The 45,196-nt window shown below is 66.6% G+C and carries 37 protein-coding genes and 1 pseudogene; 22 read left to right on the forward strand and 16 right to left on the reverse strand.

Translation table 11 applies throughout. The features are described from left to right. Positions 1 to 302 precede the first annotated feature (302 nt). The 3 genes and pseudogenes from AB4Z10_RS28325 to AB4Z10_RS28335 all read left to right on the forward strand — a co-directional run bounded on the left by AB4Z10_RS28325 (position 303) and on the right by AB4Z10_RS28335 (position 3,690). Complete coding sequence (locus AB4Z10_RS28325) at positions 303 to 1,535, forward strand: alpha/beta hydrolase (protein WP_441473738.1); 1,233 nt, start codon at positions 303 to 305, stop codon at positions 1,533 to 1,535. A 136-nt stretch (positions 1,536 to 1,671) separates the two neighbouring features. Further along, positions 1,672 to 2,829: an acyl-CoA dehydrogenase family protein gene (locus tag AB4Z10_RS28330; protein ID WP_441473739.1), complete on the forward strand. Its 1,158-nt coding sequence runs from the start codon at positions 1,672 to 1,674 to the stop codon at positions 2,827 to 2,829. Next, positions 2,829 to 3,690 (forward strand): annotated as a pseudogene (locus AB4Z10_RS28335) (HTD2 family dehydratase). The gene AB4Z10_RS28330 and the pseudogene AB4Z10_RS28335 overlap by 1 nt, the downstream one beginning before the upstream one ends. A gap of 22 nt (positions 3,691 to 3,712) precedes the next feature. Here AB4Z10_RS28335 and AB4Z10_RS28340 read toward each other — a convergent pair. Both AB4Z10_RS28340 and AB4Z10_RS28345 read right to left on the reverse strand, forming a co-directional pair. Next, the gene (locus tag AB4Z10_RS28340; protein WP_441473740.1) at positions 3,713 to 4,978 is read right to left on the reverse strand and encodes a hypothetical protein; all 1,266 of its coding nucleotides are present in this window, start codon (positions 4,976 to 4,978) and stop codon (positions 3,713 to 3,715) included. After that, on the reverse strand, positions 4,975 to 6,114 hold the full coding sequence (locus AB4Z10_RS28345) for a glycosyltransferase family 4 protein (protein WP_441473741.1): 1,140 nt from the start codon (positions 6,112 to 6,114) through the stop codon (positions 4,975 to 4,977). Before AB4Z10_RS28345 ends, AB4Z10_RS28340 begins: the two co-directional genes overlap by 4 nt. Before the next feature lie 168 nt (positions 6,115 to 6,282). On the opposite strand from AB4Z10_RS28345, the gene AB4Z10_RS28350 reads away from it, so the two are divergent. Further along, positions 6,283 to 7,455, forward strand: a complete 1,173-nt coding sequence (locus AB4Z10_RS28350) for a DUF1972 domain-containing protein (protein WP_441473742.1) — start codon at positions 6,283 to 6,285, stop codon at positions 7,453 to 7,455. Then, on the forward strand, positions 7,452 to 8,693 hold the full coding sequence (locus AB4Z10_RS28355) for a glycoside hydrolase family 5 protein (RefSeq protein ID WP_441473743.1): 1,242 nt from the start codon (positions 7,452 to 7,454) through the stop codon (positions 8,691 to 8,693). Before AB4Z10_RS28350 ends, AB4Z10_RS28355 begins: the two co-directional genes overlap by 4 nt. On the opposite strand, the gene AB4Z10_RS28360 is transcribed toward AB4Z10_RS28355, so the two are convergent. Beyond that, complete coding sequence (locus AB4Z10_RS28360; protein ID WP_441473744.1) at positions 8,635 to 9,978, reverse strand: VpsF family polysaccharide biosynthesis protein; 1,344 nt, start codon at positions 9,976 to 9,978, stop codon at positions 8,635 to 8,637. The genes AB4Z10_RS28355 and AB4Z10_RS28360 overlap by 59 nt on opposite strands. Next, positions 9,978 to 12,074, reverse strand: coding sequence for a GumC family protein (locus AB4Z10_RS28365; protein WP_441473745.1), 2,097 nt, complete (start codon positions 12,072 to 12,074; stop codon positions 9,978 to 9,980). Before AB4Z10_RS28365 ends, AB4Z10_RS28360 begins: the two co-directional genes overlap by 1 nt. Positions 12,075 to 12,349: 275 nt before the next feature. Between AB4Z10_RS28365 and AB4Z10_RS28370 the strand changes: the two genes are divergently transcribed. Continuing rightward, positions 12,350 to 13,846: a glucosamine inositolphosphorylceramide transferase family protein gene (locus AB4Z10_RS28370; protein WP_441473746.1), complete on the forward strand. Its 1,497-nt coding sequence runs from the start codon at positions 12,350 to 12,352 to the stop codon at positions 13,844 to 13,846. Here the strand turns inward: AB4Z10_RS28370 and AB4Z10_RS28375 are convergent. The 11 genes from AB4Z10_RS28375 to AB4Z10_RS28425 form a co-directional block, all read right to left on the reverse strand. After that, entirely contained in the window at positions 13,770 to 14,933 is a 1,164-nt protein-coding gene (locus tag AB4Z10_RS28375) for a GNAT family N-acetyltransferase (RefSeq protein ID WP_441473747.1), read from the reverse strand. The genes AB4Z10_RS28370 and AB4Z10_RS28375 overlap by 77 nt on opposite strands. Further along, a complete protein-coding gene (locus tag AB4Z10_RS28380; RefSeq protein ID WP_441473748.1) occupies positions 14,930 to 15,925 on the reverse strand; it encodes a sterol desaturase family protein in 996 nt (331 codons plus the stop codon). The genes AB4Z10_RS28375 and AB4Z10_RS28380 overlap by 4 nt, the downstream gene beginning before the upstream one ends. Positions 15,926 to 16,060: 135 nt before the next feature. Beyond that, positions 16,061 to 17,290 (reverse strand): peptidase T, encoded by a 1,230-nt coding sequence (pepT, locus tag AB4Z10_RS28385; RefSeq protein WP_441473749.1) that lies wholly within the window; start codon positions 17,288 to 17,290, stop codon positions 16,061 to 16,063. 108 nt (positions 17,291 to 17,398) lie between these two features. Next, on the reverse strand, positions 17,399 to 18,379 hold the full coding sequence (locus tag AB4Z10_RS28390; protein ID WP_441473750.1) for a peptide ABC transporter ATP-binding protein: 981 nt from the start codon (positions 18,377 to 18,379) through the stop codon (positions 17,399 to 17,401). Next, complete coding sequence (locus AB4Z10_RS28395; RefSeq protein WP_441473751.1) at positions 18,376 to 19,398, reverse strand: ABC transporter ATP-binding protein; 1,023 nt, start codon at positions 19,396 to 19,398, stop codon at positions 18,376 to 18,378. The genes AB4Z10_RS28390 and AB4Z10_RS28395 overlap by 4 nt, the downstream gene beginning before the upstream one ends. Before the next feature lie 3 nt (positions 19,399 to 19,401). Further along, positions 19,402 to 20,313: an ABC transporter permease subunit gene (locus AB4Z10_RS28400; RefSeq protein ID WP_441473752.1), complete on the reverse strand. Its 912-nt coding sequence runs from the start codon at positions 20,311 to 20,313 to the stop codon at positions 19,402 to 19,404. Between the two features lie 40 nt (positions 20,314 to 20,353). After that, a complete protein-coding gene (locus AB4Z10_RS28405) occupies positions 20,354 to 21,364 on the reverse strand; it encodes an ABC transporter permease subunit (protein ID WP_441473753.1) in 1,011 nt (336 codons plus the stop codon). Positions 21,365 to 21,650: 286 nt separating this feature from the next. Continuing rightward, entirely contained in the window at positions 21,651 to 23,267 is a 1,617-nt protein-coding gene (locus tag AB4Z10_RS28410; protein WP_441473754.1) for an ABC transporter substrate-binding protein, read from the reverse strand. Between the two features lie 146 nt (positions 23,268 to 23,413). Further along, complete coding sequence (locus AB4Z10_RS28415; RefSeq protein ID WP_441473755.1) at positions 23,414 to 25,006, reverse strand: ABC transporter substrate-binding protein; 1,593 nt, start codon at positions 25,004 to 25,006, stop codon at positions 23,414 to 23,416. Between the two features lie 236 nt (positions 25,007 to 25,242). Beyond that, the gene (locus tag AB4Z10_RS28420; RefSeq protein WP_441473756.1) at positions 25,243 to 25,908 is read right to left on the reverse strand and encodes a GntR family transcriptional regulator; all 666 of its coding nucleotides are present in this window, start codon (positions 25,906 to 25,908) and stop codon (positions 25,243 to 25,245) included. A 52-nt stretch (positions 25,909 to 25,960) separates the two neighbouring features. After that, positions 25,961 to 27,352: a flagellar biosynthesis protein FlgA gene (locus tag AB4Z10_RS28425; protein WP_441473757.1), complete on the reverse strand. Its 1,392-nt coding sequence runs from the start codon at positions 27,350 to 27,352 to the stop codon at positions 25,961 to 25,963. Between the two features lie 150 nt (positions 27,353 to 27,502). Between AB4Z10_RS28425 and AB4Z10_RS28430 the strand changes: the two genes are divergently transcribed. From AB4Z10_RS28430 to pcaF, 6 genes are all read left to right on the forward strand, one after another. Further along, a complete protein-coding gene (locus AB4Z10_RS28430) occupies positions 27,503 to 28,537 on the forward strand; it encodes a 4-hydroxythreonine-4-phosphate dehydrogenase PdxA (protein ID WP_441473758.1) in 1,035 nt (344 codons plus the stop codon). A gap of 75 nt (positions 28,538 to 28,612) precedes the next feature. Beyond that, positions 28,613 to 29,608, forward strand: a complete 996-nt coding sequence (locus AB4Z10_RS28435) for a Bug family tripartite tricarboxylate transporter substrate binding protein (RefSeq protein WP_441473759.1) — start codon at positions 28,613 to 28,615, stop codon at positions 29,606 to 29,608. Between the two features lie 193 nt (positions 29,609 to 29,801). Then, a complete protein-coding gene (locus AB4Z10_RS28440) occupies positions 29,802 to 30,290 on the forward strand; it encodes a tripartite tricarboxylate transporter TctB family protein (RefSeq protein WP_441473760.1) in 489 nt (162 codons plus the stop codon). An 18-nt stretch (positions 30,291 to 30,308) separates the two neighbouring features. After that, positions 30,309 to 31,820: a tripartite tricarboxylate transporter permease gene (locus AB4Z10_RS28445; protein WP_441473761.1), complete on the forward strand. Its 1,512-nt coding sequence runs from the start codon at positions 30,309 to 30,311 to the stop codon at positions 31,818 to 31,820. Between the two features lie 52 nt (positions 31,821 to 31,872). Beyond that, positions 31,873 to 32,790, forward strand: coding sequence for a dihydrodipicolinate synthase family protein (locus AB4Z10_RS28450; protein ID WP_441473762.1), 918 nt, complete (start codon positions 31,873 to 31,875; stop codon positions 32,788 to 32,790). 122 nt (positions 32,791 to 32,912) lie between these two features. Continuing rightward, positions 32,913 to 34,121 carry a 3-oxoadipyl-CoA thiolase gene (pcaF, locus tag AB4Z10_RS28455; protein WP_441473763.1) on the forward strand — a complete coding sequence of 403 codons (1,209 nt, stop codon included), beginning with the start codon at positions 32,913 to 32,915 and terminating at the stop codon, positions 34,119 to 34,121. A gap of 49 nt (positions 34,122 to 34,170) precedes the next feature. Here the strand turns inward: pcaF and AB4Z10_RS28460 are convergent, their stop codons facing one another. Then, a complete protein-coding gene (locus AB4Z10_RS28460; RefSeq protein ID WP_441473764.1) occupies positions 34,171 to 34,644 on the reverse strand; it encodes a hypothetical protein in 474 nt (157 codons plus the stop codon). 217 nt (positions 34,645 to 34,861) lie between these two features. Between AB4Z10_RS28460 and AB4Z10_RS28465 the strand changes: the two genes are divergently transcribed. The 10 genes from AB4Z10_RS28465 to AB4Z10_RS28510 all read left to right on the forward strand — a co-directional run. After that, positions 34,862 to 35,518: a helix-turn-helix domain-containing protein gene (locus tag AB4Z10_RS28465; protein WP_441473773.1), complete on the forward strand. Its 657-nt coding sequence runs from the start codon at positions 34,862 to 34,864 to the stop codon at positions 35,516 to 35,518. A gap of 183 nt (positions 35,519 to 35,701) precedes the next feature. Continuing rightward, positions 35,702 to 37,315 carry a cytochrome-c oxidase, cbb3-type subunit I gene (gene ccoN, locus AB4Z10_RS28470; RefSeq protein WP_441473774.1) on the forward strand — a complete coding sequence of 538 codons (1,614 nt, stop codon included), beginning with the start codon at positions 35,702 to 35,704 and terminating at the stop codon, positions 37,313 to 37,315. A gap of 12 nt (positions 37,316 to 37,327) precedes the next feature. Then, positions 37,328 to 38,092, forward strand: coding sequence for a cytochrome-c oxidase, cbb3-type subunit II (gene ccoO / locus AB4Z10_RS28475; RefSeq protein WP_441473765.1), 765 nt, complete (start codon positions 37,328 to 37,330; stop codon positions 38,090 to 38,092). Positions 38,093 to 38,103: 11 nt separating this feature from the next. Further along, positions 38,104 to 38,259 (forward strand): cbb3-type cytochrome c oxidase subunit 3, encoded by a 156-nt coding sequence (locus tag AB4Z10_RS28480; RefSeq protein ID WP_441473766.1) that lies wholly within the window; start codon positions 38,104 to 38,106, stop codon positions 38,257 to 38,259. Continuing rightward, complete coding sequence (ccoP, locus tag AB4Z10_RS28485; protein ID WP_441473767.1) at positions 38,260 to 39,162, forward strand: cytochrome-c oxidase, cbb3-type subunit III; 903 nt, start codon at positions 38,260 to 38,262, stop codon at positions 39,160 to 39,162. A 1-nt stretch (position 39,163) separates the two neighbouring features. Then, positions 39,164 to 40,618, forward strand: a complete 1,455-nt coding sequence (ccoG, locus tag AB4Z10_RS28490; RefSeq protein ID WP_441473768.1) for a cytochrome c oxidase accessory protein CcoG — start codon at positions 39,164 to 39,166, stop codon at positions 40,616 to 40,618. Between the two features lie 20 nt (positions 40,619 to 40,638). Beyond that, complete coding sequence (locus AB4Z10_RS28495; RefSeq protein WP_441473769.1) at positions 40,639 to 41,160, forward strand: FixH family protein; 522 nt, start codon at positions 40,639 to 40,641, stop codon at positions 41,158 to 41,160. A gap of 1 nt (position 41,161) precedes the next feature. After that, positions 41,162 to 43,360 (forward strand): heavy metal translocating P-type ATPase, encoded by a 2,199-nt coding sequence (locus tag AB4Z10_RS28500; RefSeq protein WP_441473770.1) that lies wholly within the window; start codon positions 41,162 to 41,164, stop codon positions 43,358 to 43,360. Next, positions 43,357 to 43,530 (forward strand): cbb3-type cytochrome oxidase assembly protein CcoS, encoded by a 174-nt coding sequence (gene ccoS, locus AB4Z10_RS28505; protein WP_441473771.1) that lies wholly within the window; start codon positions 43,357 to 43,359, stop codon positions 43,528 to 43,530. Before AB4Z10_RS28500 ends, ccoS begins: the two co-directional genes overlap by 4 nt. 223 nt (positions 43,531 to 43,753) lie before the next feature. After that, the coding region (locus AB4Z10_RS28510) for a DNA translocase FtsK (protein ID WP_441473772.1) at positions 43,754 to 45,196 on the forward strand (1,443 nt) is incomplete at its 3' end.

Genomic DNA, 45,196 nt, shown 5'->3' on the forward strand with positions numbered 1-45,196 from the left:
GCAACGCAACCAAATCAAAAGCCCGCCCCTCAAAAGGCGGGCTTTCGATCGTTCAGAGCGCAAGCGCCACCTGCTCACAAAGATCCACCCCGAAAACCAGGCAAACAGCCAAAGCCCCGAGCTCTCCGCTTGACCGCTCGGCAGGAACGCTGCCTAGTTCGGGGCTGGCTGTCACAGCTCAGCATCATTCCCGCATGATAAAGCGATGTCGGGACAAAGTGGCGTCGTTGTCGGGGGCGGGGATGCGTATTGCGTTACTTCACAAGGTCGGGCTCCGGTCTTTCTGGGCAGGAGCCACCGCCTTGTTGCTCGCGGGCTGCGCCGGGGATGTGAAGGGCGTGCTTCTGCCCGTGAGCTCGTCCGCTACGGATACGAGCAAGGTCACCATGCTGGTGGCGACGACCCGCGCGCCCGACGAGGATGCCGGCGTTCTGTTCTCGGGCGAGCGCGGCAAGCCCGCCTTCGCCGAGATCACTGTCTCCCTGCCGCCGGGGACCCGCCGCAAGGTCGGCGAGGTGCAATGGCCGAGCCGCCTGCCCGGCGATCCGGAGACGGAATTCGTCACGCTCAAGGTCGAGAAGCTCGACCGCGCCCAGGCGGTGTCACGCTTCCACAAGGCCGTGGTCAAGGTGCCCAAGCGCCGGGTGATGGTCTTCATCCACGGCTTCAACAATCGCTTCGAGGACGCGGTTTATCGCTTCGCGCAGATCGTGCACGACTCCAACGCCAACGTCGTGCCGATTCTTTTCACCTGGCCGTCGCGCGGCTCGATCTTCGCCTATGGCTATGATCGCGAGAGCGGCAATTATTCCCGCACGTCGCTCGAGAACCTGCTGCAGGATCTCGCGCGCGATCCGGCTGTCGGCGAGGTCTCGATCCTCGCCCACTCGATGGGGAACTGGGTGACGATGGAGGCGCTGCGGCAGATGGCGATCCGCAACGGCAGCATCCCGCCGAAAATCGCCAATGTCATGCTCGCCGCGCCGGATGTCGACGTCGATGTCTTCCGCAGCCAGATCTCCGACATCCACGGCAAGCTGCCGCGCTTCACTGTGTTCGTCTCGCAGGATGACAGGGCCCTTGCGGTCTCGCGGCGCGTCTGGGGCAGCACGGCAAGGCTGGGCGCGATCGATCCCGATGTCGAGCCCTATCGGACGGAGCTCGCGCAGACCGGCATCACCGTGCTCAACCTGACAAAACTGCGCTCCGGCGACAGCCTGAACCATGGCAAGTTCGCCGAGAGCCCGGAAGTCGTACAACTGATCGGCTCCCGGCTGGTCGAGGGGCAGCCGATCACGGATTCGCGGGTCGGCCTGGGCGAGCGCCTGATGCAGGTGACCGCCGGCACCGCGGCGGCCGTCGGCACGGCAGCCGGCCTCGCGATCTCGGCGCCGATCGCCGTCGTCGACCCGCACACGCGCCGGAATTTCAACGACACGATCGAGCAGGTCGGTCGGTCTGTCGGGGATGCCGGACAAGCCACGGGCGAGGCCGTGACCGCGCCGTTCGAGGCGGGAGCGCCGTCCGGCCGCTGAGAATGAAGCGACCCGCACGCCGGCTGTTGATGATGCAGGCCTTACCCTCCACGGACGCTCTTTCTCATCGGTCTGTGGAGGTCTAACCACGAAGGGATCGGGACGCCGCGAGGCGTCCGGCAGCTTCGAGGCCGCTATGCAGCATGCTTCCGACCACGCCGACATTCGCGATGCGGTTGCCAGGTTGTGCGCGGATTTCCCCGGCGAGTACTGGCGCAAGCTCGACCGTGAGATGGCCTATCCGGCCGCGTTCGTCACGGCGCTGACGGAAAGCGGCTTCCTCTCGGCGCTGATCCCCGAGGAATATGGCGGCGCCGGCCTGCCGCTCTCGGCCGCCGCCGTGATCATGGAGGAGATCCAGCGACAGGGCTGCAACGGCGCCGCCTGTCACGCCCAGATGTATGTGATGGGCACGGTGCTGCGTCACGGCACCGAGGACCAAAAGCAGCGCTATTTGCCGAAGATCGCCTCGGGCGAGCTCAGGCTCCAGGCTTTCGGGGTCACTGAGCCGACCAGCGGCACCGACACCACGGCGCTGCGCACCACCGCTCGCCGCGAGGGCGACCATTACATTATCAACGGCCAGAAGATCTGGACGAGCCGCGCGGCGCAGTCCGACCTGATGCTGCTGCTCGCCCGCACCACGCCGCGCGACCAGGTCGCCAAGCGCACCGACGGGCTCTCGGTCTTCATCCTCGACATGCGCGAGGCGCTGAAGGACGGGCTGACCGTCCGGCCGATCCGCACGATGATGAACCACGCCACCACCGAAGTCTTCTTCGACAATGTGAAGGTGCCGGCGCAGAATCTCGTCGGCGAAGAGGGCAAGGGCTTCCGCTACATCCTCTCCGGCATGAACGCCGAGCGCATCCTGATCGCGGCCGAGTGCGTCGGCGATGCCAAGTGGTTCATCGACAAGGCATCGAACTATGCCAGGGAACGCCATGTCTTCGGCCGGCCGATCGGCCAGAACCAGGGTATCCAGTTCCCGATCGCCAAGGCCTACGCCAATATGCGCGCCGCCGAACTGATGGTGCGCGAGGCGATCCGGCTCTATGAGGCCGGCGCCAATCCGGGTGCAGAGGCCAACATGGCCAAGATGCTGGCGGCGGACGCGTCCTTCGAGGCGGCCAATGCCTGCATCCAGACTCATGGCGGCTTCGGCTTTGCCGAGGAATACGACATCGAGCGCAAATTCCGCGAGACGCGGCTCTATCAGGTCGCGCCGATCTCCACGAACCTGATCCTCTCCTATCTCGCCGAGCACGTGCTGGGCATGCCGAGGTCTTACTGATGGCTGCTTCCGATAGGTCCGCACTCGACATCGATCACCTGCGCGGCTGGATCGGCAACGAGGATATCGGCGTCGACATCGTCAGCGAGGATCTGGCGCGGAAGTATCACGCGACATTCGATGATCCGGGCGAGGCGCCGAAGCCCGGCGAAGTGGTGCCGAGGCTGATCCATTTCTGCCTCGCGCAGCCGGCGGCTCCGACCGGCGCGCTCGGCCCCGATGGCCACCCCGCTCGGGGGGGGCTTTCTGCCGCCCGTGCCGTTGCCTCGCCGGATGTGGGCCGGGGGCGCATTCTCCTTTTCCGGCGATCTCAGAGTGGGGGATGTCGTCAGGCGTATCTCCCGCATTGCCGACGTCGTGCTTAAGGAAGGGCGCACCGGGCCGCTCTGCTTCGTCACCGTGGAGCATCGCGTCGAGGCGAATGGAGCGCTCGTGCTGGAGGAGCGACAGGACATCGTCTATCGCGATCTCGACGGCGCCGCGGGCACGACAAAGCAGCCACCCTCTGCCGAGCAGGGCGCTCACCATCGGCCTATGAGGGCCGAGGCGCCGCTGCTGTTTCGTTATTCCGCCCTGACGTTCAACGGCCATCGCATTCACTATGACCGCCGCTATGTCATGGAGGTCGAGGGCTATCCCGGTCTCATCGTCCATGGCCCGATGCAGGCGGCCCTGCTCTGCAACTACGCCACCGAATTACGCGGAGCCCCGCCGCGCCGTTTCAGCTTCCGGGGGCTGTCGCCGCTTTTCGATGACGATGCCTTCGCCTTGCACGCGGCGGAGGAGGGGGGCCGATTGAAGCTCTGGACCGCCAAGCAGAACGGCACGCTCTGCATGACGGCGGAAGCCGCCTGGTCGTAAGGGCGCCAACCGCGGTCGTCGGTCAGCCGGCTCGGGCGGCGGACGGCGCCGCCTTCTCGGCGGCGCGCTGCCTCGGCCAGACAACGGCCCAGCTGCCGATGAGGACGATGACCTCCGACAGCGCTCCGCCGAGAAGCACCCAGGAGGGAGCGGCCGTCAGCAGCAGGACCAGCACCACCAGCATGCCGATGGCGGCGGCTATCGCCGAGAGGATCGCGATCGAGCGGAAATCCTGGGCGATCTCGAGCCAGATGCGGGGCATGACATAGAGCATTGGCATGCCGCTCATGACCCAGGCCATCACCGATATCTTGAAGAAGCGGGTGTCCTCGAGGCTTTCCGGCAGGATGAGCGGGAGCGCGAGCAGAATGACGATCCCGTAGACGACGCCGAGGGCAGCCAGCGGTATCGGCCAGTAGCGCAGCAACCGCCCGACCTTCGCGGAGTCGCGATGTGCCATGAGCGCCGTCATCTCCGGATGCATCATGTTGGCGAAGGCGGTGGAGACGATGCGCAGCGGCACGAAATTGACGAGCGCCGCCGCGATCGGCGCATAGGCTGCAGGCCCCGCGATCGTGGCGACCAGCAGTGCCATGCCCTGGCCCTGGAGGTTGGTGATGGTCACGCTCAGCAGCGACCATTTCAGGTCTCGCCAGAGTTTGCGATAGCGCCGCCAGACATGTGTGCCGAAGCTCAACCGTATGGGCCGCCGGCCGGACGCGAGCATCACGGCGATGCCGAGCGCGTTTGCCGTCATCATGACCAGAAACGTGTGTTGCAGGATATGGGTGCCGTTCCACACCACCCATGCGGCGCCGAGGGAGCCACTGATCGTGAACGTCAGGTCGCTGGCGCTGACCAGCATTTGCCGATTGCGGGCGAAGAAGACAGTGCGGATATGCGCGCGTGCGGTCCACAGAGCGACGAAGGCGCCGCCGCCGAAGGCCCCTTCGGGAAGCCAGCCGCTCAGGGCGCAGGCGACGCCGACGCCGAGCAGCGCCGACAGCAGCGCGGCCGCCGAGCCGAAGGTGATCTCAAAGGCCCCGGCCGCGGCGACGCTGTGGCTGCGGGCGATGAAGATGCTCGCCGGCAGAGCCGTGAGCGCGCGGATATAGGTCAGGCCGATGCCGCCGACCACCATGACCAGCGCGAAGACGCCGTAATCCCACGCGGATACGGAGTGCAGCAGGACGAGGTTGAGGGCGAGGTGAAACGCGCTTTGCAGCGCCTCGCCGCCGACCATGACGACGAGCTTCAGGATCAGGCGGCGCAGGGATTCGAAATTCATTGCTGCCCCTGCCGGCCGCGGGAGAGCATGTCCTCGACAACCGCACCGATGGCGCGGGCGACGGCCCGATCGCTGAACAGTGCGGAGAAGCGTTCGCGGCCCGCATGCGCCATGGGGGCGAGCATCTCCGGCGCGAGGATCACCTGTTTCAGCGCTTCGGCGAGAGCGTTGGGGTCGCCAGGCGGCAATAGCCGGCCGGTCAAACCGTCCACCACCACCTCCTGCAGGCCCCCGATCGCCGAGGCGAGCGGAGGCCGGCCGAATGCCATGGCTTCGATCGCGACGCGGCCAAGCGACTCCGGGCGACGGGACGGCACCACGACGATGTCGGCCCACTGATAAAGCGGCGTGGGATCATCGCGGAAAGGCTCGACCTTGACCTGCTCGTCGAGACCCGCGCTCGTCACTGCTTCGTGCAAGCTCTGTTCGAGGGCGGGGTCCTCGAAAGCGCTGCCGACGATCCGCACCTCAAGGCGGCCTCGCAGATCCGGGGGCAGGGCGCTCACCGCTGCGAGCAGGATTTCCTGGCCCTTGATGCGGTTGATCCGGCCGAGCATGAGGACACGCAGCCGTCGCTTCCCGTCATAATCCGTCGGTGCCCAATCGGCGGGTCCGGTCACGCCATTGTAGATGACGTCCGCCACATGGTCGGCCGGGAGCGGGAAGGCGGCGCGCGTCGCCTGCGAGTTGAAGATCAGCCGCGCCCGGCCCCAGAGGATGAGCCGGCGCAGGAGCGTGCGGGTCATTCCCTCCGGGATTTCGTGGATATGCTGGATTGCCTTGCCGGCAAAGAACCGCGCGGCGAGGACATGGTCCACGATGACCGAGGTATTGATGTAGACGAGGTCGCAGCGGCGCATGCGCCGGGCCGCGCGCAACACGGCGCGAGGCAGCTCGACCGGGGCCGCGGCCATCAATCTGGGCAGGTTCCTGCGGCGCAGGACCCATAGCGGCTCGATGACGATCCGGCTGGCGATCGGCTGCAGCAGGCTGAGAATCGGGCCCTCGCGCGGGAGCACGACCTCGATATCGGCGGCCGGGTAGGCCTGCCGCAAGGCAGCCACGCTCTCGGCGAAAGCGCGATCCGAGCCGTAGAGTTCATAGCCCTGATGAATGCAGGCGATACGCAGCGTCACAATCCATTTCCATTCGAGGACGCCGCCATCGCGCTTCCACCGATTCCGCATGGCCGGAAAGCGCGTCCTAACCATCTTCGATAAAAGGAGAATAAACCCCAGAAACTCAAGGTATTATTGGAGGTATGCGCTATCTTCACGCAGCTTTGCGCGCCTCCGGATAGAATCATGGCAAATACCGCTCCCTCGTTGCTGATCCTCGGAACAAGGGGGATTCCGGCTGCGCATGGAGGCTTCGAGACCTTCGCCGAGAAGCTCGCCTTGTTTTTGGTCGAGCGGGGCTGGCAGGTCGGCGTGTACTGCCAGGACGAGGTTCCGGTCGTCACGCGCCGGTTTCACAGCGAATCCTGGCGGGGCATAGAGCTTATCCGCACGCAGGTGTCGTCATCGGGGCCGCGCGCGACCATCGATTTCGACTGGCATTGCGTGCGGCACGCGGCGCAGCGCCCGGCGCTCAGTCTCGTCCTGGGATATAATGGCGCGATCTTCCTGCCCTATTTGCGCCTGGCCGGGCGGAAGATCATGACGAATATGGACGGGATCGAGTGGCGCCGGCCGAAATGGTCTTGGCCCGTCCGCAGCTGGTTCTGGATCAACGAATGGGTCGCGGCCTGGTCCTCGAACCGTCTCGTGGCCGATCATCCGGTCATCGCCGATCACCTCGCGACGCGGCGTCCGCGCAGTGCCACGGTCATGATTCCCTATGGCGGCATGCCCATCAGGATGGCGCCGGCAAAGCCGCTCGCGAGGTTCGGGCTGGAGAGCGGCCGCTATCTGATCTCGATCGCCCGGATCGAGCCCGACAATTCGATCCTCACGCTCGTCGAGGCCTTCTCGTCCAAGCGGCGCGGCATGCCCCTCGTCGTCCTCGGCAATTTCTCTGATGAGAACGCCTATCATCGCCAGGTCAAGGCGGCGGCGGGGCCGGAGGTGATCATGCCCGGCGCGATCTACGATGACGAGACGGTAAGGGCCTTGCGCTTCCACGCGCGGGGCTATCTGCACGGACATACGGTCGGCGGGACCAACCCCTCTCTGGTCGAGGCGCTGTGGGCAGGGAACCCGGTCATCGCCCATGACAATCCCTACAATCGCTGGACGGCCGGCGAGGCAGGCCTGTTCTTCGGTGACGAGGCGAGCTGCTCCAATGCGATCGGGAGGCTTCTGGCCGATGACGAGCTGGCCGCGCGCCTGAAGCAGGCTGCGCTCGGGCGCGCCCGGTCCAGCTTCGAATGGCAGACCGTCCTCGAACAGTACGAGCGCGAGGCGCTTGCCCTGCTCGGCCTCGAGCCGGAAGCCACTTTTGCTCCTGTCGAAATGACCGGCAGCCGCCGGGGATGACGGTCAGCCGCCGGTCTCTGCTCGCGGGTGCAATCGGCACGGCGACCATCGGTGGCGGTCGCGCCCATGCAGCGCGGCCCCTCAGCGTCCGGCGCGGCGTCAATCTCTGGCCGTGGTTCTCGTTGACGCGGGAGCACCCGGCGCCGCGAACCGACTATGATTGGCCACCATTCCAGCTCGACCGGCAGGTTCCGACGCGGGCGGATTTGGCGCTGCTGCGTCGTGCCGGCCTCGACTTCGTCCGGTTGCCTGTGGACCCCGGTCCGTTCCTTGCCGGCGCTCCTGCCGCCAGGAAGTCATTGCTCGATCAGGTGATGGCCGCCGTCGCGCTGGCGCAAGGCGAGGGGCTCGCCGTGATCGTCAACCTGCACGCCAACGCCGCGACGCATTATTGGACGCCGTCGCGATTGTTCGGAAGCTTGGATGCTCCGGCGTTTCCGGCCTATCGCGACCTGGTGACGGAGCTGGCGTCGCGGTTGGGACGGATCGATCCGGAGCGGACCGGTTTCGAGCCGGTCAACGAGCCGCTCCAGGCCTGCGGCTCCGCCGAATGGGGAGAGATGCAGAAGCGGCTTCTGGCCTCGGCCCGGCTGGCCGCGCCAGGGCTGACATTGCTGGCGACCGGCGCCTGCGGCAGCATGATCGCCGGCCTCGAACCCCTCCGGGTTCGCGAGCTCTCGCTCTATGAGCCGCTGCTCTTCACCTTTCACTTCTACGAGCCCTACCTCTTCTCGCATCAGGGCGCGCGCTGGATGAGCGAGCCGGTCTACCGGGCGCTCAACTCCGTGCCCTGGCCGGCGGCGCGGGGAAGCCTCGACGCCACCCTCGCTGCGGTCCGTGCCCGAATGGCGGCGCTGGGCGGGCCGGCACAGGGCAGCGGGGCGGCCGCCTATCGCGAGACCGAGCGTGTCCTGAAGGAGTATTTCGATGCCCAGCCGGACCGCCCCTTCATCGATGGCTATCTGCGCCGGGTCCGTGCCTGGGCGGAGCGCGAGGGCGTCCAGCCCGGCCGGATCCTGATGGGCGAGTTCGGAGCGCTGCGCTCCGGGGGCGGCACGGTCGCCTCCGCTCCGGACGATCGCGCCCGCTATGTGCGTGACGTCAGGCTCGGCGCCGAAGCGCTCGGCTTTCCCTGGGCGTTCTGGAATCTGTTCGACAGCATGGGGATGATGGACGACGTCAGCCGCCGGCTCGACCCGGCCATGATCGCGGCCCTTGGCCTGAGAATGCCGGATTGAGCCGGTCGGAATCGCGCCTTTCCGGTCGATAGAGGCACAGAATCACGACGACGAATTTCGACGGCATCGTCGTCTTCGTCGCGATGCTCTCCGAGCCGTTCAGCAGGATGATCCAGACGATCATCGGGAGCCAGACGCCGGAGCGTCCGCGCCCCAGCTCGTACATGAAGAGGCCGAAGGCCAGCGTCACGAGCGCGGTGATGATCGCCCCTTGATACAGGGTCATGCGCACGAACGGGTTCTCGATGCCCCATTCGAGCCCGTTGACGCGGCGCAGGGTATCGACGAGCTGTACATCCGGGCCGACGATGAGGTCGCCGATCGAAAACATCTGCAGCAGCTCGAACATCTCCTTGCGGGCATTGGCGCTGCCGCCGTCGGAGACGAAGCGCGTGGCCACGTCGTCGAAGAAACCAAGCGCCACCAGCCCGCCGATGGCGACGGGCAGAAGGGCTACGAGCACGCAGCCGATGGCGGCGGCGATGAGCGATATCCGCCCGCTCCGCAGCAGGGCGAACAGCTGTACCGTGCCGTAGCAGAGGCCGAACGCCAGCGACGTCAGAAGCGCGGTCCGGCCGCCGAAGACCACCAGGGCGGCGCTCTGCAGCGCGATGAGGACGCCGCGGACCGCCGGCGGCAGGGAGCGTGATCCGCTGATCAGGGCCATCAGATAGCAGGCGGTGATCATGGCGTTGGCCAGCGGATGGCCGTGAAACGCGCTGGAGCGGGTGTCGGTTTCGAAGACGGCGCCGTCGAAGCGGTAGGGAAAGAGCCGGAACTGCGTGACGAACTCGAAGAGCGCGAGCAGGGCGTTGAGGGTCATGACGACATGCAGCATCGTCGTGAGCGTCGTCATGGTCTCCTCGTCGGCATCGACGAGCAACAGGACCAGCAGGCAGACGGCGACATAGGTGTCGACCATGCCGCCGAGGCCCGGCCCGTCGCGCAGCACGGTGACGATGATCGTCCCCATCGTCACCAACAGCATGAACAGCGTCGCCGGCCGAGCGCTGACGAGATGAATGATGCGGCTGACCGGATCGCCGCAGCCGATCAGGCTCCAGCCGAACAGCAGCACGATCATGTAGGTCGAGGGATGGATCTTCGTGGCGGCGGCGCCGGTGAGGCCGTCGTAATTGTAGCCGACGAGCCAGAGCATGCCGCCCGACACGCAGAACAGCACCAGGACGGTAACGAAAAGACCGTAGCGCGTCAGCCCATCCAGGTGGGCCCAGCCCGGTGCCCCACGGGCCGAGGCGTCGGCCGTGGGATTGGCGGCAGACATCAGCCTCGCCCGTCGGCGTCGATCAGGATCGTTGCCGTCACCGTGCGACCCATGACGCGCGCGGATTCGACCGCCCGCATGATCTCCTGCTGACGCGTGGTGTAGAGGCGAGCGACGAGCACGATCTCCTCGACCATGCCGACCAGCGGCGCGATCTTCACATTGCGCTCCAGCGGCCCGCCGTCGATGACCACGACGTCGAAGTGACGGCTGGCATCCGCCAGCATTCGCATCGCATAGCTGCGCGCCAATGCCTTCTGCGTTGCAGCTTTCGGGCGGCCGGCTGACATCAGCGCAACATCCTTGGCGCCGCTGAAGTGAATGGCATCCTCGAAGCTGCATTCGCCCCGCAGAATATCCATGAGCCCGGCAGGGCCGCCCTGGACTGGTTCGGTCGTCGTATCGACCAGGAGGACGCGCTCTCCATGCTGGACCGCTGCGCTGGCGAGCAGGTCGGCTGCATGCTCCCGCTCATCGCCATCGGCCTCGGCCGAAATCAGCAGGGCGCTGCGTGCGGCCGGGACCGGCACATCCGTGGGCTTGAACAGCAGCAGCAGCGCGAGTTGCGCCGCGCCTTCCGCATCCGCTTTCCGTCCCGTCGAGCGCCGGAACCACCGGCCGAAACCGCGCGCGGGGGCCGTCCGGGAGCGCAGGACACCGATCACCGGAGCGCCGATCAGGGTCTCGGCCTGCGAGCGGGAGAGCAGATGAGGCGCAGCATATTCGCGAAGCAATGCGAGGCCGGCGCCGAGTCCCAGGCCGAGGACGGCCGCTGCCGCTGCAAGCGGAAGCGTCGGCGGCCAGCTCGCCTGCAGCGGCGGCTGAGCCCGGCCGATGATGCGGGCGTTGGTGGTGTCCAAGGTCGCCTGCTCGCGTGTTTCCTGCGCGCGCAGCAGGAACGTCGCATAGACGGCACGGACCGCTTCGAGATCGCGCTGGAGCTCGCGCAGCCGCACTGAAGCCTGGTCCGCCCCTTGCGTCTGGCGCGTCAGGGTCTCGAGCTTGGTGGCGAGGAGCTTCTCATTGCCGAGCGCGCGCTCATATTCGGTGCGCACGGATTGCTCGACCCGCTCGATCTCCGTCGCGATGAGGCGGCGGATGTGGACGAGCTGGTTTTGCACCGCGCCGATCGATGGGTGCCGCGGGCCGAACTGGCTCTGCAGGTCGGCTTCGCGCTGAACCAGCGTGGCCTCCTGCTCACGCAGTCTTCCGATGACCGGAGACTGTATTGCCTCCGTGGAGTTGCCGGCCAGGGCCCCGCGCCGGCGTTGCTGCGCGATCAGCTCGACCTGGGACCGGAGGGTGGCGGTGCGTGCCTGGGCGGCCGACAGCTGATTGCTGATCTCGCTGAGCTGCTGCTCGCTGATGAGGCGCCCGGACGCTGCGACGAGATTGTTCTCGGCACGGTAGCGCTCGACGGCGTTCTCAGCCGCCTCGACCCGCTTCCGCTGTTCAGCGAGCCTGGCGGTCAGCGACTCGGACGCCTCCGTCGCGGCACGGCTGCGCGCATCGGCCTGGTCGGTGAGATAGGCTTCGGCGATAGCGTTGGCGAGCTTGGCGGACTTGTCGGCGTCGCGCGTCGTCACCACCACGTCCAGCACCAGGACCTTGTCCGCGCGCCTGACGGAAACCTTCCGCCGGAGGCTGGCGAGCGTCCGCGCCTCGGCAGGTGTGAGAGCGCCATCCAGGGCCGGAGTATCTGCCGCGATCCGGCCGAGCAGGCGACTGAGAAGCCCGGCGCCGTTGAATTCCGTGTCCTCGGTGAGTTTCGTTGCCCTGATCGCCCGAGCCAGCACGCTGGTGGACTGGATGACACTGGCCTGGCTTTCGATCTGCGCCAGCCCGCCATCCGGAGAGACCGTATTGGGGTTGACGTCATTGCTGACGACGTTCCGGTCGCGCGGGTCGATCAGGATCTGCGTCGAGGCGGTATAGAGCGAAGGCGTCAGCAGCCCATAGGCGAGGGCCAGCCCCGCCAGCACGCCCGCGACGGCCAGGATCGTCAGGCGCCGATGCCAGAGGATGCGCCAGAGCTCGGAGACCTCGACGGCGCCATCCGGGCGGCGACGAAAGGCTTCCTGAGGAGGCGGCTGCACCGTTTCCTCCTGCCGATGAGCGGTCGCAGCCAGACTTGCCATTCCTCTACTCGGACAACGCAACGCGATGCCGCGGCGTCTTCCAGCCGCAGCTTCCAGGCGCGACACTGCCACGAACTCCTTAACAAGTGCCCCGATCGGTCGAGCCGCCCGCATGAGCGGGCTTGCACGCGGGGCTAACCAAATCGAAATGCGGGTATTGGAGAATGCCGGCTGCTTTGGCGCAGTTGCCGCAAGAAATGCGGCTGGGCTTGGATATGAGATTGAGATTGAACATGGGTGCTTCGCCCTTGCGGCGGTGGCATCTGGTCCTGATCGAGCGGCTGCGGGCTATCCCCGGCCTGGCGCTTTCGGTCGTTCCGCCGGCAGCGAACGCAGCCGACCCGCATCGACTCGACGGTCTCTTCCGCGTGGAGGGCTATCTACACGGCCTCCAGCCTGAGGGTCTTTTCACGGCGGCCCCGCCGGCCGAGGCGGCGGCCGTGGCTGCCGCGCCGGGGCACGACGAAGCCGACCTGCTTCTCGATCTCGGCAGCGATGAACCGTCCGGATCGACGCGGCGCTGGAGCCTGCGCTTCGAAGGGCGGGCGGGAGAAGCGGCGCTCGTCTCCGCTCTTCTCGCCGGTGGCGTTCCCTTGGTCGAACTGACGGAGAACGGGGCGCGGATCGCCGCAGCGCGGCCGGGCAGCGATCACGGCCGCATTCTGCTGGCGAAGCTCGACGATATCCTCAGCCGCTTGATCACATTCATCGTGGCAGCGGTCGAAGGCAGCCGCATGCGTGTGCCGCAGCTGCCTGCCGAAGCCGAGCCTTCGCCCCCGCCCCAGACCGGCCTCGCCCGGACCATGGTCCGGGCCGTGACCTCGAATGCGGTCGATCGCATCTATCGCCGCTGCTTCCATGCCCCGCACTGGCGGGTGGGCTGGCGCAAGCTGGACGGTCCGGATCTGTTCGATCTGAAGCGCCATCCCGGTACGGGCTGGCACGACCTGCCCGATGACGGCACCCGCTTCTACGCCGATCCGTTTCCGATCCTGCATCGGGGGCGCCTCACGCTCTTCGTCGAGGACTTCCCCCATGCCACCGGCAAGGGCATCATCTCGGCGGTGGAGTTCGGGCCGGATGGTCCGACAGGGCGCCCCGAGCCGGTGCTCGAGCAGCCCGGCCATCTATCCTATCCCTTCGTTTTCGAACGGGACGGGCAGGTCTGGATGATCCCGGAAAGCTCCGGTGCCGCGCGGGTGGATCTGTTTCGCGCGACGGCGTTCCCCGGCGGCTGGGTCAGGGAGGCGACGCTGATCGACGGCGTGGTCGCAAGCGATGCGACGCTGATCGAGCACGGCGGTCTTTGGTGGCTGTTTGCCACGGTGCGCGACGGCGGCGGCTCCCATTCGGATGCGCTGCATCTCTGGTCGGCGCCGGATTTCCGCGGTCCCTGGAAACCGCACCCCCGCAATCCCGTGCTGATCGACATCGCCTCGGCCCGGCCGGCCGGGCACATGACCATCCGCGACGGTGTTCTGCTGCGTCCGGTGCAGGACTGTCGGTTCGGCTATGGCAAGGCGCTCGGCATTGCCCGCGTCACCCGGCTCGACCCCGAGGGCTTCGATCAGGAGGTCGAGACCATCATCCAGGCAGGTGCTCTCTGGCCCGGTCGCCGCATCCACAGCCTCAACCGGGCCGGCGGATACGAATTCATCGACGGCTCGGCAATGGCTCGCCGGCCGCTTCTGGCTCGTCTGCGGCCCGTGCCGGCGCTCGCCGATTCCTGATGGCGTGCTGGGCGCCGTCGGCAAGGACGGCGAGCCGCCCGAGCAGCGTGCGGCCCCCCGAAACCGAATCCAGCGTCACCGCCTGTGTGGCGAAGCGCCGCTTGAAATCCTCGCCGCCGCAGAGGAAATCGACCATCGACAGGCCCTGGTCGATCGACCACTGGATGTAGTCCATCATCAGCACCATGCCCGGAGAGGCACGCTCATGGTCCGGGTCATAAGTCGTGACGAAGGCCATCATCCTGTCGCGCTGCACCAGATTGATCGAGACCGCGACGATGCTGTCGCCGCATTCGAGCAGGAAGACACGCAGGATGCCGAGCTTCGCCATCACGCCCACGAGCGCGGCGAGAGCCGGCGAGCCTTCGTCGAACAGGTCCGAAGCATGGCCGTGGCGTTCGAGCCATTTGCGCTTGAGGGCGGCGACGCGCTGCAGCACTGGTTCCAGAGGTTCCCCCGGAGCCATCAGCCGGAAGCGGACCTCCCCTGATTCCTCCATGAACTTGCGCCCGCGCCGGTAATTCTGCCGCGTCTTCTTCGACTGCTGGTCGAACCAGAGCGCGCCACGGTTCCAGGAGCCGCTCACGCGATAGTTGATCTCGCACCGGTGGTTCGGGCGCAGGCGAAGGGCTGCGTTGTCGTCCGTCACGATCTGACGGGCCACCGCCTCGGGCGCGAGCCGGTTGAGATAGGCCATGTCGAAGCGGCCGGCGGTGGCGATCGCCCGCCACAGGGCGGCTGCAGCTTCGCGACTCCAGCCGGGAGCCACGAGGATGTCGCCATAATCGCTATGCTCCTTCGCGGCCCATTCGAGGATGCGGATGCCGCGGCGCCGGATCGTGGCGAAAGGCAGCACGGCCTCGAGGTTTTCGCCATTCCAGACCAGGCCGATCAGCAGCTCGCGCTGGTCGCGGCCCGGCGTGGTCCGCCACCAGGCGCTGATCCAGCCATGGCTCTGGAAGACGAGGCTGTCGGCTTGCCGCCACAGCGCATCCCAGGCGGGAGCCAGCGCCGTGAGCCGCTCTTGCGAGGTGACGATCTCCAGCTTTCGGCCGTCGACGGCGGCGAGCGCGGTTGGGGCGCTCACTGCTGTGTTCCCTCGATCTCGGCTTCGGTGCGACGAGCGGGACGCAGGCCGAGGCGACGCCGGATCTGATACCACATGCGTTTCAGCGGCAGCAGATAAAGCCCCGACAGCGACTGGTAATCACGGACGCCGCGTTCCATCAGCCCGAACTTGAAGTCCTCATCCGGCTTCGGCACGCACAAGGTTCCGAAAAGCCGATCCCAGAACGAGAACAGCAGGCCGAAATTCTTGTCGTAGTGGCGCGGATCGACGCTGTGATGCAGCTGGTGCCAGTGCGGACACAGGATAAGGTTGTTGAGCGGGCCGAACGAGATCTTGAAATGCGTGTGCCTGACGAAGTCCATCATCAGGATATTGCGCATGATGTAGACGTTCACGCCGAAGACGGTGAGTTCGACGAGGTTGAGCGAGACCAGCGACCAGATCCCGAAGCAGATGCCCGGGATTACGCCGTCCCAGGCCCGGTTCATCAACTCGTCGAGCGGGTGGACGCGGTCCTTGGTGATGCCCACCATCACTTCCGCGGAATGATGGACCTTGTGCAGCTCCCAGAGGATGGGAAAGCGGTGCTGCGCGACATGATAGAGATAATAGGAGATGTCATAGGCCAGCAGCATCGTGATCGTGAAGATCACGGTGGTCATCGGCCCGGCCGGCCCCGGAATGAGGGGCGGGTCGATCTGGAAGATCGTCGCGAGGATCTTGTTGGTCGCGTAGCCGACGGCGACGACGAAGGTGACGCCCGCCGGCAGCATCAGGAACGGCATGATCGCCTTGCGCGTCACCCAGAAGAGCAGATCCGCCTTCGCCGAGGGGTGAGTGATGATCTCGTTGGGGAAGATGAAATCGAAGAACTCCCGGAAGTTCTTCTGCTCGGCCGTCCGCCAATAGGCGACAAGCGCGCTGACCAGCGCCGTCAGCAGCAGCAAGCCCGTCGTCAAGAGGCTCGTCGCCGAAATCTTGTCGAGGATTTTGCTAATGAATTCGGTCATTCCGTCTAGCACCTGCGGCGGGGGGCGGTACCCTTAGGCCACAAGGCTATTAAATATTCGACACACCGCAGGAAAGCTCGCGCCTTATGGTTAAGCGCGGCTTCGGGCGGCGCGATTCCGCTGCGGGGCGCGGCTTCAGCCCCGCTCCGCCGCCAGCCGGCAGATCATGCGCGCGGTTTCGTAGGACTTCACGAAAGCCGGAACGGGCAGGAATTCGAAGCGCGAGTGGAAATTGCAGCCGCCGGTGAAGAAGTTCGGCGTCGGCAACCCGCGCGCCGACAGCGCTGCCCCATCCGTGCCGCCGCGCATCGGGATCAGCTTCGGTTCGATCTTCAGTGCATCGAGCGCGGCGAAAAGCAGATCGACCGGGCGGCGGTCGTCGCCCAGGCTGTCATGGATGTTGCCGTAGGTATCGGTGACATCAGACGAGACCCGTCCCCTCGGATAGCGCTGTGCGATCAGCTCCGCGACCGCGCCGATACGGCGCTTGCGCTGTTCGAACCGGGCCTTGTCGAACTCGCGGATCATCACCTTGAGCTTGGCCTCGCTCTGGCCGGCGGCGATCTCGGTGAACCAGAAATAGCCCTCGCGCCCTTCGGTGTTTTCCGGTGTCTCGGCGCGGTCGAACTCGGCGATGAAATCCATCGCCATCAGCAGCGGATTGACCAGCACGCCCTTGGCCGAAATCGGATGGGCGCTGACGCCGGTGAAGCTGATCTCGCCCTGGGCCGCGTTGAAGTTCTCGATGACGACCTCGCCGAGTTCGCAGGCGTCGATCGTATAGGCGAAGTCGCAGGCGAAACGCGTGAGATCGAGAGCCTTGGCGCCGCGCAGGCCGATCTCCTCGTCGGGCACGAAGGCGACGAGGATGTCGCCATGGGCGTCTTCGGGGCCAAGCTCGGCGAGTAGCGTCATGATCGCGGCGACGGCGGCCTTGTTGTCGGCGCCGAGCACGCTGGTGCCGTCGCCGACGATGACGTCCGCGCCGACCCAGGGCTTGATCTGCGGGTTCTCCTCGACGCGCAGCCAGATGTCCTGCTCGCGGTTGAGGCACAGATCCTGCCCTTCGAAGCGCAGGACCTGCGGGCGGATGACCGGCGAGAGCCCGACATCGACGGTGTCGAGATGGGCGATGAAGCCGATGCGCGGCGCGCCCGGCCGTGTGCCGGGCTTGCGCGCGGTGACGGTGGCGTGGTCGTCGATGACGATATCGGCGAGGCCGAGGGCGGCGAGTTCCTCGGCGAGAAGCGCGGCGAGGCGCTGCTGCCCGGGCGTCGAGGGCAGGCTCGTCGCCCGCGCGTCGCTCTGGCTCTCGACCGCGACGTAGCGCAGGAAGCGCTCCGTCAGTTTCGCCGCAATGGACATCTCGACCTCGCTTCGCGTCTCGCCGTGCCCCGCATCCTGCGGATGCCGGGCGCAGCGAGAGCTATCGCGTCGGCCTGCGCTTCGGCAAGGGCCGCCGAAGCGCAGCGGTCACGCCGCCTTGGCGAGGAAGTCCTCGGCGTAGTGGCAGGCGACCTGCCGGCCGTCGATCTCGCGCTTCTCCGGGCGCTCCACCCGGCAGCGATCGGTCACATAGGGGCAGCGCGTCGAGAACACGCAGCCCTTGGGCGGGTTGAGCGGGGAGGGCAGTTCGCCGCGCAGCACGATGCGCTCGCGCTTGCCGGCATCGACGCGCGGCGTCGAGGCGAGCAGCGCCTGCGTATAGGGGTGCAGCGGCCGGGCGTAGATGCGCTCCTTCGGGCCGTGCTCGATGGCATTGCCGAGATACATCACCATCACGTCATGGGCGATGTGACGGACGACGCTGAGGTCGTGCGAGATGAAGAGATAGGCGAGCTTCAGCTCTTCCTGCAGATCCGCCAGCAGGTTCAGCACCTGCGCCTGAATCGAGATGTCCAGCGCCGAGACCGGCTCGTCCGCCACGACGAGCTTCGGCGAGAGGATCAGCGCCCGGGCGATCGCGATGCGCTGGCGCTGACCGCCGGAGAACATGTGCGGATAGCGGGCGTAATGCTCCGGCCGCAGGCCGACCTTGGCCATGATCGCGCGCGCCTTCTCGGTACGTTCGGCCTTGGAGAGGTCGGTGTTGATCTTGAGCGGCTCCTCCAGGATCGTGCCGACCTTCTTGCGCGGGTTGAGCGAGCCATAAGGGTTCTGGAAGACGAACTGGACGGTGCGGCGCAGGCGCTTGCGCTCGCTCGCGGGCGGATTGACGGCATCGACCCCGTCGAGCGTCAACGTGCCCGAGGTCGGCGTCTCGATCAGCGTCGCCATGCGGGCAAGCGTCGACTTTCCGCAGCCGGATTCGCCGACGACGGCCAGCGTCCGGCCTGCCTCGACCGAGAAGGACACCTTGTTCACCGCCTGCAGCTGCGCCGGCGGGCGGAAGAGCCCCTGCTTGACCGGATAGATCTGCGTGAGTTCACGCGCCTCGATGACGGGGCTGCTCATCGCACGGCCTCCTTCGCCCGGCCGGCTTCGTCGCGGGCGCGATCAGCGTCGCGCTGAGGATCGCCGAGCGGATAGTGACAGCGTACGCGCCCGTCAGCCCAGTTCCTGAGCTCCGGCTGGACATTGCGCGAATGCTCGGTCGCATAGGCGCAGCGCGGGCTGAACAGGCAGCCCTTCGGCCGGTCGTTCAGGCCCGGCACCATGCCGGGGATCGTGGCGAGCCGCGTCGCGTTTTCGCTCCGCTCCGGCAACGCCGCGAGCAGCGCAGCGGAATAGGGATGCTGCGGATCGGCGAAGAGCGCGTCGACCTTGCGCTCTTCCATGATCTGCCCGGCATACATCACCATGATGCGCTGTGCCGTCTCTGCGACGACGCCCATATTGTGGGTAATGAGGACGAGCGCCATGCCGCGCTCGCGCTGCAGCGACATCAGGAGATCGAGGATCTGCGCCTGGATGGTGACGTCGAGCGCGGTCGTCGGCTCGTCGGCGATCAGCAGGCGCGGATTGCAGGCGATCGCCATCGCGATCATCACGCGCTGGTTCATGCCGCCGGACATCTGATGCGGGAAGGCCTTGAGGCGGCTCTCCGGGGCCGGGATGCCAACCTGCTCGAGCAGCTCGATCGAGCGGCGCTTTGCGGCCTTGCCGTCCATGCCCTCGTGCTTCCTGAGCGTCTCGGCGAGCTGGAAGCCGATGGTGAAGCAGGGGTTCAGGCTGGTGCTCGGCTCCTGGAAGATCATCGCCACATCCTTGCCTGTGAGCTGGCGGCGCTCGCGGGCGGACATGGTCAGGAGGTCGCGGCCGTCGAAGCGCAGCTTGTCGGCGCGGACGCGGCCGGGATAGCCGACGAGGCCCATCAGCGCGAGCATGGTGACTGATTTGCCGGAGCCGGATTCACCGACCACGCCGAGCACCTCGCCCTCCTCCAGGGTGAGGTCGATGCGGTCGACGGCGCGCAGCGTTCCCTGGGAGGTGGGGAATTCGACGCTGAGGTTTTCGATTTCGAGCAGGGGCATGGTTCAGCGCTTCAGCTTGGGGTCGAGCGCATCGCGCAGGCCGTCACCGAGAAGGTTGAAGGCGAGCACGGTGATGAGGATGGCGAGGCCGGGGAAGGTGACGACCCACCAGGCGCGCAGCACGAATTCGCGCGCATCGGCGAGCATCGTGCCCCATTCCGGGGTCGGGGGCTGGGCGCCGAGGCCGAGGAAGCCCAGCGCCGCGGCGTCGAGGATCGCCGTGGAGACGCCGAGCGTCGCCTGCACGATGAGGGGAGCGGCGCAGTTCGGCAGGATCTCGGAGAACATCAGTCGGATGGTCTGCGCACCGCTGACCTGGGCGGCGATGACGTAATCCTTGCTGGCCTCGGTGATCACGGCGGCGCGGGTGATGCGCACGTAATGCGGCAGCACGACGATGGCGACGGCGAGCATCGCGTTCATCAGGCCGGGGCCGAGGATCGCGACGATGACGATGGCGAGCAGCAGGCTCGGCATCGTCATCAGGATGTCCATCAGCCGCATGATCGCGATGTCGGCGATGCCCTTGAAGTAGCCGGCGATCAGCCCGAGGACGATGCCGACGACGATGGCGATGGAGACGACGGCGATGCCGATCACCAGCGAGAGGCGCGCACCGAAAAGCAGGCGCGAGAGGATGTCGCGGCCGATGGCGTCGGTGCCGAGCGGATAGGAGAGCGAACCGCCCGCCTGCCAGAACGGCGGCTTCAGGAAGACCGCGTTGTTGGTCAGGTTCGGGTCATGCGGCGCGATCAGCGGCGCGAACAGCGCGCAGACCAGCACCAGCACGATGACGACCAGGCCGGCGACAGCGCCGCGATTGGCGCTGAAATAGGTCCAGAACTCGCGTGCCGGATGGGGCGGCGTGCCGCTCGGTGCAGCGACTGCTGGGGCTTCGAGGGTTTCTGCGCTCATGGACGAGGGCTCCGATGGGAGCTGGAATGTGAAGGACGGATCATTTGGCGTGCCTGATGCGCGGGTTGATCAGGCCGTAGAGCAGGTCGACGAAGAGGTTGACGCTCATCACGACGATGCCGAGCAGCAGCGTGCCGCCCTGCAGGACGGGATAGTCGCGCCGGCTGATCGCCTCGATCAGCCATTTGCCGACGCCGGGCCAGGAGAAGATCGTCTCGGTCAGGATCGCACCGGTGAACAGCGTGCCGACCTGCAGGCCGATGACGGTGACGACGGGGATCAGCGCGTTGCGTAGCGCATGCAGCGCGACGACGCGGATCGGCGCCATGCCCTTGGCCCGCGCCGTGCGGATATAGTCCTCGCCGAGCACCTCGAGCATCGCCGAGCGCGTCATGCGCGCGATGACGGCGAGCGGCACGGTGCCGAGCACGATCGCGGGCAGCACCAGATGCGACAGCGCCGACCAGAAGGCGTCGATGTCGCCGGCCAGCAGGCTGTCGATGGTGAGGAAGCCGGTGACCGGCTCGATGAAGTATTGCACCGCGATGCGTCCCGACACCGGCGTGATGCCGAGCTGCACCGAGAACAGCAGGATCAGCAGCAGGCCCCACCAGAAGATCGGCATCGAATAGCCGGTGAGCGAAATGCCCATCACGCCATGGTCGAAGATCGAGTTTCGTTTGACCGCCGCAATGATGCCGGCAGGCAGCCCGACGATCAGCGCGATCAGGATGGCGCAGAGTGCGAGTTCGATGGTGGCGGGGAAGAGCTGGCCGAATTCCGTCAGCACGTTCTCGCGCGTCACGATCGACTTGCCGAGGTCGCCCTGCACGACGCGCTCGATATACTTGCCGTACTGGACGAGCAGCGGCCGGTCGAGGCCGTATTCGGTGAGGAGCTGCGCATGGCGGGCGGCGTCGATGCCGCGCTCGCCGGCCATCGTCTCGATCGGGTCGCCCGGCACGAGCCGCACCAGGAAGAAGGCCAGCAGCGTGATGCCGATGAAGGTCGGGATGACCAGGCTCAGCCGTGTGAAGATGAAGCGCAGCATGGTTCTGCCATTCTTGTCGGCCCGGGCATGTCATCTGCGCGGCGGCCTGTCTTGTCATTTTAGTCGAATTTGAATTCCGGCGCAGCGGAAACACCACAATCCACGAAAGATCAAGAACGCGATGACAAAAACCGTGGATCGCCGTCAGAGGCCGCGGTTCTCGGATGTTCGGCTGGTGAAATACTTGGGAAAAACCGAGAATTCTGGCGCAACAATGCGAATTGTTTCGGCGCCGGCAAGGCAATGAATGCTCTGCTGGCGCCGCTGATCGTTGGGTGTTCAGATCCTACTTGGCGATCGACACGCCGTAGAACGGCTGTCCTCCGAAGAAGTGGATCTTGTAGTCCTTCACTTCCTTGCGGACCGGCGTGAAAGCCTGCGCATTGGCGAAGAGCAGGCCCGCGACATCCTCGTGGAAGAGCTCCTGGAAGCGCTTGTAGAGCTTGGTGCGTTCGCCCTGGTCGGTGATGGTGTTGGCCTTGGCGAGCGCGTCCGAGGCTTCCTGGTTGCACCAGCGGGCCCGGTTGGCGCCGGTCTTCACACCCTCGCAGGTCCAGCCCGAGAGCAGGATCTGGCTCGGATCAGGGTAGTCCCAGGTGTAGCCGAACATGCCGACTTCGTGCTCGCCGGCCCGGCCGCGCTTGAGATACTCGCCCCATTCGAAGGTCTGGATCGTCGCCTTGACGCCGATCCTGGCCCAGTCGGCCTGGATCAGTTCGGCCGCGCGCCGGCCGTTCGGCATGTAGGCGCGCACCACCGGAATGGCCCACAGCGTCGTCTCGAAGCCGTTCGGATATCCCGCCTCTGCCAGCAGCGCCTTGGCCTTGTCGGGATCATAGGGGCGCGGCTTGAGCTCGGCGTCATGCGACCAGAGCGAGGGCGGCACCGCCGCCGCAGTGGGGTTGCCGGTGCCCTGATAGACCGCGTCGATGATGGCGGGGATGTTGGTGGCGTAGGCCAGCGCCTCGCGCACCCGCTTGTCGCCGAAGGGCTTCTTCTGCTGGTTGAAGGCAAGGAAGCTCTGATCGGCGATGCTGCCCTGCAGCAGGTTGACGGTCGGCTCGGTCTTCATCGCCGGCAGGTCACCGGGATTGGGGTAGCGCGCGATCTGGCATTCGCCCGAGCGCACCTTGGCGAAGCGGACGGCGGCATCCGGGGTGATCACGAAGATCAGGTCGTTGACCAGCGCCATGCGGTCGCGATTGCCGACGGCCTTGGTCCAGTGATCCGGCACCGCCTTGAAACGGATGATCGCATCCTTCTGGTAGGACAGTAGCGAGAACGGGCCGGTGCCGATCGGCGCGAAATCGACCTGCTCCGGCGTGCCGGCCTTCAGCATCGCGGCCGCATATTCGGCCGAGAGGATGGACATCGGCTCGACCGAGAGTGCCGACAGCATCGGCGAGTTCGGCTTGGTCAGCGTCAATTTGACCGTGTAGTCGTCGACCTTCTCGATCGACTTCAGGCTCGGCTTCACGATCTCGCTGAAGAACTGGTAATTGCCGCTGCCGACCTTGTTGTAGGGGTTGCTCGCATCGAACATCCGTTCGAACGAGAAGACGACGTCGTCGGCATTGAACTCGCGGCTCGGCGTGAAGGCCTTGTTGGCGTGCCACTTCACGCCCTTGCGCAGCTTGAAGGTGTAGGTCAGCGCGTCGTCGGAGATCGTCCAGGAGTCGGCGAGGCTCGGGATGATCTGCGATCCCCCGCGTTCCGTCGCCGTCAAGCGCTCATAGATCTGCGCCGCCACGTCGTAGGCGGTGTTCTGGCTGCTGAATTGCGGGTTCAGGAAATCGGGACTGGCTTCGGAGCAGACGACGAGCGCCTGGGCGCTGGCGACGGCGGGCAGCAAAAGGACACTCAGCCCCAGCGTCAGAGCGAAGGAGCGGGCACGAGCGGACATGGCGTTTCTCTCGGATAGGCAAGGAGACGGATCGGGCGCGGGGCGTCATGCCCCATCGTCTCCGCCTCCCGAAACGCGGCCCCGCAGGGGCCGCGTCGTTTGGCACGCATCAGCCGCGCCGGATCGGGGCGCGGCTGGCACTTCGCTCAGTTGGCGATGTCGACGCCGTAGAAGACATGGCGGCTGAACGGCGAGAGCTTGAAGTCCTTCACTTCCTTGCGGACGGGTTTCAGCTGCACCGCATGCGCGATGGTGAACCAGGGCGACTGCTCCTTGAACACCACCTGCGCCTGCCGATAGAGCCTCTCGCGCTCGGCCTGGTCGGTGACGGTCTTCGCCTTCGTCACCAGCTCCTCGAAGGGCTGGTAGCAGAACTTGGCGACGTTCGAGCCGTTGGTCTTGGCCGAGTCGCAGCCCAGCAGCGTGTGCAGGAAGTTGTCCGGATCGCCGTTGTCGCCGGTCCAGCCGAGCATGCCCGTCTGGTGCTCGCCGTTCTGCATGCGCTTGCGGTACTCGCCCCATTCGAAGCTCTTGATCTCGGCCTTGACGCCGACCTTGGCGAGGTCCGCCTGCATCAGCTCGGCGATGCGCTTGGCGTTCGGGTTGTACGGACGCTGCACCGGCATCGCCCAGAGGTCGATCTCGAGCCCGTTCGGATAGCCGGCATCGGCCAGCTCCTTCTTGGCGGCCTCCGGATCATAGGGGTCGTCCTTGATGGTCTCGTTGTACGACCACATCGACGGCGGGATCGGGTTGATCGCCGCGATGCCGCTGGAAAGATAGACCGCGTCGATGATCGCCTTCTTGTTGATCGCCTTGTTGACGGCCCGGCGAACCCTGACGTCGTCGAAGGGCTTCTTGGTGGTGTTGTAGGCGAGATAGCCGATGTTCAGGCCGGGTTGCTCGAGGATCTGGACGTTGGCGTCCTTCTTGATCGCGTCGAGATCGGCCGGGTTCGGATAGGGCATGACATGGCATTCGCCCTTCTGGAGCTTGGCCCAGCGCACCGAGGCATCCGGCGTGATCGCGAAGATGAGGTCATCGATCTTCGCCTTGCCGGCCCAATACTCCGGGAAGGCCTTGTAGCGGATGATCGCGTCCTTCTGGTACTGCACCAGGAAGAACGGGCCGGTGCCGATCGGGTCCTGATCGAGCTTTTCAGGCGTGCCGGCCTTCAGCATCGCGTCGGCATATTCCTTCGACTGCACGCTGGCGTACTGCATGGCGAGGTCGGAGAGGAACGGCGCCTCGGGCTGGTTCAGCGTGAACTTGACCGTATAGTCATCGACCTTCTCGACCGACTTCAGCAGCTTGGGCATGCCCATGTCGTTGAAGTAGGAGTGGTTCGAGCTCGTCACCTTGAAGAACGGGTGATCTTCCTTCCACTGCCGCTCGATCATGAACATGACGTCGTCGGCGTTGAAGTCGCGCGTCGGCTTGAACGTCTTGTTCGAATGCCACTTCACGCCCTTGCGCAGATGGAAGGTGTAGGTCAGGCCGTCCGGCGAGATGTCCCATTTCTCGGCGAGCGCCGGCTGGACCTTGGTGCCACCGCGCTCGAACTGGACGATGGTGTCGTAGATCTGGGTGTTCGCGTCGAAGGAGGTGCCGGTCGTGTTGACGCTCGGCGCGAAGTTCTCAGGGCTGCCCTCGGAGCAATAGACCAGCGTCTTCGCCATCAGCGGCTGCGCCGCCATCAGCGCCGAGGCCGACAGCGTCGCCAACAGAATTTTCTTCATGGATGTCTCCTCGAACGCCTCTCTCCGCCGCCTCAGGCGGATGATGATCCCGTTGCATCGGAAGCTTCATGGGCGGAATTCCCCGAGCCGCCTTGTCAACAGCTTATTGAAAGTCGAGGGGCGCGAATAGTCGTTTCCGCAGGCGTTTTGCGACCTGTGGAGGGGAGGGTAAACGATTGCGCTGTGCGTCCGCGTGGCCTGGAAAGAGGCGCCGCAGGGGCCGGCCAGCCTTCCGGCTAGAGCACCTCGCGCACGCGCAGCAGGGTGACATCCATATGACGGCCGATCGCCTCCGACAGGGCATCGGCGTCGCGCTTGAGCAGCGCCGCCATCATCTCTTCATGCTCGGCCACCGCGCCGGCCCATTTCTCCGGGCCTTCATTGCCGACGAAGCGCAGCCGCTTGATGCGCGACTGCAGGGTGGTGTGCATCTCGAGCAGCACCGGGTTGCCGGAGGCGGCGACGATGGCGCTGTGAATGGCCTGGTTGAGCTTGAAATAGTCGAGGCGATCGCGCGTCGCATAGAGCGCCAGCATGTCCTGATGCATCTTGTGGATCGCTGCGATCGTGGCGTCGCTGGCCTGGGCGCAGGCGATCCGGCCGCCGAGTTGCTCCAGGCTCTTGATGACCTCGAGGATGTCGGCGAGGTCGCGCGCCGAGAACTTGCGGACCACGGCGCCCTTGGCCGGCAGGATCTCGACCAGCCCCTCGCTGGCGAGCGTCTTGATCGCCTCGCGCAGCGGCGTCCGCGAGACGCCGAGCTGCGTGCCGATCAGCCCCTCGTTGATGCGCTGACCGGGAGCGAGCTGGCCCTCGATGATCATGTCGCGCACGCGCTCCAGGACCTCGTCATGGAGGGTCCGCCGCGTGATCCGGGGGAAGTCGGCCGCCGTCTCGCTCATCGCTGCTCCATTGTTCTCGGCCGCTCCGTTACGGCATGCGGCTTCGTCGCTGTCAAACGGCGGCGAAGAGCTTGTCCTGGCGCTGGCGCATCGCCAGCAGGCCGGAATCGCCGGCGATCTCGACATCGCCGAGGCGGATCGCCTCGCCGGCTTTGACAGCGCGGACGAGCGGCCGGTCGGCGACGAGATAGAACGGGGCAGGGCGGTCGGCCGCGAGCGGAGCGGCAGGGCGAACCTCGGCGCCGATGCCGTCGATGCTGTGATGGTGGCCGCCCATCTTCAGAACCGTGTCGGCCGGGAGGTCACGCTGCGCCACCGCGACGAGATCCTGCCGCGGCCGATAATCCTCGCCATAGCCGGAGCGGCCGAGGCCGGCGGCGTCGAGGATGGAGGTGGCGACTTCCACGCCCAGCAGGTGGCGCGGCAGGTAGAGCGCCGCAGTCCGGCCGCTGCGGCTGACGACATGGCCCTTGCCGGCGAGCATCTCCCAGGTCTCGGCATTGTCGCAGCGCACGACGATGAAGACGCCGCCGGCGAAGCTCGCCTCTTCCGCCAGGCGGAGGTGATGGAACACGTCGATGCGGCGCGTGCCCGACATCAGGCCGCCTTCGCTGCGCTGCGCAAAGAGATCGGCGAGCTCCGGGATACGCGCCGGCGGTGCATGGAAGCCGGCTGCGTCGGCCGAGAAGCCGAGCGCGTTGGCGACCAGCATCATCTCGCAGAGATCGGGCACGGCTCGCAGCGGGAAGGCCTCGCCCAGAATGCGCGCACGCTCCGCCGCATTGGCGACGATGGAGCGCGAGCCGGGCAGCCAGTGTTCGCGGAGCGCCGGCAGCGAGCGGGTCACCCCATTGCAGGTGACGTTGCCGGTGGCCGCGTCGAGCACGAAGTCGTACTCGCTCGACTTGCCGGCCGCGATGATGTCGAGGCCGAGCACCTCGGCCCAGCTCGCCAGCGCGATCAGCAGGCTCGGCTGGTCGCCGTCGACCGGCGTCACCACGACACCCTTCTCGCGGGCGAGGCGCGCCAGCCCCGGCCCGACGACGCTGTCGGCCTCCTTCGAGACAAGAGCGACATGGCGGCCGGCATCGATCGCTGCGAGGCTGTGGCGGGTCGCGCCTTCCGGGCTGCCCGTCGCTTCGACGAGCAGCTGGAAGGGGAGGCCGAGGACGATGCCGAGGCTCGCTGCTGCGACGCATTTGCCGCTGTCCCAAGCCGCACGCGCTTCGGCTGTGGTCTCGCACAGCGCGATTTCGGAAGGCGCGAAGCCGGCCGCGGCGAAGGCGCGCCCGGCGGCGTCGGCCGTCATGTCCACGGCAATGCGCGCACTGATCAGCCGCGTGCGGCGCGACTGCGCCAGATAGCTGCGGCCGAAGCTGCCGCTGCCGACGAGGCAGGTTTCGACCGGTTCGGTGATCCCGGCGTAATGCGCGTGGAAATTCATCGCTCTCCTCCCGGCACGGCCGATGACGGCGTGGCCGCGCTTTTGGCGATGACTACAGCAATCTCGTTATGCTGCATACAGCATACTTGAGGCGATGAGAGGCCTGTGTTAGCGAGGAGGGGCAAGAATGCTGGGCAGCGGAGTGCGGCCATGAACGAGCGGATGAATGAGGCCCTGCCGGTGATTGCCGTTGCGATGGGCGATCCTTCGGGCATCAGTCCGGAGCTGACGGCGCGGATTCTTTCAGAGGCTGATCTCAGGGCGGCGGCGCGTTATGTCGTGTTCGGCGACAAGCGGCTTCTCGATCTCGGCATCGAGGATGGCGACGTCGATCCGCAGGTTCAGGTCGTGAAGGACGGCGATGCGTTGCCGCTCGGCGACAAGCCCGTCTTCGTCGATCTCGGCAACCACGACCCGGCCGATCTCCAGCGCGGCAAGGCGACGCTCGCAGGCGGCAAGGCTGCGACCGAGAATTTCCGCCGCGCGCTGCAGTTCGCCGCTGCCGGCAAGGCCGATGCGGTGTTCTTCACGCCCTTCAACAAGGCGGCGATGCGCTTCGCCTATCCCGGCTATGACGACGAGATCCGCTTCGTGCGCGATGCCATCGGCTTCGAGGGTGCGGCGAGCGAGTTCAACATCCTCGACAAGCTCTGGAACGCCCGCGTCACCTCGCATATCCCGCTCTCCGAGGTGGCCAAGAACATCACCCAGGAACGCATTCTGCGGGCGCTGACGCTGGCGGACGCCAATCTGCGGGCGGCCGGCTTCAACCCGCCGCGCATCGCGGTTGCCGGCATCAATCCGCATGCCGGCGATGGCGGCAATTTCGGCCGTGACGAGATCGAGACGATCGAGCCGGCAGTCGCGGCGGCCAAGGCCAACGGCTTCACCGTCGAGGGACCGTTCCCCTCCGACACCGTCTTCCTGCGTGCCAAGAACGGCGATTTCGACGCCGTGCTGACGATGTATCACGACCAGGGGCAGATCGCGATGAAGCTGATCGGCTTCGACCGCGGCGTCACCCTGATCGGCGGCTTCCCCTTCCCGATCTGCACGCCCGCCCATGGCACGGCCTATGAGATCGCCGGCAAGGGAATCGCCAATCTCGGCGCGACGCGCGCCGCGCTCTCGCTCGCCATCAAGATGGCTCAGGACGGAAAGGCGAGGGCGCGCGCTGCGGCCTGAGTTTCAGCTGCTTTCAGTGAAGCCGCCAATAAGAGCGGCGTCGCAAAAATCCAATTCCTAGGGAGAAAAACCATCATGAAGACCATTGCCATCTCGGCTGCGTTCGCCGGCGCGCTCGCGCTCGGCGGCGTCGGTGCGGCGCAGGCCTGGGAGCCGACCAAGCCGATCGAGTTCGTCGTGACCTCGGGCGCCGGCGGCGGCACCGACAATTTCGCTCGCATCATCCAGTCGATCATCACCAAGCATAAGTTCACCGAGCAGCCGATCGTGGTGGTGAACAAGGGCGGCGGCTCGGGCGCCGAGGGCTATGTCTATGGCAAGGGCGCCAAGGGCGATCCGAACCGCGTCATCTTCGGCACCAACAACGCCTATCTGCTGCCCTATGTCGCCAAGCTCGGCTACAAGTTCACGGACCTCACGCCGGTCGCCTCGCTCGCGCTCGACGAGTTCCTGATCTGGGTGAAGGGTGACGCGCCCTATGCCGACGCCAAGAGCTATATCGAGGCGGTCAAGGCCAAGCCCATGGGCTTCAAGATGGGCGGCAGCCAGTCCAAGGACACCGACCAGACGCTGACCTCGATGATCCAGGACGCCACCGGCGTGAAGTGGATCTACGTGCCGTTCCAGGGCGGCAGCGCCGCGGCCGTGCAGCTCGCCGGCGGCCATATCGACTCCAACGTCAACAACCCCAACGAGAATATCGGCCAGTGGAAGGCCGGCCAGGTGAAGCCGCTCTGCGTGTTCTCGCCGGTTCGCCTCGCCAAGAGCGATCCGGTCTTCGAGGGCAAGGGCTGGGGCGACATCCCAACCTGCAAGGAGGCGGGTCTGCCGCTCGAGACCTTCCAGATGCCGCGCACCGTCTGGCTGCCGGCCGACGTCCCCGCCGATGCCGTTGCCTACTACGCCGACCTGATGGAGAAGGTCTCCAAGACGCCGGAGTGGCAGGAGTTCGTGCAGCGCACCGCCCAGACCGCCCGGTTCATGAAGGGCAAGGAGCTCGCCGACTTCGTCGCCAAGGACGAGGCTGCGAACAAGAAGGTCTTCGAGAACGAAGGCTGGGTCGCGAAGTAAGGTGTAGTCGGCGCGTGCCGATTTGCCTCGGAACCCCGCAGTCATCCCGGGCTTGACCCGGGATCCATGCCAGAACCTCTATCGGGTAGGCTCAGGCATGGATCCCGGATCTCCGCTTCGCTCCGTCCGGGATGACCCGCTTCTCCTTTGAAACGCGCGTTCCCGCCGCCCCCCGCAAGGAGGAAACCACCGCATGATCACCCGCTTCTGGGCTGAAATCGGGACGGCGATCCTGACGCTGGTCTTCGGGCTCGTCATCGTGAAGGGCTCGCTGGAATTCGGCATCGGCTGGGATTCCGCCGGGCCGCAGCCCGGTGCCTTCCCGTTCTATGCCGGGGTGCTGATCGCGCTGGCGAGCCTCGGCACGCTGGCGATGACGGTCGGCCAGCGTGTGGCCGGCAAGGCCGCACTCGCCGAGTCCTTCCTCGATGCCGAGCGCGGCAAACGGGTGCTGTCCTTCCTGCTGCCGCTCATCGGCTTCGTGGTGCTGAGCGCGACGCTCGGCATGTATGTCGCGACGATCCTCTATCTTGTCTTCGCGATGCGCTTCCAGGGTGGTTACGGCTGGCTGCCGACGCTCGTCACCGCCTTCGCGACGGCGGCGTTCTTCTACTTCGCTCTCGAAAAATTCTTCCAGATCGGCCTGCTCAAGGGCCCGATCGAGCCGCTCATCGGCCTCTGAGGCGGCAGGGAAACGCGCATGGACAACGTCGCCAACCTGATGCACGGCTTCTCGGTCGCGCTCACCACGCATCATATCCTGCTGATGATGGCAGGCGTGCTCCTCGGCGTGCTCGTCGGGGTGCTGCCGGGGCTCGGCGCCCCCAACGGCGTCTCGCTGCTGTTGCCGCTGACTTTCTCGATGGACCCGGTCTCGGCGATCATCCTGCTGACCTCGCTCTACTGGGGGGCGCTCTTCGGCGGTTCGACCACCTCGATCCTGTTCAACATCCCCGGCGAACCGTCTTCGGTCGCCACCACATTCGACGGCCATCCCATGGCCAAGCAGGGCAAGGCGACCGAGGCGTTGTCCTTCGCCTTCCTCTCCGCCGGCTTCGGCGCCATGGCCGGCGTCATCCTGATCACGCTGCTCTCCGGCTGGGTCGCGAAATTCGCGCTGCGCTTCTCCTCGCCCGAGTATTTCGCCGTCTATTTCATGACCTTCGCGAGTTTCATCGGGCTCGGTGGTTCCTCGCCCTTCAAGACGGTCGTGTCGATGGCGATGGGCTTCGCGCTGGCGACGATCGGCATGGACTCGGTGTCGGGAAATGTCCGGCTCACCTTCGAGTTCGACGTGCTGCTCGCGGGCGTCAGCTTCCTGATCGCGGTCATCGGCCTGTTCGGCATCGGCGAATTGCTGCTGACGATGGAGGAGGGGCTGCGCTTCGAAGGTGTCGCCGCCAAGGTCCGCATCAGCGACGTGCTGCGCACCGCCGCGAAGCTGCCGCGCTACTGGCTCGCTTTGCTGCGCTCCTCGCTGATCGGCATCTGGATGGGCATCACGCCGGGCGGGCCGACCGCGGCCTCCTTCATGAGCTACGCCATGGCCAAGCGCTCCTCGCGCAACCCGGCGAAGTTCGGCAAGGGCGAGCCCGAGGGCGTGATCGCACCCGAGACGGCCGACCACGCCGCCGGCTCCGCCGCCATGCTGCCGATGCTGGCGCTCGGCATTCCCGGCTCGGCGACAGCGGCGGTGATGATGGGCGGTCTGATGATCTGGGGCCTCAACCCCGGCCCGACGCTCTTCACCGACCGGCCGGATTTCGTCTGGGGCCTGATCGCCTCGATGTATCTCGGCAATGTCGTCGCGGTGGTGATCGTGCTGGCGACGGTGCCGCTCTTCGCCTCGATCCTGCGCATTCCCTTCTCGATCATCGGGCCGATCATCGTCGTGATCTGCTTCATCGGCGCCTACACCGCCGCGAGCAAGGAGTTCGACATCTGGCTCGCGCTGATCTTCGGGCTCGTCGGCTACGTCTTCAAGAAGCTCGATTATCCGATCGCGCCGCTGGTGCTCGCCATGGTCATCGGCGACAAGGCCGAGGACGCCTTCCGCCAGTCGATGATCTTCAGCCAGGGTTCGCTCTCGATCTTCTGGTCGAACCCGCTGGTCTCGACGCTGATGACGATCGGTCTGGCGCTGCTGGTCATGCCGGTCGTCGGCGGCGTTGCCCGCCGGCTGCGCGGCACCAAAGCCGCCAGCACTGCTTGACAACCGTATCGCCCGCGCGAATTCCGCCCTGTCCGCCATACGAGATGACGCCATGACCGAACCCTACAAGGGCATCCTGCCGATCGCGCCGACCATCTTCCACGACAATGGCGACCTCGACATCGAGGGCAACAAGCGCGTCATGGACCTGATGGTCGATCAGGGAGTCGACGGCATCTGTATCCTCGCGAATTTCTCGGAGCAGTTCCTGCTCACCGACGAGGAGCGCGATCAGGTGATGCGGCTCTCGATCGAGGAGGTCGCCGGCCGCGTGCCGGTCATCGTCACCACCTCGCATTTCTCGACGCGCATCGCCGCCGCCCGCGCCAAGGCGGCGGCCGATGCCGGCGCCAAGATGCTGATGATGATGCCGCCCTATCATGGCGCGCTGCTCAGGGCCGACGAGCAGGGCATGATCGAGCACTTCAAGGCGGTCACTGACGCCTGCGGCTTGCCCGTCATCCTGCAGGACGCGCCGCTCTCCGGCGTCACCATGACCGTGCCCTTTATGGTGCGCCTGGCCAAGGAGGTGCCGCTCGTCCGCTACTTCAAGATCGAGGTGCCCGGCACGGCGAACAAGCTGCGCGCGCTGATCGAGGCCGGTGGCGAGGCCGTCGTCGGTCCCTTCGACGGCGAGGAGGCGATCACGCTGATGGCCGATCTCGACGCCGGTGCGACCGGCACCATGACCTCGGCGATGATCCCGGACCTGATCAAGCCGATCCTCGCCGCCCATGCCGCGGGCGATCGCAAGCAGGCGGCGGCGCTCTATGCCAAGGTGCTGCCGATCATCAACTACGAGAACCGCCAGTGCGGCCTGCGCTCGGCCAAGGCGGTGATGAAGGAAGGCGGCGTGATCAGGTCGGAGGCCGTACGCCATCCGCTGACCCCGCTGCATCCGAAGACCCGAGAGGGCCTGATCGAACTCGCGCGCGAGCTCGATCCGCTGGCACTGCGCTGGGGCAAATAGGGCGGATGGACGTGGCGTGCGCCCGTGCGCGCCGCTTCGTCTTTACAAAGCGCGGAGGGGCGGCGAGAACACCCGATGACGGCCGGGCCTGAAGGGCCGCGACACAGGGGAAGTTCCCGACGATGACCGAAGCTTTCATCTGCGGCTATGTCCGCACGCCGATCGGCCGCTTCGGCGGCTCCCTCTCCTCGGTGCGGGCGGACGACCTTGGAGCGGTGCCGCTGAAGGCCCTGGTCGAGCGCCATGCCGGCGTCGATTTCGGCGCGATCGACGATGTGATCTTTGGCTGCGCCAACCAGGCTGGCGAGGACAACCGCAACGTCGCGCGCATGTCGCTCCTGCTCGCCGGCCTTCCCAAGGAAGTGCCGGGCACGACGATCAACCGGCTCTGCGGCTCCGGCATGGACGCCGTCATCACGGCGGCCCGCGCGATCAAGGCGGGCGAGGCCGAGCTGATGATCGCCGGCGGCGTCGAGAGCATGTCGCGCGCGCCCTTCGTGCTGCCGAAGGCCGACAGCGCCTTCTCGCGCCACGCCGAGATCCACGACACCACCATCGGCTGGCGCTTCATCAACCCGCTGATGAAGAAGCAATACGGCGTCGACTCCATGCCGGAGACCGGTGAGAACGTCGCGGCCGACTGCAATATCAGCCGTGCCGATCAGGACGCCTTCGCCCTGCGCTCGCAGCAGAAGGCCGTCGCCGCCCAGCAGAACGGCCGGTTCGGCAAGGAGATCGTGCCGGTCGTGATTCCGCAGCGGAAGGGCGACCCCGTCGTCGTGGAGAGCGACGAGCATCCGCGCGGCGACACCACGCTGGAGAAGCTGGCCAAGCTGCCTACGCCTTTCCGCAAGGAGGGCGGCACCGTCACCGCCGGCAATGCCTCGGGCGTCAATGACGGCGCGGCGGCGCTGATCATCGCCTCGGAGAAGGCCGCGGCGAAATATGGCCTGACCCCGCTGGCGCGCGTCGTCGGTGGCGCTGCGGGCGGCGTCGCGCCGCGCGTGATGGGGCTGGGGCCGATCCCGGCGACCCGCAGGCTCTGCGCGCGGCTTGGCCTGAAGCCGACGGATTTCGACATCGTCGAGCTCAACGAGGCCTTCGCCAGCCAGGGCATCGCCGTGCTGCGCGACCTCGGCATTGCCGAGGACGGCGCGCATGTGAATCCGAATGGCGGCGCGATCGCGCTCGGCCATCCGCTCGGCATGTCCGGTGCGCGTATCGCCGGCACGGCCGCACTTGAATTGTCGCTGACCGGCAAGCGCCGCGCACTCGCCACCATGTGCATCGGCGTCGGCCAGGGCATCGCCATCGCGCTCGAAGCGGTCTGAGAGGCCGTCCGGCGCCACTGTAGCCGGCGTCATTCCTGATTGAGACAGGTCAATTCCAGGGTGTGGGCTCCATTCGAGCCCGCCCCAGAACCATCACGCGATCGACCTGGAAGCCCGAACGCTGCAGCGCGTCGTGGTCCTGCGGCCAGGCTGCGGAGCGCTCCAGGGAGATCGAGATTCGGGGCAGGCCGAGCTCGACCGCGAGCTGATTGGCAAAGCGCAGCATCGCATCGACCAGATGCGTTCCCGGCAGGCGCAGCATCGCCAGCTCGAAGATTTCGAGCGTGGTTCCTCCAGCGATGGTCTGCGCGACGCGGAAGGTGAACAGGGCATGCGGCATGCCGCGGGCATCGCGCAGGGCAAAGACGCCGCGCGGGCGGGCGCCGTCCTGCGAATGGTCGCGCACGAAGGCGGCCCAGTCATCGGGCGTTACCTCCGGATGCAGCATGGCGACGAGGCCGTAAACGGCGTCGGCTCCGGCCGGCGCGATGCGCGCGACCTCGAAGATGTCATCGCCGGTCACGTGCGGCTCTCCCGAATTTCTGGAGCGCACGGTGGTTGCGGGGGCGATGTTGTCGCATTGATCTGGATCAATTCCGCCGGCTACGGTGGCAAGCGTGCTTTGTGACCCTGTTGGCCTCGGCTATGGTCGCCGTGAAAAGCGGGAAGATGCGATCGTGAACTGTCACCCTTCGGTCTGTAGCGCTGCCAACCGCGGCGAAGGCAATTGCCGCACCTGCATGGTTCGCCTGGTGAGCGTTTGCGCCTCGCTCTCGGACGACGAGCTGGCGCTGCTCGAATCCCTGGCGCACACCACGCATTTCGCATCCGGCGAGACGCTGTTCACGCAGGGGCGCGAGGCCCACTCCGTCTACAATGTCACGGCTGGCGTGGTGCGCCTCTACAAGCTGTTGTCGGACGGGCGTCGCCAGGTCGTCGGCTTCGCCCTGCCGGGGGATTTCCTCGGGCTCGCCATGCGCGACGCCTATGGCTTCTCGGCCGATGCGATCGGCGATGTCGCGGCCTGCGCGTTCTCGCGCGGCGCCTATACGGCGCTGGTCGACGCCAAGCCGCATCTCCTGAAGCGCCTCCACGAGTTCGCCACGCATGAGCTGACGCTGGCGCATGAGCAGATGATGCTGCTCGGCCGGCGTACGGCCGAGGAGAAGCTGATCTGCTTCCTGCTCGGGATGCAGCAGCGCTGGGCACGGCTCGGCAAGCCATCGGTCACGGTGCCGCTGCCGATGACGCGGCAGGACATCGCGGACTTCCTCGGCCTGACCATCGAGACCGTCAGCCGCACCTTCACCCGCCTCGCCAAGGACAAGACGATCCTGATCGTGCCGGGCGGCGTGCGCGTGATGAATCCCGAGCGCATGAGCATGGTCGCGGCCTGAGGCCTGCGCCCTCTCGCCGCAACCCGCCGCCGGCTCCCCTTGACCTGAATCAACGCCCGGCCTCCGGCCGCTCGGTAAGGCTCCCCTTCATGGCGCGCTCATGCGCCGGCGACGAAGCGGGAGTCGAATGTGACGGCAACGGCGAGCCAAGTCAGGCAGGCGACTGTCGGCGAAATGATCGGCATGCTGATCGCGGCGGCCTGCGTGCTGCCGCTGATCGTGATCTCGGCACTGGCCGAAAATTCGGGCTATGCCTTCCACGCCATGCTGGGCGTCGTGGCGGCTGCCGCCAGCGTCATCCTGATCGCGAACCGCTGCTTCGACGGCACGCCCGCGACTGAGCCGCAAGAGATCGACGGCAAGCCGAACTACAATATGGGGCCCGTCAAGTTCGCGACAGTCGCTGCGATGGTCTGGGGCATCGCCGGTTTCACGGTCGGGCTGCTGATCGCCTCGCAACTGGCCTTCCCGGATCTCAACTTCGATCTGCCCTGGATCAATTTCGGCCGCATGCGGCCGCTGCACACCTCGGCCGTGATCTTCGCCTTCGGCGGCAACGTGCTGATCGGCACGTCCTTCTACGTCGTGCAGCGCACCTGCCGCGCACGCCTGGCGGGCACGCTTTCGCCGTGGTTCGTCGTCCTCGGCTACAACCTCTTCATCGTCATCGCCGGCACCGGCTACCTGCTGGGCATCACCCAGGGCAAGGAATACGCCGAGCCGGAATGGTATGCCGACCTCTGGCTGACCATCGTCTGGGTCGCCTACCTGCTGGTCTTCCTCGGCACGGTGATGAAGCGCAAGGAGCCGCATATCTATGTGGCGAACTGGTTCTATCTCGGCTTCATCCTGACCATCGCCGTCCTGCATATCGGCAACAACGTTGCCGTGCCGGTCTCGGTCCTGTCGCCGAAATCCTACGGCCTCTGGTCGGGCGTGCAGGATGCGATGTTCCAATGGTGGTACGGCCATAACGCCGTCGGCTTCTTCCTCACCGCCGGCTTCCTCGCGATCGTGTATTACTTCGTGCCGAAGCGTGCGGAGCGGCCGATCTACAGCTACCGGCTCTCGATCATCCACTTCTGGGCCCTGATCTTCATCTACATCTGGGCCGGCCCGCACCACCTCCACTATACCGCGCTGCCGGACTGGGCGCAGACGCTGGGCATGACCTTCTCGATCATGCTGTGGATGCCCTCCTGGGGCGGCATGATCAATGGCATCATGACCCTGTCGGGCGCCTGGGACCGGCTGCGCACCGACCCCGTCCTGCGCATGATGGTGGTCTCGCTCGCCTTCTACGGCATGTCGACCTTCGAAGGCCCGCTGATGTCGATCAAGGCGGTCAACGGCCTGTCGCACTACACCGACTGGACCATCGGCCACGTCCATTCCGGCGCGCTCGGCTGGGTCGCCTACATCTCCTTTGGCGCGATCTACTGCCTCGTGCCCTGGCTGTGGAACCGCAAGGGGCTCTACTCGCTCAAGCTGGTGAGCTGGCACTTCTGGATCTCGACGCTCGGCATCGTCTTCTACATCTCGGCGATGTGGGTCTCGGGCATCCTCCAGGGCCTGATGTGGCGCGCCTACACCTCGCTCGGCTTCCTCGAATACTCCTTCATCGAGACCGTCGCGGCGATGCATCCCTTCTATGTGATCCGCGCGATGGGCGGTGCCCTGTTCCTGATCGGCGCGCTGATCATGGCCTTCAACCTCTGGATGACCGTGCGCTCCGAGAGCGCGGCCGAGATGCCGCGCGTGGACGACGCGCCGGCGCCGCTGGCCATGGCCGTCTGAGGAGTTTCCGCAATGACGAGCATCGAACACAAGCCCGCGCGCCGGTCGCTCTGGGCCAAGCACAAGATCTTCGAGACCAACTCGATCATCCTGGTCATCGGCGTGCTGCTGGTGATCTCCGTCGGCGGACTCGTCGAGATCGCGCCGCTCTTCTACCTGAAGAACACGATCGAGACCGTGCAGGGCATGCGCCCCTACACCCCGCTCGAGCTGGCCGGCCGCTCGATCTACGTCCGCGAGGGCTGCTACAACTGCCATAGCCAGATGATCCGGCCGCTGCGCGACGAGGTCGAGCGCTACGGGCATTACTCGCTGGCGGCCGAGAGCATGTACGACAAGCCCTTCCAATGGGGCTCCAAGCGCACCGGGCCCGACCTCGCCCGCGTCGGCGGCAAGTATTCCGACGAATGGCAGCGGGCGCATCTCGCCGAGCCGCGCGCGGTCGTGCCGCAGTCGATCATGCCGGGCTATCCCTTCCTGGCGAAGACCGAGCTGTCCTATGGCGACATCGCCGACGAACTGCGCGCCAATCGCGCCGGCGGCGTGCCCTATACCGACGAGATGATCGCGCAGGCGCAGAGCGACCTGAAGGCGCAGGCGACGCCGGACCATCCCGGCCAGTCCGATCTGGAGAAGCGCTATCCCCGGGTCCAGTCGCGCGATTTCGACGGCAACCCGCAGCGCATCACCGAAGCCGACGCCCTGATCGCCTATCTGCAGGCGCTCGGCACGCTGGTCGACTTCAAGCTCTACGACGACAAGGCCAACATCCGCTGAGCGAGACGACGATGCAAACGACCTATCACTGGCTCGCCGGCTTCGCCCAGTCCGCCGGCCTCCTCTACTTCGTCGCCGTCTTCCTCGGCGTCTGCCTCTACGCCTTCTGGCCGAAGAACCGCGCCCGCTTCGAGGAAGCCGCGCTCAATCCGCTGCGCGAGGACTGAATGATGGACCAGCACCACGACGTCCCCAAGGTCCACGCCCCCCATATCGATGCCGCAACCGGCCAGGCTACGACCGGCCACGAATGGGACGGCATCCGCGAACTCAACACGCCGCTGCCGCGCTGGTGGCTCGGCATCTTCTACGCCACCATCATCTGGTCGTTCGGCTACTGGATCGTCTATCCGGCCTGGCCGTTGCTGACCGACGCGACGAAGGGCGTGATCGGCTATGCCACCCGCTCGGACATCACCGTGCAGATGAACGAGCTCAAGGCCCAGCGCGCCGCGCTGGCCGCCGGCATGACCGACGCGACGCCAGCCCAGATCAAGGCCGATCCGGCGCTGTTCCAGATCGCGATGGCACAGGGCAAGGCCGCCTTCGGCGACAATTGCGCCGCCTGCCACGGCGTCGGCGGTGCCGGCGCCAAGGGCTATCCCAACCTGAACGATGACGACTGGCTCTGGGGCGGTTCGCTCGACACGATCATGCAGACGCTGCGCCACGGCGTCCGCGTCGCCGGCAATGACGAGACGCGGGTGAGCCAGATGCCGGCTTTCGGCCGCGACGGCATGCTCAAGCGCGACGAGATCAACGCCGTCGCCAACCATGTCCGCGAGCTCGCCGGCCTGTCGACCGAGCCGAAGGCCGACCTGGCGCTGGGGCGCAAGCTCTTCGCCGACAACTGCGCCGCCTGTCACGGCCCCGCCGGCAAGGGAAACCAGGAGCTGGGTGCGCCCAACCTGACCGACGCGATCAGCCTTTACGGCATGGACATGGCCTCGCTGACCGAGACCATCACCAACAGCCGGGGCGGCGTGATGCCGGCCTGGGGCGGCCGCCTCGACGAGACGACGCTCAAGGCGCTGACCGTCTACGTCCATTCGCTGGGGGGAGGGCAGTAGCGTGAGCACGGCCGAGGCCGATACCGACGACATCCCGCTGTTTGCGGCGTCGCGGAAGGTCTATCCGCAGAGCGTCTCCGGTCCGTTCCGGCGCGCGAAGTGGCTCATCCTGTTCCTGTGCCTCGGCATCTACTATCTGCTGCCGTTCCTGCGCTGGGACCGTGGCCCGCATTTGCCGAACCAGGCAGTGCTGGCCGACATCGCCAACAATCGCTTCTACTTCTTCTTCATCGAGATCTGGCCGCAGGAGGTCTACTACTTCACCGGCCTGCTGATCCTGGCGGCGTTCGTCCTCTTCCTGATGAACGCCGTCGCGGGCCGGGTCTGGTGCGGCTATCTCTGCCCGCAGACGGTCTGGACCGACCTATTCCTCGCCGTCGAGCGCTTCTTCGAGGGCGACCGGCGCGAGCGCATGCGCCGCGACGAGGCGCCCTGGAGTTTCGACAAGCTCTGGCGCAAGAGCGCCAAGCACGCCGTCTGGCTCGTCATTGCCTGGTGGACCGGCGGCGCCTGGGTCCTCTATTTCGCCGATGCGCCGACGCTGGTGCGCGAGCTTGCGACCTTCACTGCGCCGATCTCGGCCTATGTCTGGATCGCGATCCTGACCTTCACCACCTATTCGCTCGCCGGCATCATGCGCGAGCAGGTCTGCAAGTTCATGTGCCCCTGGCCGCGCATCCAGGCGGCCCTGACCGACGACGAGGCGCTCAACGTCACCTATCGCTATGATCGCGGCGAGCCGCGCGTCTCGGTCAAGCAGGCGCAGAAGCTCAAGGCGCAGGGCGCGCCGGCCGGCGACTGCATCGACTGCCACCAATGCGTCGCCGTCTGCCCGGTCGGCATCGACATCCGCGAGGGCGCCCAGCTCGACTGCATCCAGTGCGGCCTGTGCATCGACGCCTGCGACACCGTCATGGCCAAGATCGACCGTCCCAAGCGGCTGATCGCCTATGACACAGAGATCAACGTCAAGCGGCGCATTGCCGGAAAGCCTGCGGTCTACAACCCGCTGCGGACGCGCACTCTGATCTATGCGGCGCTGATCCTCGTCGTCGGCGGAGCCATGATCTGGCAGCTCGCGACACGCCGCACCGCCGATATCTCGGTGCTGCACGAGCGCGCGCCACTCTTCGTTACGCTCAGCGACGGCTCGATTCGCAACGCCTATACGGTCCGCCTGCTCAACAAGCGCCCGGAGGATCGCCCCTTCGCGCTGACCGTGGACGGGCTGCCGGGCGTCCGCATCGACGCGGTCGGGGTCGCGCCCACCGCCGATCTGCGGCCGGTCGTGACGGTCGACCCGGATTCCTCGCGCGAAGTGCGTGTCCTCGTCACCGTGCCGGCCGGCGTGCCGCTCGAGGCGTCTCAGCCCATCACCATCACGGCCTCGGATCTCTTCGCCGGGGAAACCGTGCGCGCAACCGACCACTTCATGGCGCCCGGAGGCAAACCATGAGCTGCTGCGGAGTTTTCCTGATGTCGTGCGACACCCAAGCCGCGCCGCGCCTGCGCCGTCCTTTCCAGCTCACCGGGCGCATGGTTGCCGCGATGCTGGTGCTGTTCTTCGGCGTCATCATCTCGGTCAATGCGACGATCATGACGGTCGCGCTGCGCACCATGCCGGGGGTCGAGACCCGCAGCGCCTATGAGGACAGCCAGCACTTCAACGAGGAGATCGCGCGCCAGCACGAGCGCGATGCGCGTGGCTGGAACGCCGCGGCCACGCTCGCAAGGCAGGGCGAGGGAGCAGCGCTCGACGTGACGCTGGCGGACCGGCTCGGCCAGCCGCTCTCCGGCTTCACGGCGACGGCGCGGCTGCGCCACCCCGCCACCTCCGCGCGTGATCACAGCGTCGCGCTGAGCGAGCGCCAGCCGGGGCGCTACGAGGCGCGCTTCGACCGTATCGAGGCCGGTGCCTGGATCCTCGAGCTGAAGGCGCGTCGCGGCGAGGAGGTCGTCTTCGTCTCGCGCAGCCGCATCACCCTGCCGGAGAAGTGAGATGGCGGCGCAGGATCTCTCCGTCTTCGTGCGCCATCGCGATGGCGGCGTCGCCAGCATGGAGCTCGCGGTCGACGGCATCCGCTGCGCCGGCTGCATGCAGGCCATCGAAAGCGGCCTCGGCCGCGAGCCCGCCATTCTCGGTGCCCGCGTCAATCTCGCGCTGAAGCGCGTCTCGGTCGAATGGCGCGAAGCTCTGCTGCGGCCGGAGGCCGTCGTCGACAAACTCGCGGCGCTCGGCTTCAAGGCCTATCCCTTCGTGCCGGAGCGGCAGGAGGATGGCGCCGCCACCGAGGAGCGCAGCCTGCTGCGTCGGCTGGGCGTCGCCGGCTTCGCCTCGATGAACATCATGCTGCTCTCGGTCGCGGTCTGGTCCGGCAACAGCGGCGACATCGACCCGACGACGCGGGATTTCTTCCACTGGCTCTCCGCGCTCATTGCCCTGCCGACGGCGGCCTATGCCGGCCGCCCGTTCTTCGAGAGCGCGCTCAGGGCTCTGAAGGCCGGAGCCGTCAACATGGACGTGCCGATCACCATCGGCGTCGTGCTGGCGCTCGCGATGTCGGTCGCCGAAACCTGGACCCATGGCCGCCACGCCTATTTCGACGGCGTGGTGATGCTGCTCTTCTTCCTCCTGATCGGCCGCTATCTCGACCAGCTGATGCGGCGGCGCACCCGCGACCTCGCCGGCAACCTCGCGGCTCTCAAGGCCGAGACGGCGACGCGTCTTGCCGACGACGGCAGCTGGACGATCACGCCGATAGCCGCGATCGTGCCGGGCGACCGCGTCCTCGTGCGGCCGGGCGAACGGGTCTCGGTCGACGGCATCGTCGAGACCGGCCGCTCCGAGCTCGACCAGAGCCTCGTCACCGGGGAGACCGCACCTATTGCGATCGGGCATGGAGAGCGCGTTCACGCCGGCACGCTCAACCTCACCGGCGCGCTGACGGTACGCGTCGAGGCGGCGGGCCAGGGCACCCTGCTTGACGAGATCGATCGGCTGATGAGCCAGGCTGTCGGCAGCCGCTCGCGCTATGTCCGCCTCTCGGACCGGGCTGCGCGGCTCTATGCGCCGGTGGTTCACACTCTGGCGGCCACGACCTTTCTCGGCTGGCTCGCCTGGGGGCTTTCCTGGCCGGAGGCACTGATGATCGCCGTTACCGTGCTGATCATCACCTGCCCCTGCGCGCTTGGCCTCGCGATTCCGGCAGTGCAGGTCGTGGCAGCCTCTGCCCTGTTCAAGCGCAAGATCATGCTGAAGGAGGGCGATGCGCTGGAGCGCCTCGCCGAGGCCGACATCGCGGTCTTCGACAAGACCGGGACGCTGACGCTGCCCGAGCCGGACATCCTCAATCCCGAGGCGCTGCCGCCGGAGCATCGCGCCGAGATCGGCGCGCTCGCGGCGGCGAGCAATCACCCGCTGGCACAGGCCTTGGCGCGAGCGCTGGGTGGCACCTCTGCGAGAACAGACGTCCGCGAGGAGCGCGGACAGGGGCTGTCGGCGGGCGAGGGGAACGACGAGCAGCGCCTCGGCAGCATCGAATTCTGCGGCGCGCAAGCAGATGCCGAGTCAGTGAAGGCGCTTCACCCCGGCGCCTCGCTCATCGCCTATCGCCACGGCTCCTATCGCACCGTGCTGGCGCTCGGGCAGAGCCTGCGCCCGGAAGCGCGCGAGACGATCGCCGCCTTGCGCGCGGCGGGGCTGGAGATCGCGATCCTCTCCGGTGACCGGCCGGAGGCAGTCGCGCCGATTGCGGCCGAGCTCGGCATCGCGCATGTTCAGGCCGGCCTGCTGCCGGGCGACAAGCTCAACCTGCTCGACAGCATGGCGGCGAATGGCCGCAAGGTGCTGATGGTGGGCGACGGCCTCAACGATGCACCGGCGCTCGCAGGGGCCCATGTTTCGATCTCGCCGGTCAGCGCGACTCATCTCGCGCAGGCGGCAGCCGATGTCGTCTTCCTCGGCGACAGCCTCGCGCCGGTATCGGCTGCGCTCGAGATCGCCCGCAAGGCGCGCGGGCTGATGCTGCAGAACCTGTGGTTCGCCGTGCTCTACAACGCTGTGGCGGTGCCGATCGCGATTGCAGGATTGGCGACACCGCTGGTGGCCGCCGCCGCGATGTCGGGCTCGTCGCTGGTCGTGACGCTCAACGCCATGCGCGCACGCAGCCGCAGGGCCGCGCCGGAGGCAGAAGCGTGAACATTATCGTGATCCTGTTTCCGCTCGCGCTGGGGCTCGGGCTGGCCGGCCTTGGCGCCTTCTTCTGGTGCATGCGATCAGGCCAGTTCACCGATCTCGAGGGGGCGGCCTGGCGCGTCCTGCAGGACGACGACGCGGAAAGAAGCACGCCGGAAAAGGAAGCGCGCTGATTGGCACGCGGGCTTGAGCGCGCCACCTTCGGGCATCGAAAAGGAGACTGCCGGAACGGTCTCTTAACCGTGCCGGGCTAGGACTGGGTCTCAGGTTAACGAAGCGTAGTGTTCGCCTAAGCCCATGCAAAAACTGGATCGTTTCCGCCGCGCGAACGCCGTCGCTTCCGAGGATAATCGCCTCGCTCATCCGCAGGAGGGCGTGGCGTCCGCGACCCCGCAAATGCCTGTCTTGGAGCCGATTCGGACCGAGCCGGCATCATCCAGTCTCTGGCCGGCCTATGTCCGGCCCTCGCGCTCCACCGACGCCCATCGCAAGCTGGCGCAGGCCGAGCGGGAACTCTCCGCCTCGCCGGTGCTGGGACAGCGCTTCGACATCAGCCTGTCTCCGACCGCCCCTGCGCCGGGAGAAAGCCGCGTTCGCTTCTGGCGCACGCCGGATCACCTGATCCGGCAGGTCTGGGGTGCGCCCGGCGGCGAGCCGGCGCCTGAACCCGCCATGGACGAGCCGGCAGACGTCGAGTTGACTTTCGACGCGGACGAGAACGCCTTTGTCGATGAGATGCAGCCCGTCGAGGCGGATTTCGCGGCTCACGAGGAGATTGCTGCCTTCCCGGAGCAGGATGTTGCGACGCCGCTCGATTTCATCTCGGATCACGCCTTCTGGGAATGCGTGCCCGAGGCCGAGCGCGACGACGCCGATTTCACCTTCGATCCGATCGCTCCATCGATGATGGCGGAAGCGACGGTCCATGCCCCGGTCGTGGTGTCCGACGAAGAGCCGCGAGTCGCGATGCGCGCACCCACGCCGCTTGCGATCGCAGCACCGGTCGTTGCGCCTGCCTGGTCCGGCTTTGGCTGGGGGCAGAGCTATCAGGTGAGTTTCCAGATCGCGGCACCGTCCTGGCAGATGCCGGCCGCGGATGTGCCGGCGGTCGAAGACGAAACTCCGATCCCGGACGAACCCGTGCCTGCGGCAAAGCCCGGCGTGCCGCTGGCGCGCCGCACGCGGCCTCCGGTCGAGCCCAAGCCCGTTCTGTCCAAGCCTGTTCAGCCCGAGCCCGCTCAGCCTGAACCTGTTCGTCGCGAGCCGGTCGCGGCCGAATCCGCGCAGGTCACCCCCTTCAGGGCCAAGCTTCGCCTCGTCGAACTCCCTGTCGTGCACGATGCGGGCTTCCAGTTGCCGCCGATCGAGTTCCTCGCCGAGCCGCCGCAGGCGCAGGCCGAGACCATGCCGGTCGAGATGCTGCAGCAGAATGCCGGGCTGCTCGAAGGCGTGCTCGAAGACTTCAATATCAGGGGCGAGATCGTCCAGGCTTGCCCCGGCCCGGTCGTGACGCTGTACGAACTCGAACCCGCCCCCGGTATCAAGAGCTCGCGGGTGATTTCGCTTGCCGACGACATCGCGCGCTCGATGAGCGCGGTCTCGGCCCGCGTGGCGGTGGTGCAGGGCAAGAACGCCATCGGCATCGAACTGCCCAACAGCAAGCGCGAGACCGTCTTCCTGCGCGAATTGCTCGCCAGCCAGGATTTCGAGGCGACCAAGCACAAGCTCGCGCTCTGCCTCGGCAAGACCATCGGCGGCGAGCCGGTCATCGCCGACCTCGCCCGGATGCCGCATCTCCTCGTCGCCGGCACCACCGGCTCGGGCAAGTCCGTCGCGATC

The sequence above is a fragment of the Allobosea sp. RAF48 genome (assembly GCF_052114025.1).
Taxonomy (GTDB): Bacteria; Pseudomonadota; Alphaproteobacteria; order Rhizobiales; family Beijerinckiaceae; genus Allobosea.

Excerpts from the sequence above, each read along its gene's own strand:
- AB4Z10_RS28330 (WP_441473739.1), top strand. The coding sequence starts at position 1,672 with ATGCAGCATGCTTCCGACCACGCCGACATTCGCGATGCGGTTGCCAGG.
- AB4Z10_RS28340 (WP_441473740.1), bottom strand. The coding sequence starts at position 4,978 with ATGAATTTCGAATCCCTGCGCCGCCTGATCCTGAAGCTCGTCGTCATG.
- AB4Z10_RS28350 (WP_441473742.1), top strand. The coding sequence starts at position 6,283 with ATGGCAAATACCGCTCCCTCGTTGCTGATCCTCGGAACAAGGGGGATT.
- AB4Z10_RS28355 (WP_441473743.1), top strand. The coding sequence starts at position 7,452 with ATGACGGTCAGCCGCCGGTCTCTGCTCGCGGGTGCAATCGGCACGGCG.
- AB4Z10_RS28360 (WP_441473744.1), bottom strand. The coding sequence starts at position 9,978 with ATGTCTGCCGCCAATCCCACGGCCGACGCCTCGGCCCGTGGGGCACCG.
- AB4Z10_RS28370 (WP_441473746.1), top strand. The coding sequence starts at position 12,350 with ATGGGTGCTTCGCCCTTGCGGCGGTGGCATCTGGTCCTGATCGAGCGG.
- AB4Z10_RS28380 (WP_441473748.1), bottom strand. The coding sequence starts at position 15,925 with ATGACCGAATTCATTAGCAAAATCCTCGACAAGATTTCGGCGACGAGC.
- pepT (WP_441473749.1), bottom strand. The coding sequence starts at position 17,290 with ATGTCCATTGCGGCGAAACTGACGGAGCGCTTCCTGCGCTACGTCGCG.
- AB4Z10_RS28390 (WP_441473750.1), bottom strand. The coding sequence starts at position 18,379 with ATGAGCAGCCCCGTCATCGAGGCGCGTGAACTCACGCAGATCTATCCG.
- AB4Z10_RS28395 (WP_441473751.1), bottom strand. The coding sequence starts at position 19,398 with ATGCCCCTGCTCGAAATCGAAAACCTCAGCGTCGAATTCCCCACCTCC.
- AB4Z10_RS28400 (WP_441473752.1), bottom strand. The coding sequence starts at position 20,313 with ATGAGCGCAGAAACCCTCGAAGCCCCAGCAGTCGCTGCACCGAGCGGC.
- AB4Z10_RS28405 (WP_441473753.1), bottom strand. The coding sequence starts at position 21,364 with ATGCTGCGCTTCATCTTCACACGGCTGAGCCTGGTCATCCCGACCTTC.
- AB4Z10_RS28410 (WP_441473754.1), bottom strand. The coding sequence starts at position 23,267 with ATGTCCGCTCGTGCCCGCTCCTTCGCTCTGACGCTGGGGCTGAGTGTC.
- AB4Z10_RS28415 (WP_441473755.1), bottom strand. The coding sequence starts at position 25,006 with ATGAAGAAAATTCTGTTGGCGACGCTGTCGGCCTCGGCGCTGATGGCG.
- AB4Z10_RS28420 (WP_441473756.1), bottom strand. The coding sequence starts at position 25,908 with ATGAGCGAGACGGCGGCCGACTTCCCCCGGATCACGCGGCGGACCCTC.
- AB4Z10_RS28425 (WP_441473757.1), bottom strand. The coding sequence starts at position 27,352 with ATGAATTTCCACGCGCATTACGCCGGGATCACCGAACCGGTCGAAACC.
- AB4Z10_RS28430 (WP_441473758.1), top strand. The coding sequence starts at position 27,503 with ATGAACGAGCGGATGAATGAGGCCCTGCCGGTGATTGCCGTTGCGATG.
- AB4Z10_RS28435 (WP_441473759.1), top strand. The coding sequence starts at position 28,613 with ATGAAGACCATTGCCATCTCGGCTGCGTTCGCCGGCGCGCTCGCGCTC.
- AB4Z10_RS28440 (WP_441473760.1), top strand. The coding sequence starts at position 29,802 with ATGATCACCCGCTTCTGGGCTGAAATCGGGACGGCGATCCTGACGCTG.
- AB4Z10_RS28445 (WP_441473761.1), top strand. The coding sequence starts at position 30,309 with ATGGACAACGTCGCCAACCTGATGCACGGCTTCTCGGTCGCGCTCACC.
- AB4Z10_RS28450 (WP_441473762.1), top strand. The coding sequence starts at position 31,873 with ATGACCGAACCCTACAAGGGCATCCTGCCGATCGCGCCGACCATCTTC.
- pcaF (WP_441473763.1), top strand. The coding sequence starts at position 32,913 with ATGACCGAAGCTTTCATCTGCGGCTATGTCCGCACGCCGATCGGCCGC.
- AB4Z10_RS28465 (WP_441473773.1), top strand. The coding sequence starts at position 34,862 with ATGGTTCGCCTGGTGAGCGTTTGCGCCTCGCTCTCGGACGACGAGCTG.
- ccoN (WP_441473774.1), top strand. The coding sequence starts at position 35,702 with ATGCTGATCGCGGCGGCCTGCGTGCTGCCGCTGATCGTGATCTCGGCA.
- ccoO (WP_441473765.1), top strand. The coding sequence starts at position 37,328 with ATGACGAGCATCGAACACAAGCCCGCGCGCCGGTCGCTCTGGGCCAAG.
- AB4Z10_RS28480 (WP_441473766.1), top strand. The coding sequence starts at position 38,104 with ATGCAAACGACCTATCACTGGCTCGCCGGCTTCGCCCAGTCCGCCGGC.
- ccoP (WP_441473767.1), top strand. The coding sequence starts at position 38,260 with ATGATGGACCAGCACCACGACGTCCCCAAGGTCCACGCCCCCCATATC.
- AB4Z10_RS28495 (WP_441473769.1), top strand. The coding sequence starts at position 40,639 with ATGTCGTGCGACACCCAAGCCGCGCCGCGCCTGCGCCGTCCTTTCCAG.
- AB4Z10_RS28500 (WP_441473770.1), top strand. The coding sequence starts at position 41,162 with ATGGCGGCGCAGGATCTCTCCGTCTTCGTGCGCCATCGCGATGGCGGC.